The sequence below is a fragment of the [Lactobacillus] rogosae genome (assembly GCA_900112995.1).
In the GTDB taxonomy this organism is placed as follows: domain Bacteria; phylum Bacillota; class Clostridia; order Lachnospirales; family Lachnospiraceae; genus Lachnospira; species Lachnospira rogosae.
In genome coordinates this window covers 1-57671 of the sequence record FONU01000017.1, presented here as the reverse complement: position 1 = coordinate 57671, position 57671 = coordinate 1, and the positions used below count along the sequence as shown (strand labels likewise).

Annotated in this window: 47 protein-coding genes and 1 pseudogene; 42 read left to right on the top strand and 6 right to left on the bottom strand. The window is 34.8% G+C overall.

Going from position 1 to position 57671, the window contains the following annotated elements; genetic code table 11:
• Positions 1-350 precede the first annotated feature (350 nt).
• From BM157_RS08630 to BM157_RS08610, 5 genes are all read left to right on the top strand, one after another.
• Positions 351-1097, top strand: a complete 747-nt coding sequence (locus tag BM157_RS08630) for an acyl-[acyl-carrier-protein] thioesterase (protein WP_022501283.1) — start codon at positions 351-353, stop codon at positions 1095-1097.
• 527 nt (positions 1098-1624) lie between these two features.
• Entirely contained in the window at positions 1625-1834 is a 210-nt protein-coding gene (locus BM157_RS08625) for a hypothetical protein (protein WP_022501284.1), read from the top strand.
• A 120-nt stretch (positions 1835-1954) separates the two neighbouring features.
• Positions 1955-2620: an L-serine ammonia-lyase, iron-sulfur-dependent subunit beta gene (sdaAB, locus tag BM157_RS08620; RefSeq protein WP_055306482.1), complete on the top strand. Its 666-nt coding sequence runs from the start codon at positions 1955-1957 to the stop codon at positions 2618-2620.
• 3 nt (positions 2621-2623) lie between these two features.
• Positions 2624-3502, top strand: coding sequence for an L-serine ammonia-lyase, iron-sulfur-dependent, subunit alpha (gene sdaAA, locus BM157_RS08615; RefSeq protein WP_022501286.1), 879 nt, complete (start codon positions 2624-2626; stop codon positions 3500-3502).
• A gap of 570 nt (positions 3503-4072) precedes the next feature.
• Positions 4073-6031, top strand: coding sequence for a methyl-accepting chemotaxis protein (locus tag BM157_RS08610; protein WP_318255880.1), 1959 nt, complete (start codon positions 4073-4075; stop codon positions 6029-6031).
• Between the two features lie 168 nt (positions 6032-6199).
• Here the strand turns inward: BM157_RS08610 and BM157_RS08605 are convergent, their stop codons facing one another.
• Positions 6200-7375: a DUF4317 domain-containing protein gene (locus BM157_RS08605; protein WP_022501288.1), complete on the bottom strand. Its 1176-nt coding sequence runs from the start codon at positions 7373-7375 to the stop codon at positions 6200-6202.
• Positions 7376-7868: 493 nt separating this feature from the next.
• Between BM157_RS08605 and BM157_RS08600 the strand changes: the two genes are divergently transcribed.
• From BM157_RS08600 to BM157_RS08585, 4 genes are all read left to right on the top strand, one after another.
• Positions 7869-8939 carry a 6-phosphofructokinase gene (locus BM157_RS08600; RefSeq protein ID WP_055306486.1) on the top strand — a complete coding sequence of 357 codons (1071 nt, stop codon included), beginning with the start codon at positions 7869-7871 and terminating at the stop codon, positions 8937-8939.
• Positions 8924-11287, top strand: coding sequence for a polyphosphate kinase 1 (ppk1, locus tag BM157_RS08595; protein WP_318255879.1), 2364 nt, complete (start codon positions 8924-8926; stop codon positions 11285-11287). The genes BM157_RS08600 and ppk1 overlap by 16 nt, the downstream gene beginning before the upstream one ends.
• A 190-nt stretch (positions 11288-11477) precedes the next feature.
• Positions 11478-12038, top strand: a complete 561-nt coding sequence (locus BM157_RS08590; protein WP_090140728.1) for a DUF5662 family protein — start codon at positions 11478-11480, stop codon at positions 12036-12038.
• Between the two features lie 115 nt (positions 12039-12153).
• A complete protein-coding gene (locus BM157_RS08585; protein ID WP_318255878.1) occupies positions 12154-12885 on the top strand; it encodes a GTP pyrophosphokinase family protein in 732 nt (243 codons plus the stop codon).
• Positions 12886-13211: 326 nt separating this feature from the next.
• Here BM157_RS08585 and BM157_RS08580 read toward each other — a convergent pair whose 3' ends face one another.
• The gene (locus BM157_RS08580) at positions 13212-15146 is read right to left on the bottom strand and encodes an EAL domain-containing protein (RefSeq protein WP_090140726.1); all 1935 of its coding nucleotides are present in this window, start codon (positions 15144-15146) and stop codon (positions 13212-13214) included.
• 316 nt (positions 15147-15462) lie between these two features.
• Here BM157_RS08580 and BM157_RS08575 point away from each other — a divergent pair, with 316 nt between their 5' ends.
• The 13 genes from BM157_RS08575 to BM157_RS08515 all read left to right on the top strand — a co-directional run bounded on the left by BM157_RS08575 (position 15463) and on the right by BM157_RS08515 (position 29601).
• On the top strand, positions 15463-16173 hold the full coding sequence (locus BM157_RS08575; protein WP_090140724.1) for a response regulator transcription factor: 711 nt from the start codon (positions 15463-15465) through the stop codon (positions 16171-16173).
• A gap of 29 nt (positions 16174-16202) precedes the next feature.
• Entirely contained in the window at positions 16203-17471 is a 1269-nt protein-coding gene (locus tag BM157_RS08570; RefSeq protein WP_090140722.1) for a sensor histidine kinase, read from the top strand.
• A 97-nt stretch (positions 17472-17568) separates the two neighbouring features.
• A complete protein-coding gene (locus tag BM157_RS08565) occupies positions 17569-18231 on the top strand; it encodes an ABC transporter ATP-binding protein (RefSeq protein ID WP_022501701.1) in 663 nt (220 codons plus the stop codon).
• Between the two features lie 109 nt (positions 18232-18340).
• A complete protein-coding gene (locus tag BM157_RS08560; protein WP_090140720.1) occupies positions 18341-21004 on the top strand; it encodes an ABC transporter permease in 2664 nt (887 codons plus the stop codon).
• Positions 21005-21230: 226 nt separating this feature from the next.
• Positions 21231-21995: a tRNA threonylcarbamoyladenosine dehydratase gene (locus tag BM157_RS08555; RefSeq protein ID WP_055306493.1), complete on the top strand. Its 765-nt coding sequence runs from the start codon at positions 21231-21233 to the stop codon at positions 21993-21995.
• Positions 21996-22508: 513 nt separating this feature from the next.
• Positions 22509-23291 carry a zinc ribbon domain-containing protein gene (locus tag BM157_RS08550; protein WP_090140718.1) on the top strand — a complete coding sequence of 261 codons (783 nt, stop codon included), beginning with the start codon at positions 22509-22511 and terminating at the stop codon, positions 23289-23291.
• Positions 23284-23610, top strand: coding sequence for a hypothetical protein (locus BM157_RS08545; RefSeq protein ID WP_022501697.1), 327 nt, complete (start codon positions 23284-23286; stop codon positions 23608-23610). The genes BM157_RS08550 and BM157_RS08545 overlap by 8 nt, the downstream gene beginning before the upstream one ends.
• Positions 23600-24268 carry a hypothetical protein gene (locus BM157_RS08540; protein WP_022501696.1) on the top strand — a complete coding sequence of 223 codons (669 nt, stop codon included), beginning with the start codon at positions 23600-23602 and terminating at the stop codon, positions 24266-24268. The genes BM157_RS08545 and BM157_RS08540 overlap by 11 nt, the downstream gene beginning before the upstream one ends.
• A gap of 95 nt (positions 24269-24363) precedes the next feature.
• Entirely contained in the window at positions 24364-24780 is a 417-nt protein-coding gene (locus BM157_RS08535) for a hypothetical protein (RefSeq protein ID WP_022501695.1), read from the top strand.
• Between the two features lie 157 nt (positions 24781-24937).
• Positions 24938-26371 carry an ABC transporter ATP-binding protein gene (locus BM157_RS08530; protein ID WP_022501694.1) on the top strand — a complete coding sequence of 478 codons (1434 nt, stop codon included), beginning with the start codon at positions 24938-24940 and terminating at the stop codon, positions 26369-26371.
• A gap of 24 nt (positions 26372-26395) precedes the next feature.
• Positions 26396-27181: an ABC transporter permease gene (locus BM157_RS08525; protein WP_022501693.1), complete on the top strand. Its 786-nt coding sequence runs from the start codon at positions 26396-26398 to the stop codon at positions 27179-27181.
• A 27-nt stretch (positions 27182-27208) separates the two neighbouring features.
• Positions 27209-28012: an ABC transporter permease gene (locus tag BM157_RS08520; RefSeq protein WP_055175303.1), complete on the top strand. Its 804-nt coding sequence runs from the start codon at positions 27209-27211 to the stop codon at positions 28010-28012.
• Positions 28012-29601, top strand: coding sequence for an extracellular solute-binding protein (locus BM157_RS08515; RefSeq protein ID WP_090140716.1), 1590 nt, complete (start codon positions 28012-28014; stop codon positions 29599-29601). Before BM157_RS08520 ends, BM157_RS08515 begins: the two co-directional genes overlap by 1 nt.
• Positions 29602-29755: 154 nt before the next feature.
• Here BM157_RS08515 and BM157_RS08510 read toward each other — a convergent pair whose 3' ends face one another.
• A complete protein-coding gene (locus BM157_RS08510; protein ID WP_055175296.1) occupies positions 29756-31063 on the bottom strand; it encodes an alpha-amylase family glycosyl hydrolase in 1308 nt (435 codons plus the stop codon).
• A gap of 312 nt (positions 31064-31375) precedes the next feature.
• Here BM157_RS08510 and BM157_RS08505 point away from each other — a divergent pair, with 312 nt between their 5' ends.
• The 3 genes from BM157_RS08505 (at position 31376) to BM157_RS08495 (ending at position 36931) form a co-directional block, all read left to right on the top strand.
• On the top strand, positions 31376-35029 hold the full coding sequence (locus tag BM157_RS08505; RefSeq protein ID WP_090140714.1) for an HD domain-containing phosphohydrolase: 3654 nt from the start codon (positions 31376-31378) through the stop codon (positions 35027-35029).
• On the top strand, positions 35016-36257 hold the full coding sequence (locus BM157_RS08500; RefSeq protein WP_318255877.1) for a BMP family ABC transporter substrate-binding protein: 1242 nt from the start codon (positions 35016-35018) through the stop codon (positions 36255-36257). The genes BM157_RS08505 and BM157_RS08500 overlap by 14 nt, the downstream gene beginning before the upstream one ends.
• A 194-nt stretch (positions 36258-36451) precedes the next feature.
• Positions 36452-36931, top strand: coding sequence for a hypothetical protein (locus BM157_RS08495; protein ID WP_055306499.1), 480 nt, complete (start codon positions 36452-36454; stop codon positions 36929-36931).
• Positions 36932-36980: 49 nt separating this feature from the next.
• Here BM157_RS08495 and BM157_RS08490 read toward each other — a convergent pair whose 3' ends face one another.
• Positions 36981-37760 carry a sulfite exporter TauE/SafE family protein gene (locus BM157_RS08490; RefSeq protein WP_090140710.1) on the bottom strand — a complete coding sequence of 260 codons (780 nt, stop codon included), beginning with the start codon at positions 37758-37760 and terminating at the stop codon, positions 36981-36983.
• Positions 37761-37992: 232 nt separating this feature from the next.
• Entirely contained in the window at positions 37993-38424 is a 432-nt protein-coding gene (locus BM157_RS08485) for a MarR family winged helix-turn-helix transcriptional regulator (RefSeq protein WP_090140708.1), read from the bottom strand.
• Between the two features lie 313 nt (positions 38425-38737).
• On the opposite strand from BM157_RS08485, the gene BM157_RS08480 reads away from it, so the two are divergent.
• From BM157_RS08480 to BM157_RS08460, 5 genes are all read left to right on the top strand, one after another.
• The gene (locus BM157_RS08480; protein WP_090140705.1) at positions 38738-39718 is read left to right on the top strand and encodes a D-isomer specific 2-hydroxyacid dehydrogenase family protein; all 981 of its coding nucleotides are present in this window, start codon (positions 38738-38740) and stop codon (positions 39716-39718) included.
• A gap of 279 nt (positions 39719-39997) precedes the next feature.
• Positions 39998-40987, top strand: coding sequence for a Gfo/Idh/MocA family protein (locus BM157_RS08475; RefSeq protein ID WP_090140703.1), 990 nt, complete (start codon positions 39998-40000; stop codon positions 40985-40987).
• A gap of 176 nt (positions 40988-41163) precedes the next feature.
• Positions 41164-42099, top strand: a complete 936-nt coding sequence (locus tag BM157_RS08470) for a DUF4268 domain-containing protein (protein WP_055306504.1) — start codon at positions 41164-41166, stop codon at positions 42097-42099.
• 246 nt (positions 42100-42345) lie between these two features.
• Entirely contained in the window at positions 42346-42846 is a 501-nt protein-coding gene (locus BM157_RS08465) for a hypothetical protein (protein WP_318255876.1), read from the top strand.
• Between the two features lie 405 nt (positions 42847-43251).
• Positions 43252-43380: a helix-turn-helix transcriptional regulator gene (locus BM157_RS08460; RefSeq protein WP_055175224.1), complete on the top strand. Its 129-nt coding sequence runs from the start codon at positions 43252-43254 to the stop codon at positions 43378-43380.
• Between the two features lie 582 nt (positions 43381-43962).
• Here the strand turns inward: BM157_RS08460 and BM157_RS08455 are convergent.
• On the bottom strand, positions 43963-44697 hold the full coding sequence (locus tag BM157_RS08455) for a transposase (protein ID WP_090140699.1): 735 nt from the start codon (positions 44695-44697) through the stop codon (positions 43963-43965).
• A gap of 2 nt (positions 44698-44699) precedes the next feature.
• Between BM157_RS08455 and BM157_RS13240 the strand changes: the two are divergent.
• From BM157_RS13240 to ftsH, 12 genes and pseudogenes are all read left to right on the top strand, one after another.
• Positions 44700-44834 (top strand): annotated as a pseudogene (locus BM157_RS13240) (linear amide C-N hydrolase); the annotation flags it as partial.
• A gap of 38 nt (positions 44835-44872) precedes the next feature.
• Positions 44873-45553, top strand: coding sequence for a GTP pyrophosphokinase (locus tag BM157_RS08450; RefSeq protein ID WP_012740929.1), 681 nt, complete (start codon positions 44873-44875; stop codon positions 45551-45553).
• 35 nt (positions 45554-45588) lie between these two features.
• Complete coding sequence (cls, locus tag BM157_RS08445) at positions 45589-47148, top strand: cardiolipin synthase (protein WP_055306506.1); 1560 nt, start codon at positions 45589-45591, stop codon at positions 47146-47148.
• A gap of 248 nt (positions 47149-47396) precedes the next feature.
• Positions 47397-48761, top strand: coding sequence for a citrate/2-methylcitrate synthase (locus BM157_RS08440; protein ID WP_349153731.1), 1365 nt, complete (start codon positions 47397-47399; stop codon positions 48759-48761).
• Position 48762: 1 nt separating this feature from the next.
• The gene (locus tag BM157_RS08435) at positions 48763-49188 is read left to right on the top strand and encodes a MarR family winged helix-turn-helix transcriptional regulator (RefSeq protein ID WP_006858455.1); all 426 of its coding nucleotides are present in this window, start codon (positions 48763-48765) and stop codon (positions 49186-49188) included.
• A 175-nt stretch (positions 49189-49363) separates the two neighbouring features.
• Positions 49364-50797 carry a phospholipase D family protein gene (locus BM157_RS08430; protein ID WP_090140696.1) on the top strand — a complete coding sequence of 478 codons (1434 nt, stop codon included), beginning with the start codon at positions 49364-49366 and terminating at the stop codon, positions 50795-50797.
• Positions 50776-51486 carry a response regulator gene (locus BM157_RS08425; RefSeq protein ID WP_090140694.1) on the top strand — a complete coding sequence of 237 codons (711 nt, stop codon included), beginning with the start codon at positions 50776-50778 and terminating at the stop codon, positions 51484-51486. Before BM157_RS08430 ends, BM157_RS08425 begins: the two co-directional genes overlap by 22 nt.
• Positions 51486-52529 carry a HAMP domain-containing sensor histidine kinase gene (locus BM157_RS08420; RefSeq protein WP_090140692.1) on the top strand — a complete coding sequence of 348 codons (1044 nt, stop codon included), beginning with the start codon at positions 51486-51488 and terminating at the stop codon, positions 52527-52529. Before BM157_RS08425 ends, BM157_RS08420 begins: the two co-directional genes overlap by 1 nt.
• 31 nt (positions 52530-52560) lie before the next feature.
• Positions 52561-53625, top strand: coding sequence for an FUSC family protein (locus BM157_RS08415; protein WP_090140691.1), 1065 nt, complete (start codon positions 52561-52563; stop codon positions 53623-53625).
• Positions 53615-54187 carry a CDP-alcohol phosphatidyltransferase family protein gene (locus BM157_RS08410; RefSeq protein ID WP_090140689.1) on the top strand — a complete coding sequence of 191 codons (573 nt, stop codon included), beginning with the start codon at positions 53615-53617 and terminating at the stop codon, positions 54185-54187. Before BM157_RS08415 ends, BM157_RS08410 begins: the two co-directional genes overlap by 11 nt.
• 364 nt (positions 54188-54551) lie before the next feature.
• Complete coding sequence (gene bsh / locus BM157_RS08405; RefSeq protein WP_090140687.1) at positions 54552-55541, top strand: choloylglycine hydrolase; 990 nt, start codon at positions 54552-54554, stop codon at positions 55539-55541.
• A gap of 50 nt (positions 55542-55591) precedes the next feature.
• Positions 55592-57406, top strand: coding sequence for an ATP-dependent zinc metalloprotease FtsH (ftsH, locus tag BM157_RS08400; RefSeq protein WP_090140685.1), 1815 nt, complete (start codon positions 55592-55594; stop codon positions 57404-57406).
• Positions 57407-57671: the final 265 nt, after the last annotated feature.

The following is a 57671-nucleotide window of genomic DNA, read 5'->3' as shown; positions in this document are numbered from 1 at the left end:
TTCATTTTTTATGGATATTTCAACTCATAACATTTATAATATAAGAACACTAACAGATATTGGCTGATGAACAATAATAATTATTAGATAAAGCACACATCAGACGGCCGTACTGTAAAACAATAAAGTATTATTAAATGTATAATATGAGCATTAATACATATAGATTAGGCGTTGATAATTAGAATAAATACTAAAAAATTCTAATAGTTAAAGCTTGTATTTACAGGTGTAACAAGTGATAATCACTAAAATATTAATATAAATTAACTAATACTAATCAGCTGATATGCTTTTATTTAAACATACACATAGTTAACATATAATGAATATATTGAGGAATATAGATAATGATATATAAAGAAAGATATAAAGTAGAGTTAGAGGATATTGGAAGAGAGAATAAGATAGACAACAAAAGAATCGTTACGATTATGGAGGATATTGCTGGTTCTCATTCAGATAAGGTTGGATTGGGGGTATCGGCATCTGCTATTAATAAAAAGGCGTGGGTATTGCTGGATTGGAAGATAAAAATCCTTAAAAGACCAGCTTACAATGAATATATAGATGCAAGCACATGGTCTAGAAAGTCTGATAGACTATGTGCATTTAGGGATTTTGAATTATACGACCAGAATGGTGAGTTATGTGCAATAGGTACTTCAAGATGGCTATATATGGATTTGGTAAGACGCAGACCTATTATTTTAGACAACAAAATGAACGATATATACGGTACTGAAACAGAAAAAAATGTATTCGATGAGGAGATAAAGAAGATAGAGCTTCCTGATTTGGATAATCTGCCAGATAACATTATGGTTACAGAAAAGCCATATTTAATACAGAGAAGAGATATTGATATTAATGGACATTTACATAATGTCAGCTATTTGGAAGCAGCATTAGAAGCTGTTCCAGAAGATATTTATAAAAATGTAGATTTTAACTATATAAGAATTGAATATAAAAAAGAAATTATGCAGAATGATAACATAAAAATAAAATGTCTTACAGATAATAATTATAACTGCCTTGTCATATTTGAAACAGATAATAAAATGAATGCAGTAGTTGAATTGAAATTATTATAGGTAACTATATAGAAAAAGTAATACTGTTGAAATTAAAAAGTATAATTATGTTGAAATCACAGTATATAACTGTATTTGTAATATAAAACTATATTATGTGACATAAATCCAATATTGTATTAAAGAATATATTGTAATATAAACATTATCTTTAAATGATAAAATAGATGATATAATGAGCACAAGAGTGCTCATCTTAAAAGTTCCTTACGGAACTTTATATGTGCTGAAAAGCTGCACAAAAAATATGATATAATATGACTACTTCGTAGTCACTTAGAAGTTTCTTCGAAACTTCATATGCGTGGAAAAGCAACGTAGAAATTATGATATAATATAAATTATAAAATAAATGTATAATAACAATATAAGCTTAAATACAGTTAGAAATTGATTGAACAGAGTAGTTTACGATTAGACCAGTTATTGATATATAAACTTAAATATAGTTAGAAATTGATTAATGGATTTATAATTTAAAAGCTAACAGATTGATAGATTAATAAATAAAAGAGGAGCTGATAATAATGGGATTTATTAATAAAGAAAAGGTCTTAAGAGGTGTTGGTAAAGCTGTTGACGTCACTAATAATGCGGCGGATAAGGTTACAGATTATGTAAAAGAAAATGAACTGGATAAGAAGGCTAAAAGTATGGCTGATGAATTTGGTGATGCAATGAAATCAGTAGGAAAGAGCTTAGAAGATACATTTTCTAATATAGTAGGAAAGAAGTAAATATTTCAAATAAAACAATGCAAATAGAATGATAGACAAAATTATTAATACCAAGTTCACAATAATTCAGAGTAAATATTATTAAATATATTTTAAGCATCTGGATTCACGGAGGATTTAATGGATATATTTGATATAATTGGTCCGGTTATGGTTGGACCATCAAGTTCACATACAGCGGGTGCGGTAAGGATTGGATATATATCCCAGAAGTTGATGGGAGAACAGATAAAGGAAGCAAATATTTTGCTGTATGGTTCTTTTCTTGATACAGGAAAGGGACACGGAACTAATAAGGCTATAGTTGCAGGACTACTTGGAATGCAGCCTGATGATATGAGAATACCACATAGTATGGAGATTGCCGAAAAAAAAGGAATAAAGGTGACATTTGGAAAATCAACGCTGAAAGAAGCACATCCTAATAGTGCACAGATTATATTAACAGGTATTTCTGGAAAGCAGCTTGAGGTTGTAGGTGAGTCACTTGGTGGTTCAAGAATAAATATCGCACAGATTGATGGAATAACAACGAATTTTTCGGGAGATTATCCAACTTTAGTTGTGCATAATCAGGATCAGCCGGGTCACGTTAGTGAAGTGACATCAATGCTTGCACACAAATCCGTGAATATTGCAAGTATGCAGTTGTATCGTTCTAACAGGGGCGGTAATGCAGTAATGGTTCTGGAATGTGATCAGGAGATACCACGCGAAGGCATAGAATGGCTCAAAAAGGTTGAAGGAATAACTAAAGTAACATATTTATCGCAAAAGGGAGATTAAATAATGAATTATCATTCTATAAATGATTTGGTGGAATTATGTCATAAGAACAATGCACAGATATGGCAGGTTATTATGATGGATAATGCACACGAGCGTATGGTTTCAGAAGATAAGATTTTTGAAAATATGCGTCTGATGTATAAAGCTATGAAAACTGCAGATAATAATTATGATAAATCTCTTAAGTCACCAAGCCGGATGGCAGGTGGTGACGGAGAGCTGATGTATCAATATAACAAATCAGGCAGGAATATATGTGGAGATTTTGTAGGAATGGTTATGGAAAAAGCTCTTAAAATGGGAGAGTCTAATGCGTGTATGCGTAGAATAGTAGCTGCACCTACAGCGGGGTCTTGCGGAGTAATTCCAGCGGTATTTATATCATATGAAACATATTTTAAGGCACTTGAAGATGATATGGTTAAGGCGTTGCTGATTGCTTCAGGAATTGGAGCAGTTATAGCAGAAAATGCTTCTATAGCCGGGGCATCAGGAGGCTGTCAGGCAGAGATTGGAAGTGCAAGTGCAATGGCGGCGGCAGGGTTGACATTTCTTCAGGGAGGAGATAGCCTGCAGATAGTTAATTCGAGTGCATTGGCATTAAAGAGTATGTTAGGTCTTGCATGTGATCCGGTATGTGGACTTGTAGAAGTTCCTTGTATTAAAAGAAATGTTGCGGGAGCTATGAATGCAATAACGGCTGCACAGATGTCTATGGCAGGTATTAAAAGTGTAATATCACCAGATGAAGTTATTGATTCAATGCAGAGAATTGGTGCGGCAATGCCATCAAGTTTAAAAGAAACAGCCAGAGAAGGTCTTGCTATAACACCAACGGCAGAATTAATTAAAAGAGAGCTTGACAAAGTGACAGATTAATTATTATAATAATAACACAGGACAATAAATCATTAAAAAAGTATAAAAAATACAATTTTTCAGTTGCTATATTAAAAGTAACCTATTATAATATGTAAAAGTGTCAGGTAGATATTAATAATTGTTTTGCATATTGATATTTAACTGATGAGAAAGATTTTATTATTTAATGTTAATTTAGGTTAATTATTAATTGACAATATTTAATAAGATATTATAATAGATTGTGTCAGGTTATGATATTTGAAAGTTAGATGATGTTTGTTTGGTTATATTTTTGAGAACCTGATACTAAGTTTAATTTGGACGAAAGTATATTGGACAATCTCCAAAGCCAATATACTTGACTATATTTCTATCCCCTCTACTCATCCCCGGTCACCCCAGACCGGGGAACTTTTTTATTTATAGAACACTTGCTGAATGGGATTAATTTATATCTAATAATACAGGAAAATATGTGCAAAAAGAGTAGAAAAATGTAGAACATTTATATTTATTTATGTTATAATACTTCAACGATATGAAATGATATATTCTATGTTATATAAGAAACTAGGAGGTTATGGTATGGAAGATACAACAAAGGTTGATGCTGAATCTACGATGCCTGAAGCAGATAGCGAGGAAGCTGTATCAGAAGTGGATAAGAAGGTAAAAGTTCCAAAGTCTAAAAGATTTGGAAAGAAGGAATCAGCTAAGCAGCCTGTAAAAGATAAATTGAAAGCTGACAAGCCTAAGGTTGTTAAGAGTAAGTCTAAGAAGTCAGTTAAGAATAAGGATATTTCTAATGATAATAACACATCGAATGAGTATAGACAGCCGGGACTTAAGATGAGTATTAAAGCAAGACTTATAGCTAGTTCTGTTCTTCCTACAGTTGTGGGTATTACAGTAGTGCTTATTATTGCAATTGTTAATATGTCAGCTGGTATGAATGCAGAGGCATCTAATGGACTTGTGCTTCTAGCAGAGGCAACAAAGTCAAGTTATGATAATACATATTCTGGTGATTGGCGTGTCGATAATAATGGTAACATTTTTAAAGGTGATACTAATCTTTCACAGAAGCAGGACGGAATTGATAAGTTTACAGATGATAATGATGCAGATATTGCAATCTTTTATGGTGTTGATTCCAAGGTAACATCATTAAGAGATTCTAATAATAAGAGAATGTTGAGCCTTAAAGCACCAGATTCAGTATGGGAAAAGGTTAAGACAGGAGAGACATATAAAGCAGATCATATCGATATTGATGGAGTTGATTATACAGGTGTATATCTTCCATTAAAGAATTATAACGGCAATATTGTGGGTATGTTATTTGCTGGAGAACCAAGAACAGCTATAACATCATTTATTATACAGAAGGTTATAGCACTTGTGGGAGTAACAATTATTGTTCTTTTAGTAATAGCAGTGATATCATTGATGCTTTCCAGAAAAATTGCTAATGCTTTAGTGACAGTCAACAGATTATTTGTTTCCCTGTCTAATGGTGATTTAACTATGAAGGTTGATCCTAATATGTTAAAGCGTAATGATGAGATTGGAGAGATGGCGGGTTCTGTACAGGCACTTATCAGCAAACTTAATGGTATTGTGACAGGACTTACAGAATCAGCAGATCAGTTATATAAGTCTGGAGATGAGATGGCGGCTACAGCGAGCCAGTCAAGTAAGGCTACAGAAGAAATATCAAGTGCAGTTGAAGATATATCAAAAGGAGCTGTGTCGCAGGCAGAGGAAATCCAGAATGCTTCATCATATATTGCTAATATGGGCAAGCTTATTGAGGATATTGTTGAGAAGGTATCTAATCTTACACAGGCGGCTAATGTTATGGGTAACGCAGGTGATACTTCAATGAATACTATGGTTGAGTTATCTGAGTCTAATGACCATACTACAGAAGCAGTTAATAAGATTGCAGATCAGATTGAGCTTACTAATGAATCGGTTGGCAAGATTGGAGAAGCAGCTGCATTCATTACTAATATAGCAGACCAGACAAGTCTTTTAGCACTAAATGCTTCAATCGAATCAGCAAGGGCTGGTGAAGCGGGAAAAGGATTTGCAGTTGTTGCATCTGAGATACAGAAGCTTGCATCACAGTCAGATGAAGCGGCTGGTGAGATTAAGCAGATAATTGAAAATCTTAAGCAGGAATCAGAAAAGACTGTTGAAGAGATGAATTCTACAAAGCTTCTTATTAATGAGCAGGTCGTTAAGCTTAATGCGACAAGGGACAGTTTTGTTGATGTTAGTGATGGCATTAATGTATCAAGACAGGAGACAGCAGCAATTGAGGTTAATGTAGGTTCCTGTGATGACGCAAGACAACAGGTTAATGACGTAATAGCTAATCTTTCCGCTATTTCTGAACAGAATGCTGCATCAGCTGAGGAAACAACAGCTTCAATGCAGGAGCTTACAGCTACAATTAGTATGCTTTCAACAACTGCTAATGATTTGATGAAGATATCAGAGAAGCTTAACTCAGAAATGAAGTTCTTTAAGATATAGTACATAAGCAGATATGTGAATTATAATCATCTGTTTAGTGCATAAATAATAAAAAATACCGCATTAATGTGGATATTCCATAACTTGGAATATGTTACACATTAATGCGGTATTTTTTATTATAAGTATTATTGTATACAATAATGCTTATTTTATTGAATAATTAATCTAGTATATATTGTTATTAGTATTTTCATTGCGGTCAATTACTTCGCCGGTATCAGGATTAACAGAAATTCCATTTACTTCAAGATGTTCATCAATCTGGATAACGAGGCACTGCTTTCCGTCAATTACACGGGTTTCTACAAGGTCGGTTTTATCAGGATTGATTTTGATTACAACATCGGGTGTCTTTACTTCAAATTTTCTTGAAGGTGTGATATTGTTAGCGGCAAGTTTTCCATTTTCTCCAGCAGCCATCTCAAAATGTTCTTCAAAGTCAGCAAGCTTTTCTTCTTTTACGCCGCTTTTTTCAAGAATTTCCTTAACTTCAGTCTTATCAAGCATTACAGGAGCGCTTGAAACAGCTTTGTGTTCATCAATTATTTCATTGAGGTTGTCGTGAATATTTTTAACAGTTTCATAGTTACAATCATCACCAAGTGTTTCAGTTACTAATGCATTGAAGGTTTCTTTCTGTACATTGGCTGGAAGTGGAATTTCACAGCTAAGTACATATGTAAGAAAATTCTGTTGGAAATCATCTATATCTTTACAGTGATACAGAATTTTTTCATCATCAGAACTCCGATTATTAAAGGCTGGGAAAAGAAATGCTATGTCAGGATTGTCAACCATATGGCTTTGAACCTGATTGTGGAAAGTCTTATCATTTTCAAAATATCCAAGCCCAGGTTTAGAGAGAGTAACCGGACAGATACAGCATAAAATGTAGTTATACACTTCATCAGAAGCGTCTTCCATAGCAATATTATCTGCAGTCATACCCGGAACATCATATGCCTGATTGATTACAAGAATTAAGTAGTTGCCAGGATAATAATAGTTGGCGATTATTTTATCATATAATTCATTGAGTTTATTCTCGTCTTTTAATTCGCTGTCTCTTAGCTCAAGCAGAAAATCGTGAGGCTGTTTATCGCCGTAGGCATCAAGAGTAAACTGCATATCAATAAGGTTACGTCCTGGTGTGCCAGAAAGACATTTTTTAAATATATCTATATATTTATGGCGTTCTTCCTCAGGAAGATTGAGGAATGTTTCATTAATAGTTGTGACTTTATTCTTCTCACCATCAACATAACATCCGCATAATTTAAGAATTCCACAGTCTTCTATATTGAATTGTGATTTGATTTCATTAATCTCTTTTCTTGTCATATTAATCCTCCATAAATGCCGGTGTATAGATAACGGCATACTAATTCAGTGCTTCTTATTGTATCATAATGCATTGAAAAATGTAATTAGTATTAGTTGAAATTTATCTAATTGAATATATAAAAAGTATATAAGTTTTAAAATATATATGTACAGTAAAAATATAGTGTGATATACTATAAATATATTAATTTGGTATAGATGTGAATACATTGTATAGTATATTTAATTTACATAGATTTTACATATAAGTTCGTTAAACTTTACATAACTACTATAATATAATGTCAGAAATTGCAAAACTATGAAGCAATTTATTGAAATATATCAAGAATGAAGATATTAGATAGTTGTTTAATGTACAATAGAAAATAATAAGTAACAAAGATAAAGATATAAGTGTAAAAATAAATTTTTACACGCGAGGTTGTGTCTGTGCACACTAGACATAAGCTTGATATGTACAAAAATGTGTGCAGGAATGGAGATTAATATGAGAATAGGAATGTTGACAAGCGGTGGTGACTGTCAGGCACTTAATGCCGCTATGAGAGGTGTAGCTAAAAGTCTTTACAATAAAGTGGATGATGTTCAGATATATGGTTTTCTTGACGGGTATAGAGGACTTATTAATAATACATATAAGCTTATGGATATTAATGATTTTTCAGGGATATTAACTATAGGTGGAACCATACTTGGAACATCAAGAACACCATTTAAGAAGATTAATGAACCTGATGAGAATGGTAAGGACAAGGTTGAGGCAATGAAGCACACATATAAGGAGTTAGGGCTTGATTGTCTTGTAATATTGGGAGGTAATGGTACACATAAGACAGCCAATCTTTTATATAAAGAAGGACTTAATGTTGTAACACTTCCTAAGACGATTGATAATGATCTGGTTGGGACAGATGTAAGCTTTGGTTTCCAGTCAGCAGTTGATATAGCAACGAATACCATAGATTGTATACATACAACTGCGGCATCACACAGCCGGGTATTTATAGTTGAACTTATGGGACATAAGACAGGCTGGCTTACACTGCATGCGGGCATAGCAGGTGGATCTGATGTAATACTTATACCAGAGATACCATACGATTTAGATAAGGTTGTAGAAGCAATTAATAAAAGAATTAATGATAAAAAGCATTTTACAATTCTTGCAGTTGCAGAAGGTATAATATCCAAAGAGGAAATGTTATATAGTAAGAAAGAACTTAAAGAAGTAAGAAAGAAGGAGCATTATCCATCAGCAGCATACAGAATTGGTGCAGGTATTATGGATAGAACAGGTCAGGAAGTAAGGGTTACTGTACCAGGTCATGTACAAAGAGGTGGAAGCCCTTGTGCTTATGACAGGGTATTAGCTTCAAGGTTAGGAGCTAAAGCAGCAGAACTTATAATGAATAAAGAATATGGATATATGGTATGTGTCCGCAATAATCAGATAGATAAGATTGAATTAAATAAAGTTGCGGGCAGATTAAAGACTGTAGATCCACAGGCGGGAATAATTACAGAAGCAAAGGCGATGGGAATATGTTTTGGAGACTAGGATTTTGGAAGAAAGATAAAGAGGCTCATATGACTATTAATAATGATGACAATAAAGAAGTTAATAATAAGAAGAATATCAGTGATAATAAAGAGATGAATCAACCAGAGTTTAAAGAGATTAATTCAGATAACGCATATATTAATAAAGATGTATATCAGGCAGAGGTTAAGAATAATACTTCAGCCGATGAGGTTAAGAGTAATGTTTTAGTTGGTGAGATAAATGGCAGTGCTTTATTCGGAGATATTAAGAGCAACGCTTCAGGTGCTGATGTACCAAAGCCATATTTTGCTAACCGAGAGTTGTCTTGGCTTAAGTTCAATGAGAGAGTAATTGATGAGGCTGCGGATTTAAAAGTGCCTTTATGTGAGAGATTAACATTTGTATCTATATTTAATAGTAATCTTGATGAATTCTATATGGTAAGAGTTGGTTCATTATATGACCAGATGTTGCTTGCTAAGGGAAATAAGCACGATAAGAATGCAGGATTTGATAATAAGACACTTATGACAGCAAGAGAGCAGCTTGATGCTGTCTTTAGTGAGACAAGGGAATTACTGCATAAGAAAGATAAGATATATCAGCAGCTTATGTATAGATTTGAGGAGCAGGGAGTAAAGCTTATAAGTTTTAATGATGTTGAATATTCAGATGCTGTATATTTAGAGGAATATTTTAATAATTCAATTCTTCCTATATTATCACCACAGGTTATAAGCAAGAAGAATCCATTTCCATTTCTTAAGAATAAAGAAATATATGCAGTGGCACTTCTTGGTTCAAAGAACAATGACAAGATAGGTGTTGTTCCGTGCAGTAATGGCGTATTTGACAGACTTATTCCAATACCATCAGACAGTCATAAGTATATGCTTATTGAAGAACTTATACTGCATTTTCTTCCAAAGATATTTAAGAAATATAGTGTTAAGAGTAAGTCTTTGATTAGAATTATAAGAAATGCAGATATAGATATGGACGAAGCATTCTATGATGAAGAGATGGATTACAGGGATACTATGGAACAGCTAATTAAGGAAAGAAGGAAGCTGTGTCCTGTAAAGCTTGAATATTCAAGAGTGCTTGATGATAAAGTAATATCTGCTTTATGTAAGGAACTTAAGCTTGATAAGAAGCAGGTATTTTATTCTGAGTCACCTCTTGAGATGTCATTTATATCAAAGATACAGGATGACTTAAGAAGCAGGAGAGAGTTGTTCTATGAAAGACGCGTACCACAGAATTCAAGTAATATTGATATTAAGCAGCCGCTTATAGACCAGCTTGCTAAGAAGGATTTATTGCTCAGTTATCCATATGAGAGTATGCATCCATTAATAAGGCTTCTTAATGAAGCAGGAGGTGATGACAGGGTTCTGTCAATTAAGATGACATTATACCGTGTTGCCAAGAATTCGCAGATAGTAGAGGCACTTATTGATGCGGCTGAGAATGGCAAGGAGGTTGTTGTACTTGTTGAACTGAGGGCAAGATTTGATGAGGAGAATAATATTGAATGGTCACGCAGGCTTGAAGAAGCAGGCTGTAAGATTATATACGGAATAGACCATATCAAGGTTCATTCAAAGCTTTGTCTTATAACATATAAAGACGGAGAAGATTTTCGTTATATAACACATATTGGAACAGGTAATTTTAACGAAAAAACTGCCAAATTATATACAGATCTTGCTTTATTTACTTCAAGTGAAGCTATTGCCAAGGAGACAGCAGATGTATTCAATAATCTCGGACTTGGAGATGTTGTTGACAATACAGAGCATTTGCTCGTTGCACCTAAGTGCTTACAGAATAAAATCCTTTCATTAATTGATGAGCAGATTGCTATTGCAAAAGAAGGAAAGGAAGCTTATATAGGAATAAAGATTAATTCGCTCACAGATAAGGTTATAATAGAGAAGCTTGTTGAGGCATCTATGAGCGGGGTAAAGATTGATATGATTATAAGAGGGATTAGCTGTATGGTTGCAGGAATAACCGGATATACAGATAACATTACAATCACAAGTATTGTTGGTAGATTTCTTGAGCACTCAAGAATATATATATTCGGAAAGGGTGCAGATATGAAGATGTATATTTCCTCAGCAGATTTTATGACACGTAATACTCTTAAGAGGGTCGAAGTTGCTGGACCGGTATATGATGAAAGTATTAAAGAGCGTATATTACATATGTTTAATATAATGCTTAAAGATAATGTTAAAGCAAGAATTATGGGAAGTGACGGCAACTATTACCATAAAGGTATTAAAGAAGGTGAAGAGTCGATTAACTCACAGGAATACTTTTATGATGAAGCGATAAAGGCATCAAGGTAATATGTGAGATTAATCAATAAAGAATATATAAAGTTATTAAGTTTTTCGATTTTTCGTATTAAGACTTGCTGTAATGCTTGAATTTGCTTATATGAATACTGTATAATGTGCGTGGTAAGATAGTTTAATAATTAACAATTTCTAACAAACGGACTGTTAGGATAAAATCAGGCATGGAGGATTGACAGTAATGAAGCCGGGTAAGTTTTTTCATAATTTTTTTGGACATTTGCATACTATTAATACGCATAAGTTAGAGGTTATGAAGAATTGTTTTCGTGTGGGTCTGTATAAGCAGGGACTATTGCACGACTTATCCAAATATAGCTTTTCAGAGTTTATTCCAGGTGTAAAGTATTATCAGGATGGTAACAGAAGTCCGAATAATGCACAGAGGGAAGCAGAGGGCTGTTCAACAGCGTGGCTTCATCATAAAGGAAGAAATAAGCACCACTATGAATACTGGATAGATTATCCAGCTAAAGGTGGTGATGGAAGTCTTATAGGAATGGAAATGCCTGTTAATTATGTTATTGAAATGTTTTGTGACAGGGTAGCTGCAAGTAAGATATATAATAAAGATAAGTATACAGATGCAGATTCTTTGAATTATTTTAAGAGAGGAATGGATCATTATATAATTAATTCTAATACTAAGGAATTATTGTATTCATTACTTGTTATGTTGTCAGAGAAAGGTGAAGATTATACATTTGCTTATATTAGAAGGAATATACTGCATAATGGATAATTGTGCTGTTGATAAAGCATTTTACAAGCAAATAGCAGGAAGGAACTTATAATAACTAATGGGTATTGAAGATTTTTTAAAACAGGAAGAACAGAGATTTATACGAGAAAATCTTATGTCAGATGAAGTTTTTGATTTTATAAGAGAGAATACAATGCCATTTAATGAACTTATGGCTTATTACAGATGTGCAATTATGGAAGTTGAGACTAAGTTCAAGGTTCTTAATGAGCAGTTTTCTTTACAGTATGACCGTAATCCTATAGAGACTATTAAGACAAGAATAAAGTCAACAGAAGGAATTATCAAGAAAGCTAACAAGAAGAATATTCCATTTACAATGGAATCTATTGAGCAGAATATAAGGGATATTGCAGGAATAAGAGTAATATGCTCATTTACAGAGGACATATATATGCTTGCTGATTGTCTTTTACAGCAGGACGATATAATACTTATCGAGAAAAAGGACTATATCAAGAATCCTAAAGAGAGTGGTTATAGAAGTCTTCATCTTATCATTGAGATACCGATATTCTTACAGAATGAGAAACGAAGAATGAAGGTTGAAGTTCAGCTTAGGACTATTGCTATGGATTTTTGGGCAAGTGTTGAGCATAAGCTAAGATATAAGAAGAATATTCCAGACAGCGAAGCTGAAATACTTGCATTGGAATTATCAGATTGTGCTAACCAGCTTGCACAGTTAGATGATAAAATGGAACAGATTAAGAAACGAATTGTTGAGGCTGAGAAAGAATCAGCACCTAAGGGTGACAGGAAAAGACCTCTGCCAACGATTGGTGGGATGTTGATTAAGAATAGGATTAATGGATTGATTAAATAATTAGTGGTAGTATTATTATACGATTATATTTAAAATCCCCATATATATAATGACCATTATACTTATTATTGGTAAGTATAATGGTCATTTTTTATATTTAGCTTATAAGGAATTGCGGATTAATATATTAATAATTAGAAGAAAAAGTAATTATTAAAAATATTTATTTATGGAAAACATCAATTTACATATATAAAAAATACCAACCTATAATAGTTAGATTATCAATCATAACAATTATAGGTCGGTATTTGATTACAATCCATTTTATTGGAATTTAGTACCGATTATAATATTATATAAGTATGTCATTGATAAGTAAGATATTAGGATATAGCCCTTTCCAGCTTATCAAAGTAGTCTTTCAAATTAATAACAGGCTGTGGCTTAGCATATTTGTAACCCTGAATATAATCAAAGCCTTTATCTATGCTGTAAGATGCCTGCTCTTCATTTTCAACGCCTTCAATTAATAATACAAATCCCTGTTCCTTGAATACGCTTGTAAGGTGAGATACAATATCCGATACAGCGGAGTTATCAAGAGATTTGTAAAGCAGTGTTTTATCGAACTTGATTGTGTTAAATGGACAGCCAATTATTCTTTCAAGGTTAGAGTATCCAGTTCCGAAGTCATCAAGATAGAACTTGATACCTGACTCATTAAGCTTTTCCATATTGTGAATAACCATATTGAAATCATCAAACATAGCACTTTCTGTAAGTTCAAGACGGATATGTTCTGGCATAATATTATTGGAATTAATTATAGCCATAAGTTCATCAAAAAGATTACGATTAGATAATTCTGATGATGAACAATTGATAGTTATTGCATCAAAGTCATATTTCTTCTCAAATTCAGCTACAATCTTACATACCTTGTTAAGAATTATTCGCGTTAAAGTATGAATACAGTTATTCTTCTCAGCAATAGGTATGAACTTATCCGGATATATGATTGTTCCATCAAGTGAGAGGCGCATAAGTGCCTCGGCTGTTCTAAAGCTGTTGTTATTAACACTGAATATAGGCTGTGCATAGCATAATACACGTTCGTCATCAAGGTCATTCTTATTGCGGATATCAAGAAGAAGCTGTTCAATCTTGTATGCCTCGTGAAATTCCTTGTAATCCTTATCTGTAGCAAGATAACACTGATTGCCCGGTTCATTGGCAATTTTATTAAAAAGGTAGGCTGACATTGAGCTTAACTTATGTGTTGATGATACAACAGGATTGCTCTGGATAGCAGCTATTCTGTAGTTAATTGTGTAAGATGAAGCAGTCATATAATCAATTATTGCCATCTCCACATTATTGAGAAACTGCTTTATTTTGTTTTCATCCTTGATATATAAAATCATAGCAAATTCATCATTGGTAAATCGGTAAATATGAACCATATGATGAAGCTTTTCAATTCGTCTGCATACATTAGCGGCTGTTTCTTCAACTTTTTCATTATGAATAGCATAATTTACATTTTTAAGCTGAGGAAAGTTAAGGTATACAACAAGAAATTTACGTTTCATTGATACACTGTCTGTAAATCTTGCTTCAAAGGAGTGCATATTCTGACAGCCAATAAGTTCATCATATGGATTGCTGTGAAATAATATATAATATATTAAAAATGGTAATACATATGTGAGACTTGAAAATATTATATTGCTTGTCATAAATTGAACTGAAAGCATTATGAAATCTACTGGAATAAATATTAAAGCATATTTATTGACTACCTTTGGAATTGAATGTTTATTTAATAATATGGATAAAAGGCATATTAAACAGGTTATTATGCCAAAGATAGCATAAAAATTAATATAATATTCTAATGGCAATAAACCATCAATTATATCCGGTAATTTACCAGATACTGCAAATGCAAAAACAGCTATAGCATAAGTACAGCCGAATGATAATACTTTTGATTGCAGATTTTTCGTGTGATGTAATGTCCTTGTTGAAAGAAGACATATATACACATAGAGCATCATTAGTAATGCAAGGTATTCTGCTAAAAATGCTAACGACAGGAATAATCTTAATTCTCTGTTAAACATATCGGTATGAGCCTGACTATAAAAAAATGCAAGCTGCGTGGCGATAGATATCATCGATAAAAGTATTCCATAATGAATGATTTGGTACGAACTCGTCTTTCTTGGATTGGAGTATAACATAAGAAATGTCAAAAATCCGGCCACAATTAAGCTTACAAGTTCAGCAGTTACGTTACAATTCCCTATTAACATATAAGTTTCCCCCTGATAGTATAAACTACAAGTATGTATTATACACGAAAATTATTGTTTATACAATTCATAAAATAATTCAAATACAATCAAAATAATTCAATCCCAGACAAAATTGATAAATATTATTTAATAATGAAACTATATTTGTATGGATATATTAAACAGGGTATACAATTAAAATATTTTATTGTATATATTATATAATAATGTGAACTTAAGAAAAATAAGAAAAATAGCTGATTAAATAATAAAGTGTATTAAACAGTAGTATTATGATAACTGTGTAATTAAGAATTAAGATTGGAGAAAAGATATGAGTAATATTTTATTAATAGAGGATAACGAAGCAATAATTATGGGGCTGGAATACCTTTTTACCAATAATGGTTATAATGTCAGGGTTGCAAGAAGTGCATATCAGGCAAAGGAGATATTAGAGAATGCAAAGGACACTGAAAAATATAGAACTTTAATTGGAGCTGGTGATGTATGGAACATAGATATTGTCATACTTGATGTAATGCTTCCTGATGGGGATGGCTTTTCGCTTTGCAGAAAGATTAAAGCTGATGATATAGCCCCTGTCATATTTCTTACAGCTAAAGATGAGGAGAAAGATGTTGTAATGGGGTTGGAGTTAGGTGCAGATGATTATGTTATAAAGCCATTCCGCAATATGGAACTTCTATCGAGAATTAAGAATGTGCTAAGAAGAAACCGGAGCGGCAATGAGCTTACATTTGCAGATTTAAAGATGGACGTTGATATAAGAAAATTGTACAAGGCGGATAATGAAGTTAAGCTCACAAAGCTTGAATTTGAGATATTAAAAATACTGTTACAAAATCCTAAAAAAGTATTTACAAGAGAAGAAATATTATCACATATATGGGACTCAGCAGGCAACTTTGTAAATGATAATACACTTACAGTTACAATGAAAAGACTTCGTGATAAGATAGGCGATAAAGAAGGAAATATTATTGTGACGGTCAGGGGCGTAGGTTACAGATTGTCAGATTAGAAAGAATATGATAACAGATTGGAGAGAATATGGGTGCATATAAGAATAAGCAGGCGGTTAAAAGCCTGCTATTAATAGGTGTAGTGCTGGTTGTCAGTGTAGTGACATATATTTCCTGGATAAGCTGGTATACACATAAGTATAAGAATATGGAGAATACATATATAAGATGTATTATGGAAAATGTTATTAACCAATATCCAGACCTTGATATGGAAGAAATTGCGATTATATTAAATAAGTCCTACAGTGAGCTTGAAAGTAGTACGACATCAGAAGAATTTGACAGTATATTAAGAAAAAATGGAATAACAGATAATACATTTTACATTAAAGATATGAGTGACATAAGAAATGTCAATATCATAGTCAGCACTTCGATTATAGGCGTGATGTCGGTATTGTTTATTATATGTTTTTGTATGTATTTAAGGAGAAGGAAGAAAGACATTTTCGAGTTGCAGGATTATATGGATAAAATATCACGCGGTAATTATGAGCTGGAAATAAATGATAATTCAGAAGACGAGCTTAGCAGTCTTAAGAATTCGCTATATAAAATTATGGTATATATGAAAGAACAGGCGGACTCAGCCAGAATAAAAAAGGTTATGTTAGCGCAGTCTGTATCGGACATATCACACCAGTTAAAGACACCGCTTACTTCAACGCAGGTTCTATTGGATAATCTTAATGACAATCCGGATATGGACTATTCTACAAGAAAGAAATTCATATATGAAGCTTTAAATCAGGTTAATGGAATGAGCTGGATGATTGTGTCTATGCTTAAGCTGTCAAGAATTGATGCAGGTGTAGTTGAGTTCAATAATGAGAACATTTCTATTAATAAGATTATAGAAGAAGCTGTCGGTAATCTTGAGGTTATAGCAGAAATTAAAAATGTAAATATAGAAAAGAATATCGATAATCGCAATGAAGATGAATTGAATAAATCGGACATCTATATAAATGGCGATTACAACTGGAACAGGGAAGCATTACAGAATATTATTAAAAATGCAATTGAACATAGTAGACATAAAGGTACTGTAAAGATAAATATAACAGATAATGATGTGTATACAGCAGTGTATATAACTAACAGAGGTGATAAACTGAGTGACCAACGACAGAAGCAGATATTTGAACGATATTACAGTGAAGCTAAATACGAAGATAACAGTATGGGAATAGGACTTCCTCTTGCTAAGGCAGTAATTGAGAAGCAGGGAGGATATATAAGTGTGGAGTCCGATGATGAAGAAACAGTATTTATAGTTAAATACATAAAATAAATGTCACCGAAATGTCATTTTATCTGTGTATATTGAGATATGTAATAAATCAATGCATATTTATAATCTATATTTACGACAGAAAGAGAGGCAGTATATGGAGATATTAAAGGTAGAACATCTTGTTAAACAATATGGCAAAGGTGACAATGCTGTACTTGCAGTAAATGACATTTCATTCAGCGTGGAACAAGGCGAGTTCGTAGCTATAGTGGGAAGTTCAGGAAGTGGTAAATCAACACTTCTTCACTTGCTTGGCGGTGTGGACAGACCTACAAGTGGAAAGGTATATATACAGGGTGAGGATATATATTCACTGAATAGTGATAAGATAGCGATATTCAGAAGAAGACAGGTAGGGCTTATATATCAGTTCTATAACCTTATACCAATTCTTAATGTTAAGGAAAATATTACTTTACCTTGTGAGCTTGATGGCAGGACACCAGATAAAAAAGAACTTTGTGATCTTATTAATACTCTTGGTTTAAAGGACAGGGTGTCACATCTGCCTAATCAGTTATCAGGTGGACAACAGCAGAGGGTATCAATTGGCAGGGCACTTATTAATCACCCGGCAATACTTCTTGCGGATGAGCCGACAGGAAATCTTGACTCACGCTCAAGTGATGAAATCGTAGAATTATTAAAACTCTCTAATCAGAAATATAATCAGACAATTGTAATGATTACCCACAATCTTGAAATTGCAAAGATTGCAGACAGAATATTACGAATTGAAGATGGCAGGCTTGTATAAAGATTATGAACAGGCACGAGTCTTATATAAATAGTTTCATAATTTTATAGGATTTTATAAGATATAGAATTATGTAAATTCATGAAACGGGCTGGAAAGGAGAGTTTATATGCAGATACTTAACAGGTTGACAATAAGGAATCTAAAGCTTAATAAAAAAAGAACAATTGTTACAATTATTGGTATTATACTTGCAACGGCACTTCTGACTGCGGTTGCAGCTATGGCGGTAAGTTTAAAAGAAAGCATAACGTTAAGAGCAAAGAAGGTAGATGGAGATTTTCATCTTCTCTTATATGATATGACTGATAAGGAAAAGGAGTCAGTTATTAATAACAGGCAGGTGGAAAGTTATTACGAAATGCACGAAGTTGGTTATGCAGTGCTTGACGGCTGTGTTAATGACAGTAAACCTTATGTTTATATTGAAGCACTTGATAGTGATACATTTGAAAAGGCAGAAATAAATGTAACATCAGGAAGACTTCCAGAAGATGACAGCGAAATAGTTATATCAAGTCATATTAAGACCAATGGCGGTGTTAAATACAATCTTGGAGATGAGATTACATTTGATGTAGGCGACAGGACATATAATGGTAAAAAGCTTTATCAGAATGATGATTATAGAGAAGATGAGCTGCTTGATGTAAAGAAGACTAAGACGTATAAGGTTGTGGGAATATGTGACAGGCTTCCATATGGTGAAGAACCAAGAACTGCACCGGGTTATTCAGTCATTACATTTGCAAATAAGTCAGATACATCTTTGAATAAATCGGACATATATATCAGGTTTCATAAAAAGGTACTTAAAGACAGATATAATATAACTGCGGATATATTAGGTGTCGATAGAATTTTATTTAACAAGCAGTATTCAGGCAGCCCAACAGATGAAGAGGCAGAGATATTAAAGAACCAGCTTGATAAGGCACATTCATATTACATTAATAACAGTCTTATAAAGTATGAAGTGTTTTATGATTCAAGTGTTGCATTTGTATATAATATGGCGGCTGTTGTTATGGTTATAATTATTATAACTTCAGCGGTATGTATAAGTAACAGCTTTGCTATATCTATTAACCAGAAGACTAAACAGTACGGAATGTTAGCTTCAATTGGTGCTACGCCACGCCAGATTAGAAAAAATGTTTTTTTTGAAGCTGCGTTTATGGGTGTAATAGGTGTTGCAGCAGGCATAGTCGTGGGTCTGTCAGCAAGTTATATTCTTGTCATATTGAGTAACAAAATGCTTATTGATACATTAGAAATGAGCATTGTGTATGCACCATCTTTATTAGGAGTGCTTTTATCAATTGTACTTGCGATAGTTACGATTGTATTGTCGGCATTAGTACCAGCAATAAGGGCTTCGCGAATGTCACCAATAATGGCTATCAATCATAGTGAAGATATCAAGATAAAATCTAAGTCATTAAGGACACCGGAATTAGTCAGTAAAGTATGGGGTGAAGGAGGTGTCCTTGCCTATAAGAATATGAAGCGTAACAAGAGAAAATACAGGGTAATCACTATTTCTATTGCGCTTAGTGTAATGACATTTATTGCTTTATATGGATTTATGAGTTTATTAACAGATTCAGCCAACAGATACGCTAATGGCAATATAGATTTAAGGGTGTATATGTCTTCATATAAAAGTATGTCTGTAGATGAGGCTGATAAAAAAGTAAGTGATATTGTGAACAGGATAAATAATGAAACGAATATAACTGATTTTACATTTGCAAGAGGCTTTTATGCTTCATTAAAAGATGAACCAAAGTATAGTAGTGATTATAAGGAAGTAAATAAATATGAGGCAGGTTTATCAGAAAATACTGGTTACTATATAAGTATTATTTCATTAGGTAATGAAGAATATGAAAAGTATATTAAAAAGCTTGGTATAAGCAAGGAAACTGCACAGAGCGGAGGAATACTTGTAGATAATACATATCAGTACATTAATAATGGAAATAACGTAAAATATTTTAATGTATATGATGGTTATAAAGCTGGTGATGTATTAACTTATAGAATTGATACTTCAAACAGCAGTAAATCATTGGATAATAGTAAATCGTCAGATGATACAACATTTTACGATATAAAGATTGTGGCACTTAGCAATGAAAGGCCATTCGGATATGAAAATGCTTATACTTCTTATGGCTATCTTATTGTAAGTGATGATTATATGAATCAGTTTAATCCCGGGGATATTGATTGCAGTGTACTTCTTAATATTAACTGTGACGACCCTGATAAAGCACAGGATATACTTGTGAATGAATTTGATATTGGGAAGAATAACATAGTTAATGCGGCACAGGAAAGAAGAAACAATGAAAATCTAATTCTGACAATCAAGATATTCTTATATGGATTTATTGCTGTTGTTTCATTGATTGGAATTACAAATATATTTAATACTGTTACAACCGGAATGGAATTAAGAGGCAAAGAGTTTGCAATGCTTCAGTCGATAGGTATGACAAAGAGAGAATTTGATAAAATGATAAGGATGGAAAGTGTATTTTATGGAAGTAAAGCCCTTATAATTGGTGTAGTGTCAGGAACAATACTTTCTTATGTCATATATATTTCGGCAGGAGAATCGCAGTTAAAATACACTTTACCATTACTAGCTATAGTTATGTCGGTTATTGTTGTAATTATACTGCTTCTTGGAATTATGAAATATTCGATAGCACAGATAAGAAAGCAGAATATTATAGAAACAATAAGAAATGAGAATATATAAATAAATGTATTGATGTAAATATAAAAATACGAATATATAAATAAAAATATATAGACATGAATATACTATAGAAGAAAATATATAGGTATAAATATATAGAAGAAAATGTATGGAAGAGTAATAAAAGTATTGCTTTGACAGAAACTTCTGATTATAATATAATCTCTTATTGAAATACTACCATAATGGTAGGTTTAGTAATTAATAATTCGGAATGGAGATAAAGATGTTAAATCAGTTTTCAAGAACACAATTATTGCTAGGTGAAAGTGCAATGCAGGAACTAGCTAATAAGAGAGTTGCTGTATTTGGAATAGGCGGAGTAGGCGGATATGCCTGTGAAGCACTTGTAAGAAGCGGCATAGGCGCATTTGACCTTATAGATGATGATAAAGTATGTCTTACCAATCTTAACAGACAGATTATAGCAACAAGAAAAACTGTTGGAAAGTATAAGACAGAGGTTATGAAAGAGAGAATGTTGGAGATTAATCCAAATGTTGATGTAAGAATTCATAATTGTTTCTTTCTTCCAGAAAATGCTGATGAATTTCCATTTGATGAATATGACTATATAATTGATGCGGTAGATACTGTTACAGCTAAGATTTCAATTATTATGAAAGCAAATGAACTTGGAATTCCTGTTATAAGCAGTATGGGAGCTGGTAATAAGCTGGACCCGACAGCATTCAGGGTTGCAGATATATATAAGACAAGGGTGTGTCCTCTTGCAAAGGTTATGCGCCGTGAACTTAAGAAACGTGGCGTTAAGAAGCTTAAGGTTGTATATTCAGAAGAACAGCCAACAAGGCCAATCGAGGATATGTCGATAAGCTGTCGTACTAACTGCATATGCCCACCAGGAGCAGAACACAAATGTACAGAAAGACGTGATATTCCGGGAAGCGTGGCATTTGTGCCATCTGTTGTAGGGCTTATAATTGCTGGAGAGGTGATTAAGGATATCGCAGGGGTTAATGCAAAGTAGGACTTATAGGATAAAATATTTTGATAGAAACAGCAAAGTAATTAAAGTGATTACAATATTTAATAAATAAACTAAAAGAACCTGAATGATAATGATATCAAGTGGCAATTGATATGATTATCATTCAGGTTCTTTTTGGGAGAGTGATAACTACAAATTTAAGGGAGTAGGTAGTTATCTGTTTATGAAAAAGTTTATTGAAAGCAATGTCATATGTCTTTCAACAATGATTATATTAGAGGGAAAATGTGAACGTGATATGTAAAAGATGTGAGTAAAATGTGAATTATAAAAACAAAATATAAACTAATGCAATAAGACTGATTATATATTATAATAACGTATGTTTCATTAAAGAATATTTCATCAAAGAAGATTTTAGCATATTACGCTTAGTTAATATGAAAAATATATATTATATTAAAGTATAGTATAAAATAATACATTTTATTCGTATATACAATAAATAATTATCTATAAATAGCATAAAAGAGAGAAAAAGTGAGGGAAAGCGTGGAAAGGGAGAATATTTATAAAGGCAGTACATTTAATATGAAATGTCAGTATTGTGGGGCAGTGCTTAATCTGACCGATGAGGTGTGTCCGCATTGTGGCAGGAAGAATAGGGCAGGGGAAGCCTATAAAAAAGATTATGACAAATATCAGTCAAAAGTTAATACGGCGGAAAAATCAATAAGCGCACAGCAGCTGTATACAGTAAAAGTGCTTGTGCGTGGAGTGGCTATAGCGGTGCTTCTTGCAATGTTTATTGGTCTGGTGGTGTATATGCTTACACACGACTGGTATTTTATTAAGCAGAAAAATGCTGTTAGTGAATATGATACGGTGACAGCCACGTTAGACAGATATTGGGAGAATGAAGATTACTATGATTTCTTTAATTATAGTGACAGCATTAATATATCAGGCTGGTCAGATGGTCCGTATCTTGATTATCACCCACAGATAGAGGCTGCACAGATATACATATTTGTGAATAATTATATAAGTGAATATCTTGCCACGGATAATATATTTGATAAGAATAAGGCACTGACGGATATTTGTGGTCTGCTGGATGAATTTTATGATTTGGATAACCTTCATTATATATATGGAAAGCTTGCGGTTGGAGATACGTCTGATGAGAAGGTAGAACAGATTTATAAGAATATGGATGCAATATTAAAGACATATTTTTATGTGAGTGATGAACAGGTGCAGGCTATAAGGACGGCGGATAGTACGCAAATCCAACTTATTATAGAAGAAAGTGTGAAAAATAAGTATGAATAATAAAATGAATGTGATATGTCCTTCGTGTGGCGCAGAATTTAATAAAAATCTCAGCCAGTGTCCATATTGTGGCAATTCCAATTATTATGGACAGGAAAAATCATATATGAAAGGACTGGCAGGACTTAGGCAAAGGCTGGCAGAACTTGCTGATATTAATAAAAAAATAATTGTAGAAGAGGCTGTAAAAGTGCTTGTCCTTGTACTGGCGGTTGTAATCATACTGGTGGCAGCTATATTTTCTGTAAAAGCAATTGACAGACACAACGAAAGCATTGCCGTTAATAATATAAGAAAAGAGATAATAGATGGAAGATAAGTATTATACAGAAAGTCATAAAAAAGCCATAGACAGGTATGATAAAGATTTCAATAATACAGAAAAGAATGTACATAATAAGGCGGACAGTAATTCAAAGAAAGCTTACGCATTTGCAATACCCGCAGTTGTTATTGCACTGCTTCTTATAGCATTTATTGGTATTGCATTAACTGGCTCTGTAAAAAAGGCTGTAAAGAAATCAGCAATAACGAATAATTATACAGAAATAAGTAATAAAATATATTCATATCTTGATAGCAGTAGTTATAAGGAATTATCGGATTATAGTGATGAGATAGATGCTCTTGATAATAAAGCATTTGATAAAGAATATTCGGTTCTTATGGGTGTAAGATATTATGTGTGGTCAGTGGGATTTATGAATACTAACGATAGTGATAATTATAATCTTACACAGTCAGATGTGTCTAATCTGGCATATTATCTTTCGCAGTTTTACTACTATACACAGTTATCGGCATATAAAGATAAAGAAGTAACTATGACATCAGACAATGAAAAGTATCTTAACAAAATGCGGGAAGATATGGGAGTACTGCTTAAGAAATATTATCACATTACAGATGAGGATTTAGAGGCTATTGATACATTTTCAAGCGCACGAATTGAGCAGTGCCTTATACAAAGAGGATAGATGTGAAAATGGATTTTTTATACGCAGGATTTATGTTTGTATACATTTGACACAAAGCCGATATGCGCAAAATGTGCGCAGGAATGAGGATTATTATGAAGAAAAGCAGATTAATTATTATGGATATAATTATTGTAATTCTTGTTGTTCTTAATGCTGCGATGATAATAGCGGTAGCAGAGAATTATAATGATGAGAACAGGACATATAATACACGCTGGTTTATGAACCTGTATAAGAATGATGAATATGGCAGGGCAGTAGATTATGCCAGCAGGGATAAGATTGTGATAGATAATATTCAGGACAATGAACTGGATGAAAGCATAGCGGTTGCAGAGTATTATAATGCGGAATTTTATAAAAATGTATATAAGACAATGGGAAATACGCAGAAGCTAAAGCAGATGGAGGAGCAGTCTGATATGGCATTAAAGAGAATGGGAAGCCTGTCAATATTAAAGCAGAAGATAGATAGTATAGTCAACGTACCTGACAGGCAGACTAAATAATAAAGTAATAGAATAATAAGGCAATAAAGTAACAATATAATGAGATATTGAAGATTATTATTGATAAATCTATGTATAATTATTAAAATAACAGATAGAAGTAATAAGGCATATATGCTGAATTAATAAATTAACCACGAGGTGCAAAAGGAGAACGATGGCAGATAATATAATAGAATTAAGACATATTAGTAAAGTATATAGTGATAATGGATTTAAGGCTGTAGACGATTTTAATCTTGAAGTAAAAAGAGGAGAGTTCGTCACTTTTCTTGGACCATCCGGATGTGGTAAGACTACTACATTAAGAATGATAGCAGGATTTGAGATGCCAACAAGTGGAGAAATACTTCTTAATGGAGAAGATATATCACAGCTTCCAGCAAACAAAAGGCCTATTAATACAGTATTCCAGCGATATGCTTTATTTCCACATATGAATATATATGACAATATAGCATTTGGACTTAAACTTAAAAAGCTGCCAAAAGAGGAGATTAGAAAGAAAGTAAAGAGAGTTCTTGATATAGTTGACCTTGAGGGGTTTGAGAATAGAAAGATATCTACCTTATCAGGTGGACAGCAGCAAAGAATTGCAATTGCAAGAGCCTTGGTTAATGAGCCGGAAATTCTTATGCTTGATGAGCCGTTAGGTGCACTCGATTTGAAAATGCGTCAGGAAATGCAGATTGAATTGAAGCATATGCACGATGAACTTGGAATTACATTTATATATGTAACACACGATCAGGAAGAAGCACTTACAATGTCTGATAAGATTGTTGTTCTTTCAGAAGGCAGGATACAGCAGATTGGTACGCCTGAGGATATATATAATGAGCCGCAGAATGCATTTGTAGCTGACTTTATCGGTGAAAGTAACATTTTCAAAGGTATTATGACAGGACATATGAAAGTAAGATTTTGCGGTGGTGAATTCATAGGAATGGACGATGTTCCAGAGGGTACACTTGTCGATGTTGTTGTAAGACCGGAAGATGTAATTATAACTAAGCCAGAGGACGGAATTATTGAGGGCGAAGTTGTGTCGGTTATATTCAAAGGTATGCACTATGAGGTTACTGTTGAATCGGGCAAGTACGAAATGGTTATAAGAACGACCAAATGTTATTCTGTCGGTGAAAGAATTGGTATGAAGCTTGAGCCGGACGGAATTCATATTATGCTTGCTGAGGACCATACAACAAGCTTTGTTACTAATATTAATAGTGATTATACACTTGATTTTAATGGCAAGGTTATTAATTGCGATTTAACAAAAGTTATTCCTAAATCAAGTATGAAGAACAATGTTTTAGTTGATGAGAATAATGAGGCTATTGATACGGCTAAGTTAAAGGTTATGGTTTCAATCCAGCCATATGATATAAGAATGAGTGATAATGTGGAGGAAGGTCTTGTATCTGGACATATTATCAACCTTATCTATAAGGGTGACCATTACAGTTACGTTATAAGAACAGAATATGGACACGACCTTATTGTAGATGATGAGTACCTGTGGAATATGGACGATGCTGTAGGGCTTGTTATGCTAGAAGACAAGATGAAGTTCCAGTTAAAAAAGTAAGTAAAGGGAAAGGAATTAATAAAGATGAATAATGTATTATCGCGTAAGCAGCTTGGAATTCCTTATGGGATATTCCTTTTATTATTTGTTGCAGCCCCTTTGCTTGTATTGATATATTATGCATTTACCAATGGACAGGGACAGTTTACAGTAAGTAATCTCTGTAATTTCTTTACAGATCCTAACACACTTGGAACATTGTGTTACAGTTTTGCACTGGCATTTGTTGTAACTATAGTGTGTCTTTTAATAGCGTATCCAGTTGCATACATACTTGCACAGAGCGAGATTAAAAGAAAAGCAGTTATTCTTATGCTTTTTGTGCTTCCAATGTGGATTAACTTTACACTTAGAATTACAGCACTTAAGGAAGTTCTTTCATTAATAGAAGGTAATCTTGCATTTTATCCATTTATTAATACAGTTATTGGAATGACTTACGATTTTCTTCCATTTATGATACTCCCATTATATACAACATTATCGAAAATGGATAACAGCATTATAGAAGCAGCAAATGATCTGGGGGCTAATAATTTTCAGACATTTATAAGGATTATATTGCCATTATCTGTACCGGGAATTATAAGTGGAATATCAATGGTGTTCCTGCCAGCGATGACTAATTATGTAGTGCTTGATATGCTTTATAACAGTACATATATTATGGGTAGTCTTATAGGAAGCTATTTTAGTGCATACGACTGGAACAATGGTTCAATGATAGCACTTATACTTCTTATAATTATATGTATAATCAGTCTTATATCAGCAGACAGCGATAATGAAGGTTCAGGACGCAGGCTGTAGATATATGTGACGGGAAAGAGGACAGGTATGTTTAAAAAATGTGTTAAATATGCAATTATCGGTCTTGTACTTATATTTATGTATGTTCCGATTCTTATATTAGCAGTATATAGTTTTACAGATTCACCTAATATTGGGGCTATTCATTCATTTTCGTTCCATAATTATGTGACATTATTTACAACACCAGAGCTTATAGATATGATTATAGGTTCAATTGCACTTGCAATTGGAAGTGCGGTGCTTGCTACAATACTTGGAACAACAGGTGCAATTGGAGCATTTTATTCTAAGAAAAATGTTAATGGTACAATGTCAGTTCTTAACCAGATACCAGTTGTTAATGCCGATGTCGTGACAGGTTTTTCATTATGTATTCTTCTGGTTGTTGTATTCGGGGTAAGCAAGAATACTTATATTCCACTTGTAATAGGACATACAGTGCTTAGTGCACCATTTGTATATCTTGCGGTTGTTCCCAAGTTAAAGCAGATGGACCCAAGTCTTTATGAGGCTGCACTTGACCTTGGAGCAACACCGGGATATACGTTAATTCATATTATTATACCTCAGATTGCATCAGGTATTGTTTCAGGATTCGTTATGGCAGTTACTTTATCACTTGATGATTATTTTGTGGCAACTTATACGAAACCGGCAACATTTGATACAATAAGTACATATGTTGTTAATGCAACAAAGGGTTCGCAGACTAATATTAAGACTGCATTATGGGCATTATCGACAATTATATTCCTGATTGTAGTTATAGTTGAAGTTGTTATGAATTTTGCACCTATAAAGAATGAAGCCCAGAAGGAGAAACATTAATGAATAAAAATGTGATTATAGATATTACATCTTATATCAGACATTTGACTAAAAAGGTTATAAAAGTTTCGCTTGCTATGATTTTGGTTGTTGAAATGCTGTCTGGAAGTATAACAGGAGTGTGGAAAGGATTTAATTCTACTAAAGCAGAGGCGGCAGATAACGATACAATTACACTTAGAATATGTAACTGGGAAGAGTATATAGATGAAGGCGGCTGGAACGCTGATGAAACAATAGATCTTGAGAGCACAGATATCAGGGGCGATAATTCTATGGTTGATGATTTTGCTGAATGGTATTATAAGACATATGGCAAGAAGGTTAATGTCGAATATAGCTGTCTTGGAACTAATGAAGAACTTTACAATATGCTTACATTAGGTGATGAGTATGATTTAATATGTCCTTCAGAATATATGTTTATGAAGCTTATGACTGAGGGCTGGCTTGAACCATTTTCTGATGAATTTTACGACACGGGAATCAAAGAGAATTATTATGCAAAAGGGGTTTCACCATTTATAAAGCAGACTTTTGATAATAATACAATCAATGGTGAACCTTGGAGTAAATATGCGGCTGGATATATGTGGGGTGTTACAGGTATTATATATAATCCAGAATATGTTACAAAGGAAGAGGCATCGACATGGAAGATTATTAATAATGATAAGTTCAGACGTAAGATTACTGTTAAGGATAATGTAAGAGATACTATGTTTGCGGCAATTGGTGCAATCAAGTCTGATAAGTTAAGGTCGCAGGATTTTACCAAGCAGGCAGATTATACTGATAAGCTGGCAGAGGTGATGAATGACACATCAAAGGATACAGTTGATGAAGTATTAGAATATCTTCAGCAGGTTAAAGATAATGTATATTCATTTGAAACTGACAGTGGTAAGATTGATGCTATTACAGGTAAGATCAGTGCTGGCTATCAGTGGTCAGGTGATGCTGTATACATAATGCAGCAGGCAGAAGCTAATGATGTCGATCTTAATTTTGCTATTCCAGAAGAATGTACTAATATGTATTTTGATGGCTGGGCAATGTTAAAATCAGGAATTAATGGCAATTCAGAAAAGAAGAAGGTAGCAGAAGCATTTGTTAATTTCGTATCTATGCCAGAAAATGCAGTAAGAAATATGTACTATATTGGCTATACATCAGTTATATCAGGTGGTCAGAGTCCTGTTATATATGATTATTTAAAATGGAATTATGGTCTTGAGTCACTTATGGAAGAGGATGATACAATAAGTGAGGCTGATGCAATAGATTATTCTTTAGGATATTTCTTCTCAGGAGTATCTAATGATTCAAGATATATATTAAGAACATCTAAGGCGCAGACAGAAGGAATGTTGTCAGCACAGTATCCAACGGAAGAAGTAATGCATAGAAGTGCTATTATGCAGTATTTTGATAATGACGAAACAGCGAGAATTAATCAGATGTGGATAAATGTAAGATGTTTTAATATTCATAATGTACCAGTCTGGGTATGGATTGCCGCAGCCGTTGCTATCGTAGGAGTTATAGCACTAAGAATTGCGGATGTCATAAGACATAAGAAAATATAGATGTATAGGATATTTTTAGAGAGAATATTATTATAAAAACAGAGAATAGAAAGTTGTATATTGGAGGAGAAGCTCCGGTTATACTTTCTATTCTCTGTTTTGATTTTATTATTACGCAACATATTAAAAGATATTGTGTGGTGTGACAGGGTAGTTATAATTTTAAGAAAAATGCACTATATCCCGGTAATTCCAATCCATTATTTAACTGTATTTCTCTATCGGTTATAAGGTCATATGCTTTGTCACAGCCCATATTAAATGAGGCAGAATAATTGTAGTCAGCGGCATTTATTGCAACAAGTACACGCTCACCCCGCCACTCTCTTAAGAATACGCATTGTTCATTAGTGAGGACTATAGATGAGAAGTTACCATATTGTAATGCTGGTGATGTCTTTTTAGCATTGGCAAGCTTTGCAATCCAGTCAGATAATTCATTAAAGACAGGCGTGTCAAAGCAGGCTCTTAAGGCAGGGTCACCATCTTCTTTACGCCCAGTTGCACCCCATTCACTTCCATAATATACACAAGGTATTCCTGGCATACCAAAAGCAAGAGCATATATTAAAGGAAGGTGACGGATGTTATTCAGTATGCTTGCAACTCTTGTGACATCGTGATTGTCAACAAAAGATAATAAATGCTTACCTTTGTAAAGTGTCCAGTTCTCAGGTCCGAACTGCCTTAAAAGTGAATGGTTAATTTCAAACATATTCATTGAATTAAAGCTTGAATAAAGACCCTTGTAGCACTCATAATTAGTAACTGAATGAAGCATTTCGTCGTTCATAATCTGGTTATAATCGCCGTGCAGTGTTTCTCCTAACAGGAAAAAGTCTGGTTTTAAGCTGTCACAGAAGCTTCTTAATCTTTTAAGAAAATCGTGATTGAGGCAGTAAGCAACATCAAGTCTTAAGCCGTCAATATCAAATTCCGTAACCCAGCCTTTGATAGCATTAAAAATATGTTGTATAACATCTTCATTATACAGGTTAAGCTTTACAAGGTCATAACAGCCTTCCCAGCCCTCATACCAGAGCCCGTCATTATAATTAGAATTACCATTAAAATCTATTCTTGCAAACCAGTTGATATAAGGGGAACTTTCCCTGTTCTTTAACACATCCTGAAAAGCCCAGAAGCCTCTGCCAACATGATTAAATACGCCGTCAAGAACAACCTTTATTCCTTCATTATGAAGATTATAGCACACGTTGGCAAAATCTTTATTAGTACCAAGCCTTGTGTCTATCTTTGTATAATCTCTTGTATTATATCCGTGAGTGTCAGATTCAAACACAGGAGAAAAATATATAGCATCAGCACCTAATCTTTTAATATGTGGTATCCAGTCATTAACCTTTAAAATGCGGTGGTTAAGCACACCATCATTCTCAAAGGGTGCTCCTGAAAACCCAAGAGGATATATTTGATAAAAAACACTTTCGTAAGCCCACATAGCAGCCTCCATTTATATATTTATATATATATTAATCGGCATTTTCTTCTTTATCAACAACCTTAATAATATTCTTTTTCCACATTATTCTGGATGAAATTATAGCAACTTACAATACAAAAGAATAATCGTTTATACATTGTCAGTTATATATTTTTTTGATATAATAATTATAATTTTATTATGGTAGAGTGTAAAAGTTAAATCATTACTGATATGCTTAGATTATGTATTGAAAATATGCATAGCAGTCAGGATGGATTAAACATAACAGCCAACGGATAATACAGCATACTGAACGGAGAAAAGCCTATGAAGAAAAATAAGTGGTATACAATAAGCGTGTTTATAATAATATGTGTATTGCTGAATCTGGCAGGAAAGTGTATTGCTGGGTATTTCAGGCTTCCATTATGGCTTGATTCACTAGGTACAGTTGCGGCCACTTATGTATGCGGACCGGTATGCGGTGTTATCGTTGGAGTTACTCTCAATATTCTTTATTCTATAATATATTCGTGGACATATGCCTGTTATGCCATAGTAAGTGTTTCTATAGCAGTTGTTGCTGGAATTTGCATAAGTAAGGATTATATGAAAACACTGCTTGGTGCACTGACATCAAGCTTTTATATTGCACTTGTTTCGTGTTCTATTTCCGTGATTTTTAATTATATGTTTTTTAATGGTTATACCAATAATATATGGGGTGATGGAGTTATTGAGTCGCTTTTAGGAATAGGATTTAATGATTTATTAAGTCACGTTGCAGGACAATTTTATATTGATTTTCCTGATAAGATCATAACTGTGCTTGCACTCTATATATTTGTAAGGTATGACAAGGGAAAGAACAGATTTGATAAAAGGATAATGACAGCCTGTATATATATCGGGATAGCTGCTATGGCAGCAGTACAGCTTATAGAAGTTAATACACCTAAGTGCGTGTATGCAGCTTTTGATAACAGTAGGAATAACCAGAATAATATAGAAGAAACACCGGATTATAATACTTATCTGCAGACAGTTTACGGAAGAGAAAACGGAATACCAGGCGGCTGTGCCAATGATATAGCACAGACTAATGATGGAATACTATGGATAGGAACCTATGGTGGTTTATACAGGTATAATGGTACAGAGTTTAAATGGGTGGATGAATATGCCTCTGTTAAGACTGTAAACTGTCTGTATAAAGATGAAGAGGGCAGATTATGGATAGGAACCAATGATGGCGGCGTATCGATAATGATTGATGAAACAATCATAAATGTTGTATCAGAAAAGGAGGGATTATCAGCTGATTCCGTAAAGTGTATAACACAGGGTTCTGATGGTGATTACTATATTGGTACGACAGGTGCTATGTCAATAGTTTCTCTTGCAGATGGATTAACAGTTAAAAGCTATATAGATGATATAAAATATGCTGTAAGTGCAGACTCTGATAAGAATGGTAACATAGCAGTTGTCAGCGATAATGGACAGCTAAGTATTGTAAAAAATGCAGCAGTTATTTCAGAATATAGTGCATCAGATGGTGGAAGATATACAACGTGTTCATTTGATGATGCGGGTATGCTTTATGTGGGAACATCAAAAGGAAATATAGATAAATATGAATATGATTTATATAATAACGCTTATGTACTTAAGGAAAGTGTAAGCTGTAATGAGCTTAATAATATTAAAGAAATATATTTTGTAGATAACACATTAACAGAAAATGGCACACTTTTTGTATGTGCAGATAATGGTACAGGATATTATGACAGTCAGAATCAATTTATAAACATTGATACAGGCAGCTTTAATAATTCAATAGATCATATGACAGCAGATTATCAGGGAAATCTCTGGTTTACATCATCAAGACTTGGGCTGTTAAGATTAAGCAGATCAGCGTTTACACAGCTTAATTATGAACATAGTGATGAAAAGCTGGTTGTAAATACAGTTACAATGTGGAATGGAAATTATTATATAGGTACAGATAGTGGAATTGCCGTTTCATATGCAGCTGCAGGCAGTATTACAGCTGATAGTGATTATATTCAAAAGCTGGACAGCGATTTAAAGGAGCTTGTGAATAAACTTGTAAAAGAGCTTGATAACGTAAGAATAAGGTGCATAACAACGGACAGTAAAAATAATATGTGGATATGCACAACAGGCAAAGGAATATATGAGGTTACATATAGTGGTGAAATTATAAGATATGATGAGAATAACGGACTAAGTGGAAACAGATACAGGACTATAACAGAGTTAAGTGATAATACAATGCTTGCAGCAGGTGATACAGGACTTAGTTATATTGTAGATGAAGCTGTCATTGGCAATATAGGTTATTCTATGAAAAACAGTAAGGTTTTATGTACACTTGAAACAGATATACAAGATTATGGAAGAGTTATACTTGCAGGAACAGATGGCAATGGAATAGAAGTTATTAGTGATGGAAGAGTAATAGATAATTATGATAAGGATGATGGTCTTAGCTCAGCGGTTATATTAAGAATGGTAAAGGATGCTTCTGGCGAGGGTGTATTCATAGTAACAAGTAACAGTCTGTGTTATATGGATAAGACAGGCATTATAAGAATATTGGATAATTTTCCTTACTATAATAATTACAATGTAGTTAATGGGAACAATGATAATCTTTTTGTGCTGGGCTCAGCCGGAATATATGTTGTTGATAAGAGTGCCTTACTTTCTGGAAAAGAACTTGATTATAAGCTGCTTAATGGGGATTGCGGACTTGAAAATGCATTAACACCAAATGCATGGGATTATATTGATGTGAATAATAATTTGTACATGTCAACAGATGATGGTGTAATGATAGTCAATCTCAATGATTATAGTGCCAGAATAAGATCATATCGTATACAGATGAAGTCCGTAAAGGTAGATGGAGAAAGTCTCAGGGTAAAAAGAGGGGAAGAGCTTTATATTGACAGCAAAGCACAGATGATAGAGATGTTCCCAGAGATTATAAACTATTCTGTTAATACACCTTATGTAAGCATATATCTGGAAGGGTATGATGCCGAACCGAGGATAATATTGCAAAGTGATCTAACTAATATAATATATATGAACATACCTGTAGGCACATATACATTTCATTTGTCAGTTCTTGATGAAAATGGCAGGGTGCCAATATCTGAAAACACATATACAATTATTAAGGAAGCAAAGATATATGACTATTGGTGGTTTAAGGTGTATATGGTCGGAATATTTGCACTTACAGTTGCATATCTTACGTGGATAATATTCCATACACAGATTAAAAGAACCCTTGATTTTCAGAAGAAAGAGCTCGAATTCGTAAAGAAACAGCTTGAGATGGGAAATGAAACAGTTCTTACTATTGCAAGGACTGTTGATGCAAAGGATGTTAATACAAGCCAACATTCACTAAGAGTATCTGAGTATTCAGTTATGATAGCAAAGGAGCTTGGATATAGTGATGAAGAATGTGAAAACCTTAGAAAAGCGGCATTGCTTCACGATATAGGAAAGATAGGTATTCCAGACAGAATACTTAACAAACCGGAAAGACTTACAGATGAAGAGTATGCCATTATGAAATCACATGTTGAAAAAGGAGCAGAAATACTTAAAAGCTTTACTCTTGTAAATCACGTTGAGGAAGGAGCACTTTATCATCATGAGAGATATGATGGAAAAGGATATATGCATGGTCTTAAGGGTGAAGAGATACCTCTTAATGCAAGGATTATCGGAATAGCGGATGCATTTGATGCTATGACGGCTAACAGGGTGTATAGAAAGAAGCTTGATAAGGACTATGTTTTAGGGGAAATACGAAGAGGCAGCGGCACACAGTTTGACCCGGAGCTTGTGGATATTATGCTTAGACTTATTGATAGTGGCAGGATAGACATTGATAATCTGTATAAGGATGGTGAAGCAGATGAAGATAAGTAATATTAAGAAAATATCCGGCAGGGTATTGTCTTATATAGTAAGCAGGGAGAGTATCATAACTCTTATAACATGTGTTGCAGTAAGCATCATCATAGGTGCCTGTATGGTTTATTCAAGAAAAGATGAAGATAAGAGCATCAAGGTAGGGATAATATATGTAGGTGATGCAAGTACTGCATATACAGACAATTTCATAGAGGCACTTGCTGACATTAAGGAAGAGTATGGCGATAAGGTAGAAGTTATGCATATGTATAATGTTGCCGAGGGAACAGAAAGAGAATATCTTGAAAGACTTGTAAATGCAGGCTGTAATCTGATATTTTCTACAAGCTATAACTATGGTGAAACAACTAAGGAGCTGGCTGGCAGGTATCCAGATGTGCAGTTTTGCATGGCAACCTGCTCTAATGCTAATGAGGAGCCATACAATGCTAATTATCATACATTTATGGGTGCCATATATGAAGGAAGATATGCAGCAGGAGTCGCGGCAGGCATAAAACTGAAGGAGCTTATATCAGAAGGGATAATAACAGAAAATGAGGCTAAGATAGGATATGTTGCAGCGTATCCTAATGCGGAGGTTATATCAGGGTATACAGCCTTTTTGCTTGGAGCAAGATCAGTTGTGGGGAATACTACCATGACGGTAAAGTACACATATAAGTGGAATGATTATCGTACTGAAAAGAAGTATGCAAGAGAACTCATAAATGAGAAGTGTGTTATTATATCACAGCATTCAGATACAGCAGGACCAGCGACTGCCTGTGAGGAAACATCCTCAGATGTACCTGTTTTTAATGTGAGCTATAACCAGAGTATGTTTGATGTAGCACCAACTACATATCTTACGGGGTGTAAGATTAACTGGAAGCCATATATGAAGGCTGCCGTTGATGCAGTTCTTAATGGAAAGGTGGTAGAAAAGAACATCAGAGGTAATATACATGGTAATGATGTGGGAGCCGGCTTTGATGAAGGCTGGGTTTCAATGCTTGAGTTTAATGATATTGTTGTGGCAGATGGCACTAAGGAAATGGTAGCAGATGTTATCGAGCAGTTTAAGAAGGATAGGCTTACTGTGTTTAAAGGTGACTACATAGGCGTAAATACTGACAATCCAAATGATATCATAGACCTTAGTGAAGGCTTTGTGGAAAATAAAGACAGCTCAGCACCATCGTTTAACTATATATTAAAGGACATTATTACGATAGAGTAAAAATACATTATTACGCATTATTACAATAGTACATTATTACGACATTATTACAATAGAGTAAAAACACTTGACTGTACAGCTTTTTATATGATAGAATATGCAGGCTTTAAATGGTTTTATTGGAAACGAAACATCCTCCTGGATGATAACGAACAACACATTGAGTTAAGTTATCATTAAGGAGGATTTTTTTTATGCCAAAAAACAAATTTCAGGACGTAGTATTCACAATTATTATGGCAGCTATTATGGTGTACGGGATGGTTGTTTATAATATAGCTCTTAACACAGGAACAGTTGATGGAACAACTTTTATTGCAGCATTACACGAGTTACCAATAATGGTGCCAGTTGCTTTCATTCTTGAGTTCTTTATAGTTGGAAGGCTGGCAAGGCTGCTGGCATTTACTGTTATGAAGCCAACAGACAGACCACAGTTTATCACATATGCAATATCTATATGCATATGCTGTATTATGTGTCCTGTTATGAGTCTTGTTGCAACAATACTTTTTAAGGAACCATCTTTTGGTATGTGGGTTAAGACATGGGCTATGAATTTCCCTATGGCAATACTTTATCAGATGTTTTACTGTGGACCATTTGTACGTCTTATCTTCAGAGCAATATTTGAAAGAAAAGACAGCAGGCAGAAAGAAGCCATAGAAGCATAATTCCTGCTGCGTTAGTACAGCATTTATTGAGATATTTAGTCTGGTGATATTATCCAAGGTATGAGAAAAGCATAACTACTATGCCTAGTATAACAAGTATGACTCCTGTTGCACGGTTAAGTGTTTCAGGAGTAGCTTTGTTTGCAAAGATAGCTGCTATTCTTGCCCATATAAGTGTAAATACGATACATAATAGCCACACAGTTATATCAGGTATTCCACCAATCGCAAAGTGTGATACAGCGCCGGTGAGTGCTGTAAAAGCCATAATAAATACACTAGTTCCGACAGCAGTTTTAAGTTCATATCCAAGTACGGAGGTAAGGATAAGCAGCATCATCATACCGCCGCCGGCACCGATGAAGCCACATATAAAGCCAATTAATATGCCGCACACAACTGACTGAATGGCACGTTTCTTAGCAGATACACCCTCCATGGCTTCCTTTGTAGTCATAACAGGTCTTATGATGAATTTGATTCCAAGAAGGAAAGTCATAAATACAGAGAAGTTTCCCATTGTAGCTGATGGAACAAGGCTTGATACATAACTTCCTACAACAGTGAATATAAGAACACTGACCATCATAATAAGTCCATTTTTAATATCTAGATTCTTGTTTTTTCCATATGTATATGCTGATATGGCACTGGCAAGCACATCAGAAGAGAGTGCGATGCCGACAGCCATATATGGGTCCATTCCTAAAAATGTGATAAGCATAGGGCTGATTACGGCAGCGGCACTCATGCCGGCAAATCCAGTTCCAAGACCGGCACCCATACCTGCAAAAAAAGTTACAATAATAGTTAAAAATAATGATGACATAATTTATATACCTCCTTGTTTTGCGAAGCAAAATGCGACTGCCCATGCAGGAGCAGAGGTATTTACCTCCTTGTTTTGCGAAGCAAAATGCGACTGCCCATGCAGGGGCAGAGGTATTTACCTCCTTGTTTTGCAAAGCAAAATGCGACTGCTCATGCAGGAGCAGAGGTATTTACCTCTTTTCTGTGCACAATTCTAATAAAAATAGTTTGGTGTCAGGTGCACACCGACCCTAGTTGTCTTCAAGTATCTTATCAAGATTATCTTCTATCTGTTTCATACCCGTAAAAAAAGCCTCTTTAGTGGCAGTGTCCATATTATCAAAAAGATGTTCAAGAAAATCTTTCTGTAAAGCCTGACCTTCTTTAATTATTTTCTCTGCCGCAGATGTGCATATAAGCTGTGTTTTTCTTCGGTCACCTTTGATTTCTTTTCGTATGATATAACCATCGCACACAAGTCTGTCAATATTGACAGAAACAAGATTGGCTTTGATTTTTCTTATCTCCACAATATCTCTTGCAGTGGTATATTCTGGATTATTTGCAAGAAACATAAGAATATCGAAAGCTGTCTGTGGAAGATTAAACTTATGTAAAAGCGGCTTGCATACAAAGTTATATGCAAGATTGATTTTTTGTGCGAATTCAATTCCTGAGTTCATAAGAGAATCAGCCTCCTTGTAGTGAAATATAAATTACAAAAATGAATAATTCAAATTTGAAGTATTATAACACGTTTATATTGATAAGTAAAGAGCGTAAATGCAGTTTTAGATTTGTACAGTTTTGCTTTATTTATTAGCTTTTTTATGTTTTTTATCTTCAATATAGTGCATTTCGTAATGACGGGTGCTATACTTACTTACAACAAAAATATGCGCACACCTGACACAGATTCGATATGCGTAAAAACACGCAGAAATGGAGATTAGTGTGAAAAATAGGATTTTTCACACGCAAGAATGGGAGATTATTATGAAAATATTTTTTTATGCCCTTAGGGAATATGATGAGAAGAAATATGTTGAGAAATTCGCAGAGCAGTATTCATTTGAGTATGGTTTTACATCAGATTATCCTTCAATGGATAATGTAGAACTGGCTGAAGGCTATGATGCAATATCAATAATAACCAATCCCATGTACCCGGAAATACTTAATGCATTTCATAAGAAGGGAGTTAAGTACATATCAACAAGAAGCATAGGTTATGAGCATATTGATATTAAGTATGCACATTCAATAGGTATGAGAGCAGCCCACGTAGTGTATTCACCAAATAGTGTTGCGAATTATGCGATTATGCTTATGCTTATGGCCTGTCGCAATATGCCTTGGATAATGAAAAAAGCGGATTGTCAGGACTACTCATTAAAGGGAAAAGTCGGAAAAGAATTATCAACATCAACAGTTGGAATAATAGGAACGGGTAATATAGGTAAGACGGTGGTTAAGCATTTATCTGGCTTTGGATGCCGTATATTAGCATATTCATGTTATGAGGATGAAGAAGTGAAAAAGTATGCAGAGTATGTAAGCTTTGATGAACTTCTTACGAATTCAGATATTATAACATTACACGTTCCTGGAAATGCTGAAAATACACATCTTATTGATGAGGCAGCATTTAAGAAAATGAAGGATGGAGTAATAATAGTCAATACAGCCAGAGGCCTTATAGTGGATACACAGGCACTTATAGCTGCATTAAAGAGTGGAAAGGTAGGATTTGCCGCACTTGATACTTTTGAGGGAGAGGCAGGCTTATACTATCTTAATAAGGAAACTGAAAAGCTTGATAATGACAATATGGCAGTTTTAAAGAGCTTTCCTAATGTAATACTCTCACCTCATATGGCATTCTATACAGAGCAGGCGGTGTCCGATATGGTTGAGAATTCAATAAAGGGAATACTAGGTTTGGAAAATGGTGACAATAGTCTGGAGGTTATGTAGTTTTAACAGCCGGATGTGATAAGGGTAAAAATGAATTCCTGAAATTTTGTTTTTGGCATAGTAAGCCCTCCTTATAAAAATAATAAAAAGTTTCATATAAACACAAAAATGTCGCCTATCCGTCTGACAATGGATAAGCGACATTTTATGTCATATTTATTTTATCAAGTATTGGGAATTTGACTTGCTATTTTGTGTTGGTGTATGTAGTAAAATAGTATATAATTATTAACAAGATATGAATGTGAAATGCAATTATGTTATTAGGAGGAAAATGATATGAAGTGGGGAATTCTGGCTACAGGTAATATTGCAAAAAAATTTGCATCAACTATAAATCAGATGAGTAAGGAAAATGAACAGCTTGCAGCAGTAGGCTCACGGCACATGGATAGTGCAAAAGCTTTTGCCAGGGAGTATGATATTCCACGATATTATGATTCTTATGAAGCATTGGTAAATGATCCTGATGTTGAGGCTGTTTATGTAGCAACACCGAATAGTCTGCATTATGAGAATTGCAGACTTTGTCTTGAGCATGGTAAGCATGTACTTTGTGAAAAGCCATTTACAATAAATGAGAAACAGGCACAGGAGCTGTACAGGCTGGCAAAGGATAAGCATCTTTTTATTATGGAGGGATTATGGATATGGTTTCTGCCATTGTATAATCGTCTGCGTAATATCCTGCTTCAGGGAACAATAGGAGAAATTAAACATATTTCCTGTCAGTATGGATTTGTTGCAACGGGTGCCAGAAAAGAGCGTAAATTTAACTCTGCACTTGGTGGAGGTGCTCTGTTGGATATAGGAATTTACAATCTGGGATTTTTGCGTATTGTTACAGGGTGTGATCCGCAGAATGTAGAAACCACAAAAGTACATATTAATGAGAATGGAACAGATGATTACAGTTGTCTCAAACTGACATATAATGATGGATGTATTGCAGAATCAGTCCAGACAATAGGAGAGGAATTAAAACGTAATGCCAGAATTGAGGGAACAAAGGGAAGTATATTTTTGCCGGATTTTCAACACGCAAAGACCTTGATACTTGAGGTGGATGGTAAAGAACCTGAAACAATCGAGTACCCGGTTGATATAAATGGATTTGAATATGAGATTCGTGAAGCAGGCAGATGCATAGCATCAGGAAATAGTGCCAGTGCTATTTATACACCGGAAGATAGTATTGCACTTACAAGGCTGATGTATGATATCCGTATGAGCTGGAATATGATATTTGATGGTGAGATACAGGCATAAAAACCGACTAAATAGCTTATTTTAAATAAATTGGCATTGCATAATAATAAAGAATATACTTTATAAAGTTGTGTAATGCGAATTAGCGAAACAAATTAAATTTAATAAGCATTTTAAAGAATGGGGGAAGCATTGCTATTCATTAATATATAATGAATAAGCGGGGCATAAAAACCATGGCAATTGCTAAAATGGGAAAACTTGTTGAAGTTGATATAAGAAAGCTCTGGGAGCATGAGCAGTATGATTTTTCTAAATGGCTTTCAGATAAAGAAAATCTGGAACTACTTAATGATGCCATTGGGCTTTCATTAACAGAGGTTGAGACAGAAGTATATGTCGGTGCTTACAGATGTGACTTGGTGGGAAAAGATGAGGTTACTGGTGAAAAGGTTATTATTGAAAACCAGCTGGAAGCTTCAAACCATGACCATTTGGGGAAAATTATTACATATGCGTCAGGACTTGATGCCAATGTAATTGTATGGATTGTAAAGGAAGCGAGAGAAGAACACAGAAGTGCTGTAGAATGGCTTAATAATAATACATCTACAAATATTAACTTCTTTCTTATTGAGGTTCATGCATACAAAATTGGCGATTCTAATCCGGCTCCTATGTTTGAGGTAGTCGAAAAGCCTAACGGCTTTATTAAAAATGCCAAAAATCAGTCGGGTTCTTCGGATCTTAATAAATCGCAGTCTGAAAGACTTGAATTCTGGACGCAGTTTAATGATGTTATAGTGGAGCGGGGAAAGCCATTTAAGATTAGAAAGGCTTCTACGGATCACTGGTATGATATTGCCATTGGAACTAGTGTTGGACATGTTGCTCTTAATCTGGTAAATAAAGAAGGCTGTGTTGTTGTTGAATTGTACATAAATGATGATAAGGAATTATATGATTCTCTGGAATCGCAAAAGGAAGAAATAGAAGCAAAGCTTAATCTTCCATTGGAGTGGCGCAGACTGGATGATAAGAAGGCTTCAAGAATAATGCATAAGATTTATGGACTTAATTTTGATGATCATTCAAATTATGGTGAATTAATGAATGAGATGATAGACAAGGCGGTTAAGTTTATAAGTGTATTTAAAAAATATATGAAATAAAAAATAAAATGAGTGTCAGCCGTTTGGATTTGAAAAGGATCAAATGGCTGATTTTTTATGTCAGGAGGTTTCTATTTGAATTACTGTTATTATTTTTTATGTTAATATGAAAATAGGAAGAGCAGAACTTGAAATGACATTAATTGACAAATTACGACAAAAAAGAAAAAAATATTTGTTTATGTGGTATAATATTTCAGAAGCAATAATGTATAAACTAAACGGATAGGAAACGGGGGCTATTTTTTGAGAATACTGTTTTGTAACATTGCATGGATGGATTATTATAAGGGAATTGTTCCGGGAAAAGATGAGCCAAAAAACGGAGGTTCATATGTAAAGGATACGAAAGATGCACATGAAAAGTATAATTTTAAGCCGGAACTCTTAAAACTAAAGGGATTCCCGGAAGGTGAGTATTGTCTTGGATTTGTGGAGACGAAAAGTACAAGTGCAGGAAAAAGGAACCAGCTAAATATTGAAAAGATAGAGAGCTGCAGTGATCTTAAAAATGATACAGAAGTTGATGATGTGCGGGTTGTGTACTGCGCATTATATCCGGACTCTTTTGATGAGGAAATAATTAATGCAAAGAAGAATATAATTATTAAAATTCAGGAAGCATTTTTAACTAGCGGGATATCCGATGAATTATTCAAGGTGAAAGATGTACCCTTACATGAGATAGGATTTAGTGTCAGAGTCGAGAATGCACTCAGGCGTTCCGGAATAAATTCGTTAAAATAATTGGTTCTCTGTTCCAGATGTGATTTATTGAGGGTAAGAAATTTAGGTAAAAAAGGAAGGGCAGAGCTTGAAGCACTTCTTTTGGATAAGTATGGGGTTACTTTAAGAGAAGGATTAAAAATTTAGTGCTTAAAAAGACATGATAACAGTTCTTATACTATAAAGGCAGTATATGTATGGGAAAATCGGTATTGACCGAGCTCTTTGAGCGAGGGATACTTCTTGTCCGAAGGGCAAGAAGGTGTAACTGAGAATACTTAGATCAATCGAAGTTTTTAGGGCTAAAGCCAATATAAATAATACTAGACAGGTTTGTCCAATAGCGTAAATACGGCATTTTCTCGCTTTGTGTCGTGTTATGTTTAGTAGAATAATATTACTCTGTCAATGAAAGGAGGAAACAGTATGGATCAGAAAAAGATTGGACGTTTCTTAAAAGAACTTAGGAAAGAAAAGGTTATTACACAGGAACAGCTTGCCGAAAAGATAAAAGTTTCAGGCCGAACGGTTTCTAGATGGGAAACAGGTGTTTGAGTTATAATAGGACCAAGTTAGATGAAACCCAGTAAAATCAAGGGGTTATGCCTAATTTAGTCCTTATTTTTATACCAATTTAGCGGTAGATAAGGCAGCGCTGTTATATCAAAACCGAAAATCCAAGTCAGTATCACAGATGTCCGCAATCAGTCTGAGAGTGAATCTGTGTGCTTAGATTAGGTACAATTTTATATTAAAACATTTAGTGAGGACTAAATTAGCACTTGAGATGGAATATTCCATCAGCTGGTTTGATCCTCTATTTATTTGAGAGGAGTGGTCGAATGGGCAAAGTGTTAATTTGGTTCGTAATCATTATTAGTACAGTGGTTCTCTACTGTCTTATGAAAGTTAAGGCAGAGAGTGATGAACTGTATTTAGATAAGGTTTTTTATGATGAAAACAGTATATCATATGCGTTCATGCATTGAAAATACTGTTCAGTTAAGAAATGCTGTATTTTTTTGGTGCACTAATGCGTAGAAAGCAGGTGTATGATGAGTTCAAATCATTTTTTTGTGTATGACAAAAAGACAGATTGCATATCTGCCTCATAATGCAGTATAATGGTAACGAGATTTATGCAACCCGATACATGAAATCCCTATTTCTCTTTGGACGGAGGTGAATAGGATATTTTCGATTGTACCTGACAGGTGTCAGATACTTTTGTATGAGAAGCATGGTCTCTGTTTCGTTACCACCGTGTTTGAGATACGCCCTGCATATGTTTACTGCGATGGCGAAATTAATTTTATAGATGTGTTTGGTATTTTTAGATTTTTTTACCATAGCGTGAGAAGTCACTAATTCACAGAAATTATACAGAATCATATGGGCATTGATTTCCTGAAGGATTCCATCATATTTGCTGCTGTGCCAGTTGATCAGACCGATGGTGTATTTGAGTTCACGGAAGCTTGTTTCCTCGCTCCAGCGCATCCGGTAAAGTTTATTGATTTCTTCCAGAGGAAGTTCTTCTGAAAGATTGGTGGCAATACAGATATAGGTTCCATTATCAAGGCGAACACGTACAATACGGAATTCAATATCGTAATACATGCAGTTTTCATCAAGAAAATCAAAATCGGTAGAAGGCTGAAGTATGGTATAGGTGTTAGGATTCCCCAGTGTTTCTTTCGTATGGCGTCTGGTAAGTGTTGTCCTTATATGAGTATCAAATTCGCTGTCAGGCAAATCATAAGAGGAAAGGATACCATTACTGTTGATATCCTTCATGCGGATAACGAAATACATTCCCTTCCGGATCAGGTGTGCAAAGGTATTAAAACTTTCGTAACCACTGTCTGCCATAAGGATGGTATTATTACAATACTTATGAAAAACATCAGATCAGTGCAGTAGATATGCATATAGAAAATCTGGATAGTGATAAAATGATTTGTTATCCAGTAATTCAAGGAGAACGAATCAACTATCAAAATAAATAATGTTTTGAAATCAGGGATGAGGTAGAAAGGAAAGTTCCATGACAAAAGATGAAGTAAAAAAACTCAGGATGAACAGTCCGGAATCACTACAGTTTTTAAATAATGCTACAAAATTTTATAATTTAATGATGATGTATCGTTGTGCTATTCGGGAGATACAAACTAAACTTGAGGTTTTGGATGATGAATTTTCAGTTGAGAACAATCGAAATCCTATTTCTTTTATAAAAACAAGAATTAAGCAGCCCAATAGTATTTACGATAAACTGCAGAAGATGGGATATGAGTTTACAACAGAAAATATACAGACATATCTCAATGATGTAGCAGGCGTTAGAATAGTTTGTGCGTTTATTGACGATATTTATATGATATCAGATTTGATTACCCAACAGGATGATATTAAAGTTATTGAAATAAAAGATTATATAAAAAATCCAAAATCGAATGGTTATCGAAGCTATCATATGATTGTTGAAATACCAGTATTTTTTGCTAAGGGTAAAACACCTATGCGTGTAGAATTACAGATTCGAACCAATGGTATGGATTTCTGGGCAACATTGGAACATCAACTTCGCTATAAAAAAGGAATTGAAGAAATGCCTGGCTATGATGAGATAAGTGAAGAATTACTTCATTCTGCAAGAGCTATCATTGAAGCAGATAATGAAATGCAGAGAATAAAAGACAAAATTGGTATGTTCTACGAAATTTAGGGAGAAAACTGAGCAAGTAGGAAGGTGGAATATATATGAAACAAGATACTTTAGAGGGCAAAGCAAAAACAAAAAATGGGGTAAAACGGCTGTGTTTTTCCATAATCTGCATTCTTCTGGAAGTGATTTTTATTATTACTATCGTAACACGCTTGAATGAATATGCAGAAATCATAAATTTATTTACAAGGATTTTGAGTGGGATCTTGGTTTTGGGATTGTACGCATCAAATAAGACATCCTCTATGAAAATGCCTTGGGTCATCTTAATTCTAATTTTCCCAATTATGGGTGTAGGCCTGTATTTGCTGATTGGTTTGAATGGTGGCACACATAAAATGCGTGAGCGATATGCAGAAATTGATAGCAAATTGTTACCAATGCTTCCGGACAGTCAGGAGTGTTTGAGCAGAATAAAAGAAACAATTCCGAAAGCAGGAAATATAGCAAGTTACATACAAAGAAATTCGCAGTATCCAATCTATCAGAATACGGATATTGTGTATTTTGATGAAGCAGTGAAAGGATTAGAGGCACAGCTTAAGGATTTGGAGAAAGCACAGAAGTTTATCTTTATGGAATATCATGCGATAGAAGACGCTGAAGCATGGCATAAGATTCAAGATGTTCTGGAAGAGCGAGTAAAAGCAGGTGTGGAAGTTAGAGTACTCTACGATGATATGGGTTCTATAGGCTTTATTAACACAGATTTTGTGAAAAAGATGGAGGCAATAGGAATTCATTGCCGTGTATTCAATCCGTTTATGCCAGGTTTAAATCTGTTTTTGAACAATCGTGATCATAGAAAAATAACAGTTATTGATGGAAAAGTCGGATTTACAGGTGGATATAATCTAGCAAACGAATATTTTAATTACACACACCCGTATGGACAGTGGAAAGATACAGGTATTCGTTTAGAAGGAGATGCTGTTCAGTCGCTTACGGTGACATTTTTGGAAATGTGGAATGCAGTAAGTGCTAAGGATGCTAATGATCCTGATTTTAGTAAATACCTTTTCCACTATGATTATGCGGCACAGCAAACTGGGTTTGTTCAACCTTATGCAGACAGCCCTGTGGATAATGAACAAGTAGGAGAAGAAGTTTATATCAGTATGATAAATAAAGCTGAAAAATATTGTTGGTTTATGACTCCGTATCTAATCATAACAGATGAAATGACGCATGCGTTATGTCTGGCTGCTAAGCGAGGGGTAGACGTAAGAATTATCACACCTGGTATCCCTGATAAAAAATTCATTTATAATATAACTCGTTCTTTTTATCATGGATTAGTTAAACATGGTGTTCGTGTTTATGAGTGGACTCCTGGTTTCTGTCATGCAAAAATGAGTGTGGCAGATGACTGTATGGCAACTTGTGGAACAATTAATCTGGATTATCGAAGTTTATATCACCATTTTGAAAACGGCTGTTTTATGGCAGATTGTCAGGCAGTTGTGGATATAAAAAATGATCTGATAAGAACGATGGGAGAATGTCGTGATGTGACAGACCAATATCAAACCGGACGAAGTGCATATTTGCGACTGGGACAATTATTTATGAGATTATTTGCTGGATTGCTATAAGAATCTGATGAAACGACCTTTCAAAAAACAGTTGATTTAGAAGTTAACTGTTTTTGAAAGGCCGTTTTTGCTATATCTAACAGTCTGTTGTACAAAGAAGATTTTGCATGGATGAAAAAACAAACCTTGTTGAGGTTAAATTGAGTTTTCCATTGTATTGTATTGCTAATGAATAAGAATAAGAACAGACAATGCTGAATGCTCTGGAAACAAGAATATCTGAGTATAGTATGTAAGTTCGTAACAGAATGAAAGGAGCGATTCAAATGAGCAATTTGGAAAATTATATGAAACGGCAAGCAATTTTTTGTGAACAAAATGATAGCATTAGTAAGAATCTGTATTCAGAGTATGGTGTAAAAAGAGGCTTACGAGATGAAAAAGGCCAAGGTGTGTTGACGGGGCTTACAAATATTTCTGATATAAAAGCTTTTGAATATCATGATGGAGTAAAGAGTCCATGTGATGGCGAGTTATCTTATCGTGGTTATAATATAAAAGATTTAGTAACAGGAAGTAAAGGAAAAAGGTTTGTCTTTGAAGAAGGAGCATATCTTCTTTTATTCGGAGAATTGCCAACTGATACACAGTTAATGGAATTTCAGGGAAGACTATCTGATTGTATGGAACTACCGACTAACTTTACCAGAGATGTCATTATGAAAGCACCTACATCAGATATTATGGGTTCTATGACTCGAAGTATTCTTACATTGGGCTCTTACGATAAGGAGAAAGAAAGTCTTGAAATTCCGAATGTGCTAAGGCAGAGTATGCAGTTGATCGCAGTATTTCCTATGTTAGCAGTATATGCATACCATGCTTATTGTCATTATGAAAAAAACGAAAGTATGTATATTCATAGACCTGAAAAAGATTTATCTATTGCTGAAAATTTCCTGCGCCTATTAAGACCAGATACAAAATTCACAGAACTGGAAGCAAGAGTACTGGATATAGCATTATTGTTACATATGGAACATGGTGGTGGTAACAATTCTACATTCACTACACGGGTAGTAACATCTTCAGGTTCAGATACTTATTCTGTTATTTCAGCAGCAATGTCATCCTTAAAAGGAAAAAAACATGGCGGTGCAAATCTGATGGTAATGAATATGATGGATGATATTAAAAGTCATGTGAAAGATTATGAAGACGAAGAGGAAATTGCATCATATCTGAGTAAGATTTTGAAGAAAGAGGCGTTTGATCAGAAAGGACTTATTTATGGAATGGGACATGCTGTATATTCTATTTCCGATCCGAGAGAAATGGTGTTCAAAGGCTTTGTAGAACAACTCGCAAGGGATAAAGGACGTGAGAAAGATATGACCCTTTATAACAATATTGAGAAGATTGCACCTAAGTTGATTGCAAAGCAGCGTCAGATATTCAAAGGAGTAAGTCCTAATATAGATTTCTATAGTGGTTTTGTGTATGACATGTTGAATATTCCAAGAGAATTGTACACGCCATTATTTGCGATAGCAAGAATTGCTGGTTGGAGTGCACATCGCCTGGAAGAATTGATAACTACAGATAAGATCATTCGCCCGGCATATAAGAGTCTAGTCAGCAAAAAAGAATATATAGAAAGAGAGGAACGATAATATGGGAGCAGGAACCAGTGCAGAGGAGTTTTTTTTAAAGAGCATCAATGTTGAAAGCATATTTGAATTTGTCGAAAGAACAGATTATTTGTTCCTTTATAGTATAAAGGAATGTGTTGAAAAATCAGACTGTCATGAAGGAGTATATCTTTCAGAAGTGGCAGAATACATGAAATTATCGATTCCAGAAACATCTAAGATGGTAAAAAGTCTTGAAAATAAAGGATATATTATCTGGAAATTAGATGAGAAAAAAGAAAGAACGTACCTTGTTTTGACGAACAAGGCAATTGAATTAAGTAATTGTCAGAAAGAAAAAATGATAGAAGCTTATGAAAAAATCATATCGAATATACAAGAAGATGACCTGGCAGTTACACGGTGTACATTGAGAAAAATCCGACAGCTTATGGAAGAAATAAAATAGTGATTAATAAAACGGAGTAAGAAAAGCTCCTTCATATATTAGAACAAAAATATGACTGTTTCTTTAAAAAGAAGCCTGTCATATTTTTTTATGAAAAATAAATTTTGTTGAGGTTAAATTGAGATTGACTTTGTATTGTATAAGTATGAAATAAAAAGGAATCAGGTGATGTACAATGAAAAAGTATAAAATATGTAAAATCCTTCTTGTTATACTGGCAATTTTTTTATGTGTGGCTTTTTATGAATTGATCGGAATCTGCATTGCATATAAAAAGCAGCCGGAAGTGTCCAATACAACCAAAAAAGAAACAAAAAATGGGTCATGGAACGAATGCAGTGAAAATACAGAACGGGCAGTAATCATAGAAAAGAATCCAGAAGCGCTTTTACAAAGAGTGCGTTTGATCAAGAATGCAAAAAAGGAAATTATTCTTTCTACTTTTGCATTTCAATCCGATGAAAGTGGAAAATTGATTTTAGGAGCACTGCATGATGCGGCAGACAGAGGTGTACATATTCGTCTGTTAGTAGATGGAATGGAGAGCTGGATTGATATGGAAGGAAATCCGTATTTCTATGGATTATCTTCCCATGAGAATGTTGAAATTAAACTGTATAATAAGGCCAATCCGTTGAAACCATGGAAGATGATGGGTAGAATGCATGATAAATATTTGATTGCAGATGGAAAGAGATATATTCTTGGGGGAAGAAATACATACAATTATTTCTTGGGTGATTTTCCGGGACATAAGAACTATGACAGAGACGTGTTAGTGGTTTGCGATGAACCTGAGAAAGAAAATTCAGTTAACCAGTTGTTAGAGTATTTTGAAACGATATGGGAACAAGAAGACAGTGGTTATTTTCATGACAATAAAAAACTGGCAAATAGAAAATCTGTAAAGAACGCAGTTTTAGAGCTGCAGAACGGCTATCAGAAATATTTTGAAGAGAATAAGGAAAGAATCTGCGATACCGATTACACGGACGAAACTTTTGAGACAGAAAAGATTGCATTAGTGTCAAATCCTATTCACACAGGTTCCAAAGAACCAGTAGTGTGGTATCAGTTGGGAGAATTGATGAAAAATGCAAAAAATCGTGTGAAGATCCACACGCCATATATTATCTGTAATGATATGATGTATAATACATGGGAGGAGATTGCAGAGAACGTTTCAGATTTTTCTATCATGACAAATTCAGTTGCGAATAATGGGAATCCATTTGGGGCTGCCGATTATGCGAAAAACAGAAATAGAATCTTAAGTACAGGAATTAATATCTGGGAATATGAAGGCGGTTATTCATACCACGGAAAAAGTATTCTGATTGACGATGATCTGTCTGTAATCGGTTCCTTTAATATGGACATGAGAAGTGCATATCTGGATACGGAACTGATGCTTGTAATTCGCAGTAAAGATATTAATAAACAGTTGGAAGAGGGCATGATGGAATATGAAAGAGTGTCCCGCCAGGTATTGGAAGATGGAACCTATCGTGATCCATATCATGTAGAGCCAATCGAATTAACAAAGAAACGTCAGAGAAAAATATTTTTGGTACAGCATCTGCTTGGATGGGCAAGGTATCTGTTTTAATAAGGAGGAAGGAAAACGTGTTTCAAATATTGATTGTAGAAGATGATAAAGAATTAAGCCAGCTATTCCAAAAAGTGCTTGAGAAGAATGGATATCAAGTCAGAAGTGCATCGGATGGAGCACAGGCATTGGAAGTATTGGATAAGGAATATATTGATCTGATCATTTCTGATATTATGATGCCGGTTATGGATGGCTATGAACTGGTGTCAGAACTTCGTTCAGCAGGATATCAGATACCAGTGCTTATGATCACTGCGAAAGGTTCCTTTGATGATATGCGCCAGGGATTTCTTTCGGGAAGTGACGATTATATGGTAAAACCGGTAAATGTGAATGAAATGGTTTTAAGAGTCGGAGCACTGCTTCGCCGTGCACAGATACTGAATGAACACAAAATTGTGATCGGTTCAACAGAGTTTGATTATGATGCAATGACGGTTACAACTGATAAGGAAAGTCTTGTTTTGCCTAAAAAAGAATTCCTGCTTTTATATAAGCTTGCAGCTTCGCTAGACAGAACATTTACAAAACAACAGTTGATGGATGAAGTATGGGGATACGAGACGGAGGCAGACCCACATACGATAGAGGTACATATAGGAAGAATCAGAGAGCGTTTTAAAGATAACCCTGATTTTGAAATCGTAACAATGCGTGGAATTGGATACAAGGTGGTGAAAAAATAATGGAACAAAAGAAAGAAAAAGGATTGCGGATCCGATCCTGTCTGACTGGTGCAATCTGGCTGGCACTTGTATTTTCAACAGTTATATCTGCTTTATTATTTGCTATTTTAAATCATTTTTTTAATCTGCCGGGCAGTATACCTGTGCTTGGCTGGCTTTTGATTTTCAATACATTGATTGCAGGGCTGATCACTTCCTTTATTAATGCAAAGTTACTGGAACCAATTACCAGACTTAGTAAAGCAATGAAGGAAGTTTCTCGGGGAGATTTTGAACAGCATTTGGAAACGAACAGCCGTATAGCAGAAGTTGGAGAATCTTATCAGAGTTTTAATGTGATGACAAAAGAGCTTCGTGCAACAGAGGTGCTGCAGATGGATTTTGTATCTAATGTTTCTCATGAGTTTAAGACCCCGATTAATGCCATTGAAGGGTATACAATGCTTCTTCAGGGAGAAGAACTGTCTCAGGAGCAAGAGGAATATGTAGAAAAAATCCTGTTTAATACCCAAAGGCTTTCCGGATTGGTTGGAAATATTTTGCTGTTATCCAAGTTAGAGAATCAGAACATACCAATGAAAAAAACAGAATATCGTTTGGATGAACAGATCCGTCAGGCATTTCTTTCCCTGGAGACAAAATGGACAGAAAAAGAAATTGGTTTTCAGGTAGAATTGGAGGAAGTTAAATATACTGGGAATGAAGGACTTTTTATGCATATCTGGATAAATCTTTTGGATAATGCGATTAAGTTCAGCCCTTCAAAGGGGACAATTACGATGTTTCTGAAACAAGAACAGGATTCTGTTAAGTTCATTCTGGAAGATGAAGGACCAGGAATAGAGGATGATGTAAAATCCAGAATATTTGACAAGTTCTATCAGGTAGATGGATCTCATAAAGCAGAAGGAAATGGCCTAGGTCTTGCACTTGTAAAACGGATTGTAGATAGTGCCGGAGGAACAATCAAAGCAGAAAAACGTGAATATGGTGGATGCAGATTTGTTGTAGAGCTTCCAATACAGAAAGATGAGGCCATATAAGTTTAAGAAAAACAGATAGAGGAGGAATTACATGACATTTTATCAGGAATTGCAGTTAAATCAGGCAGGTTCTAAAAATCTGTTGAAAAAGAGTGAAACAGCGAAAGAAAAATCATATCATATACTGGTATATTTGGTAAAGATAGCTGTTACAATGGCATTTTGTTTTTTATTTGTTACTATTTTCAGTATCTTATTTGGAAATGAGAATAGTATTGTGGGTGTAGTAGTTTTATTATGCCTTATGGTATTTCGGAATGCGGATCTGGGGATCCACACCGGACAATCTACGATGCTTTTGGCTTTGTTCTTTGTAATTATGACTGTATGTCCGCATTTAGCAAATCAGTTTTCACCGGTATTGGGAATGCTGTTAAATATTGCGGCACTGGCTGTGTTGATTCTGTTCGGATGCCATAATCCATTCATGTTTAATCAATCTACATTGGTTCTTGGGTATCTACTGCTATATGGTTATGATGTTACGGGAAAAAGCTATCAGATGCGATTAGTCGGAATGGCTTTAGGTGCAGCACTTACCTGCTTCGTATTTTATCGAAATCATAAAAACAGAACTTATAAAAGAAATCTGAAAGATCTGATACAAGAATTTGATATCACTTCTTCCAGAACAAAATGGCAGATATGTCAGATTTTATGCGTGCCGATTGTCCTTTGCATTGCAGAACTTTGTAATATGCCACGTGCAATGTGGGCTGGTATTGCAGCCATGTCCGCGATTTTGCCATTTATGGAAGATATGCACTACAGAGTCCGTAAAAGGATTGTCGGAAATATTGCAGGTGTTATATGTTTTACAGTGTTATATTTTCTGCTTCCTTCGTCAATCTATGCATATATAGGAATTCTTGGAGGAATCGGTGTAGGATTTTCAGCACAATATGGCTGGCAGGCAGTATTTAACACATTTGGTGCTTTAGCCATTGCTGCAGAGACTTATGGACTACAAGGAGCGGTTAGTCTTAGAGTGATTCAAAATGTTTTTGGTGTTGTGTTTGCTTTAGCATTTTGTGTTATATTTTATTGGTTTATGTCTAAAAAAAAGGAAAGTGATGTGATCGTACATGCAGAGTGAAGTGAATCAGGAAGAAAATTTGAATAGAATTATTACGGTTCCTAATCTTCTTTCTTTTTTTCGGCTTTGTCTGATTCCGGTAATTATATGGAGTTATTGTGTAAAGAAAAATCCTCTGTTAGCTGGTGAAATCTTATTGCTGTCTGGTCTTACGGATCTTGCTGATGGATATATCGCAAGAAGATTCCATAGGATTAGTAATTTAGGAAAAATACTTGATCCGGTGGCTGATAAGCTGACACAGGCAGCGATGTTAATCTGTCTGTTTACTCGTTTTCCGCATATGCTTCTTTTAATCGTAATAATGGCAGGTAAGGAACTGTATATGGTAGTCAGTGGATGTCTTGTGATACGAAAGACAGGAAAAGTACATGGTGCAGACTGGCATGGAAAGATAGTAACCTTTTTATTATATGGAACTGCAGCGGTTCATATTATATGGTTCCAAATTACACCGATGGTATCAGATCTGTTGATGGGTTTGTGCGCTATAATGATGGTCATATCGGTCGCTCTGTATATTATCCAGAATACCAGGACTCTTAAGGGAGAGACGGTATAAGCAATTTTATATTGCAATGACTAGAAAAATATTTAGGAGAAGATAGATATAAACAGTAAGTCAAACACACAAACTATGGAGTCTTTAGTCGGTTTAATAAAATTTTAGATAGAAAATAAATCATTCAATGTCATTTAGATAAGGTTTTTTATGACAAAAAGACAGATTACTTATCTGCCTTATAATGCAGTATAATGGTAGTCAGACAGTTTTGGATATAAGAGATGATCTTGGAGCAACAATAAATGAATGCAGGGAAGTGACCGAAAAGTACCGCACAGGACGGAGTGCATATTTACGGATCGGACAGTTGTTTATGAGATTGTTTGCAGGACTATTATAGCAGAAAGAAGAGGTGTTCGATATGTGTACAGCAGCAACTTACAAAACAAAAGATTTTTATATGGGCAGAACGCTTGATTATGAATTTTCCTATGGGGAACAGATCACGATAACGCCAAGAAATTACGAATTTGATTTCCGGTTTGCCGGGAAGATAAAAAGCCATTATGCTTTGATCGGAATGGCATTTGTTGCAGAAGGTTATCCGCTTTATTATGATGCTGTTAATGAAAAAGGCCTTGGAATGGCAGGTCTTAATTTTGTCGGAAATGCGGCATATGAAGAGGCTTTGCCGGAAGATGAAACAGAAGTCAGCCAGGTGGCACAGTTCGAGTTCATCCCATGGATCCTTACACAGTGTGCTACTGTAGCAGAGGCGAGAGAGAAGCTGGCAGCAATGAGACTGACAGGTACAGCATTCAGTGAACAGCTGCCGACAGCACAGCTTCACTGGATCATTGCAGACAAAGACTCTTGTATCGTTGTTGAGTCTATGAAAGATGGGCTGCATGTATATGATAATCAGGTAGGAGTGCTTACCAATAATCCACCATTCCCGGGTCAGATGTTTGCACTGAATAATTATGCCGGAGTATCCAGAAAACAGCCGGAGAGTACTTTTGCAGGAGTATTACAGCTTGATGCATATAGCAGAGGAATGGGTGGAATGGGAATACCTGGAGATCTTTCCAGCCAGTCAAGATTTGTGAAAGTTGCCTTTACAAAATTAAATTCGATCTCCGGTGAAGAAGAGGATGAGAGTGTAAGCCAGTTCTTCCATATCTTAGGATCCGTAGATCAGCAGCGTGGATGCTGTGAGGTGACAGAAGGCAAATATGAGATCACGATATACACGTCCTGTTGTAATACAGCAAAAGGTATTTATTATTATACGACTTATGATAATCATCAGATCACAGCGGTTGACATGCATGCGGAAAATCTGGATTCAGATCAGCTGATCTGTTATCCGCTTCTGTCCAAGGGCGAAGTCAGATGGCAGAATAAATAATACGAAAATGCACGGAGAAAGCATAACGCAGAACAACAGGAGGAAAGACCATGAAAGAAGTTAAAACACCGAAAAAACCACTGGCATATTATTATGGGATTGTGTTAATAGTGCTGATCGTATTTAATCTGGTTGTCACACCAATCCTTATGGAGCATCAGGTAAAGGAAACGGATTATGGAACTTTTATGAGCATGATCGAGAAGAAGAATATCGGTGAAGTAGAAGTTAATGACAATCAGATCATCTTTACAGATAAAGATCAAAAAAATATTTATAAAACAGGTCTGATGAACGATCCGAACCTGACGGACAGGCTATATGAATGTGGAGCAGTATTCGCAAAAGATATCGATAAGCAGATGTCACCGATCATCAGCTTCCTGCTGACCGGGGTTTTGCCATTGATCCTTTTTATCGCACTGGGAAATTATATGGCGAAGAAACTGATGGAGCATGCCGGAGGAAAAAATTCGATGGCTTTTGGAATGGGAAAAAGCAATGCGAAGATTTATGTGCAATCCAGTGAGGGAATCCGTTTTTCAGACGTTGCAGGAGAAGATGAGGCGAAAGAAAACCTTTCAGAGATCGTTGATTATCTTCACAATCCGAAGAAGTATACCGATGTAGGTGCGTCTATGCCAAAAGGTGTCCTTCTTGTAGGACCTCCGGGAACCGGCAAAACAATGCTTGCAAAAGCAGTTGCAGGTGAATCAAATGTACCATTTTTCTCAATGTCCGGATCAGAATTCGTAGAGATGTTTGTCGGTATGGGAGCTTCCAAGGTTCGAGATCTTTTCAGACAGGCAAAGGAAAAGGCACCATGTATCGTGTTTATTGATGAAATTGATGCCATTGGTAAAAAGCGTGACGGACAAATTGGCGGAAATGATGAGAGGGAGCAGACCTTAAATCAGCTTCTTACAGAGATGGATGGATTTGAAGGAAATAATGGTGTCATCATTCTTGCTGCAACGAACCGTCCGGAGTCGTTAGATCCGGCACTTACACGTCCGGGACGTTTTGACAGACGTGTGCCGGTTGAACTGCCGGATCTTGCAGGCCGTGAAGCAATTTTAAAGGTTCATGCAAAGAAGATAAAAGCATCTGATGATGTTGACCTGCATACGATTGCACGTATGGCATCGGGTGCATCCGGTGCGGAGCTTGCCAATATTATAAATGAAGCAGCATTACGTGCTGTCCGTAGTGGAAGGACCGTTGTAAATGAATCTGATCTCGAAGAAAGTATAGAAGTGGTTATTGCAGGATATCAGAAGAAGAATGCGGTACTTTCAGATCAAGAGAAGAAGGTTGTTGCATATCATGAGATCGGACACGCTCTGGTAGCTGCATTACAGAGTCATTCAGCACCGGTCCAGAAGATTACGATCATCCCGCGTACCTCAGGTGCACTCGGCTACACTATGCAGGTTGAGCAGGGTGATAAATATCTGATGACGAAAAAAGAACTTGAGAATAAGATTGCTACATTTACAGGCGGACGTGCAGCAGAGGAGATCGTATTTGGTGAGATCACGACCGGAGCCTCCAATGATATCGAACAGGCAACAAAAATTGCAAGAGCGATGATCACCCGCTACGGCATGACAGATGAATTCGACATGGTGGCAATGGAAAACGTGACCAACCAGTATCTTGGCGGCGATACGTCTCTTTCCTGTTCTGCAGATACACAGAAGGAAATTGATGAAAAAGTCGTGCAGCTCGTAAAAGCAGAGCATGAAAAAGCAAGAAAAATCCTTGCTGAAAACAGGGAAAAACTGGACGAACTGGCTATGTACCTGTATGAGAAGGAAACAATTACAGGTGACGAATTTATGGATATTTTAGACAGAAAATAAAGTAGTTAATTAGATAATCAATGTCATTTAGATAAGAAAAATAGTTAGTAGTTCTGAAAAATGGAATTATTTTATATAAAGGAGCGGACAAATTCAAGTTTGCTGAAATATCTTTCTAACTTTCCCTATTTTACAGGCTTTTCAGCCCATTCATTAGTGAAATGATATGTATTTTCCCTTATTTTTGCCCTTATGAGATAATCGTAAGGGAAATAAGGGAAAGTTTTATTTAGTCGTTGCCTGCCACTTTATCAAGTAACTTTGC

Bases quoted from the DNA above. Each gene is read 5' to 3' on its own strand.
- BM157_RS08505 (WP_090140714.1), top strand. From the start codon at position 31,376: ATGAAGAAAAATAAGTGGTATACAATAAGCGTGTTTATAATAATATGT.
- BM157_RS08540 (WP_022501696.1), top strand. From the start codon at position 23,600: ATGGAAGATAAGTATTATACAGAAAGTCATAAAAAAGCCATAGACAGG.
- BM157_RS08520 (WP_055175303.1), top strand. From the start codon at position 27,209: ATGTTTAAAAAATGTGTTAAATATGCAATTATCGGTCTTGTACTTATA.
- BM157_RS08415 (WP_090140691.1), top strand. From the start codon at position 52,561: ATGACATTTTATCAGGAATTGCAGTTAAATCAGGCAGGTTCTAAAAAT.
- BM157_RS08440 (WP_349153731.1), top strand. From the start codon at position 47,397: ATGAAAGGAGCGATTCAAATGAGCAATTTGGAAAATTATATGAAACGG.
- BM157_RS08630 (WP_022501283.1), top strand. From the start codon at position 351: ATGATATATAAAGAAAGATATAAAGTAGAGTTAGAGGATATTGGAAGA.
- BM157_RS08565 (WP_022501701.1), top strand. From the start codon at position 17,569: ATGGAGATATTAAAGGTAGAACATCTTGTTAAACAATATGGCAAAGGT.
- sdaAA (WP_022501286.1), top strand. From the start codon at position 2,624: ATGAATTATCATTCTATAAATGATTTGGTGGAATTATGTCATAAGAAC.
- BM157_RS08580 (WP_090140726.1), bottom strand. From the start codon at position 15,146: ATGTTAATAGGGAATTGTAACGTAACTGCTGAACTTGTAAGCTTAATT.
- BM157_RS08425 (WP_090140694.1), top strand. From the start codon at position 50,776: ATGGGCAAGGTATCTGTTTTAATAAGGAGGAAGGAAAACGTGTTTCAA.
- BM157_RS08570 (WP_090140722.1), top strand. From the start codon at position 16,203: ATGGGTGCATATAAGAATAAGCAGGCGGTTAAAAGCCTGCTATTAATA.
- BM157_RS08530 (WP_022501694.1), top strand. From the start codon at position 24,938: ATGGCAGATAATATAATAGAATTAAGACATATTAGTAAAGTATATAGT.
- BM157_RS08605 (WP_022501288.1), bottom strand. From the start codon at position 7,375: ATGACAAGAAAAGAGATTAATGAAATCAAATCACAATTCAATATAGAA.
- BM157_RS08560 (WP_090140720.1), top strand. From the start codon at position 18,341: ATGCAGATACTTAACAGGTTGACAATAAGGAATCTAAAGCTTAATAAA.
- BM157_RS08470 (WP_055306504.1), top strand. From the start codon at position 41,164: ATGGCAATTGCTAAAATGGGAAAACTTGTTGAAGTTGATATAAGAAAG.
- BM157_RS08485 (WP_090140708.1), bottom strand. From the start codon at position 38,424: ATGAACTCAGGAATTGAATTCGCACAAAAAATCAATCTTGCATATAAC.
- ppk1 (WP_318255879.1), top strand. From the start codon at position 8,924: ATGTTTTGGAGACTAGGATTTTGGAAGAAAGATAAAGAGGCTCATATG.
- BM157_RS08535 (WP_022501695.1), top strand. From the start codon at position 24,364: ATGAAGAAAAGCAGATTAATTATTATGGATATAATTATTGTAATTCTT.
- BM157_RS08625 (WP_022501284.1), top strand. From the start codon at position 1,625: ATGGGATTTATTAATAAAGAAAAGGTCTTAAGAGGTGTTGGTAAAGCT.
- BM157_RS08525 (WP_022501693.1), top strand. From the start codon at position 26,396: ATGAATAATGTATTATCGCGTAAGCAGCTTGGAATTCCTTATGGGATA.
- BM157_RS08545 (WP_022501697.1), top strand. From the start codon at position 23,284: ATGAATAATAAAATGAATGTGATATGTCCTTCGTGTGGCGCAGAATTT.
- BM157_RS08515 (WP_090140716.1), top strand. From the start codon at position 28,012: ATGAATAAAAATGTGATTATAGATATTACATCTTATATCAGACATTTG.
- BM157_RS08610 (WP_318255880.1), top strand. From the start codon at position 4,073: ATGGAAGATACAACAAAGGTTGATGCTGAATCTACGATGCCTGAAGCA.
- BM157_RS08420 (WP_090140692.1), top strand. From the start codon at position 51,486: ATGGAACAAAAGAAAGAAAAAGGATTGCGGATCCGATCCTGTCTGACT.
- BM157_RS08410 (WP_090140689.1), top strand. From the start codon at position 53,615: ATGCAGAGTGAAGTGAATCAGGAAGAAAATTTGAATAGAATTATTACG.
- BM157_RS08555 (WP_055306493.1), top strand. From the start codon at position 21,231: ATGTTAAATCAGTTTTCAAGAACACAATTATTGCTAGGTGAAAGTGCA.
- bsh (WP_090140687.1), top strand. From the start codon at position 54,552: ATGTGTACAGCAGCAACTTACAAAACAAAAGATTTTTATATGGGCAGA.
- BM157_RS08460 (WP_055175224.1), top strand. From the start codon at position 43,252: ATGGATCAGAAAAAGATTGGACGTTTCTTAAAAGAACTTAGGAAAGAA.
- cls (WP_055306506.1), top strand. From the start codon at position 45,589: ATGAAACAAGATACTTTAGAGGGCAAAGCAAAAACAAAAAATGGGGTA.
- BM157_RS08475 (WP_090140703.1), top strand. From the start codon at position 39,998: ATGAAGTGGGGAATTCTGGCTACAGGTAATATTGCAAAAAAATTTGCA.
- BM157_RS08510 (WP_055175296.1), bottom strand. From the start codon at position 31,063: ATGTGGGCTTACGAAAGTGTTTTTTATCAAATATATCCTCTTGGGTTT.
- BM157_RS08490 (WP_090140710.1), bottom strand. From the start codon at position 37,760: ATGTCATCATTATTTTTAACTATTATTGTAACTTTTTTTGCAGGTATG.
- BM157_RS08590 (WP_090140728.1), top strand. From the start codon at position 11,478: ATGAAGCCGGGTAAGTTTTTTCATAATTTTTTTGGACATTTGCATACT.
- BM157_RS08435 (WP_006858455.1), top strand. From the start codon at position 48,763: ATGGGAGCAGGAACCAGTGCAGAGGAGTTTTTTTTAAAGAGCATCAAT.
- BM157_RS08500 (WP_318255877.1), top strand. From the start codon at position 35,016: ATGAAGATAAGTAATATTAAGAAAATATCCGGCAGGGTATTGTCTTAT.
- BM157_RS08575 (WP_090140724.1), top strand. From the start codon at position 15,463: ATGAGTAATATTTTATTAATAGAGGATAACGAAGCAATAATTATGGGG.
- ftsH (WP_090140685.1), top strand. From the start codon at position 55,592: ATGAAAGAAGTTAAAACACCGAAAAAACCACTGGCATATTATTATGGG.
- BM157_RS08495 (WP_055306499.1), top strand. From the start codon at position 36,452: ATGCCAAAAAACAAATTTCAGGACGTAGTATTCACAATTATTATGGCA.
- BM157_RS08450 (WP_012740929.1), top strand. From the start codon at position 44,873: ATGACAAAAGATGAAGTAAAAAAACTCAGGATGAACAGTCCGGAATCA.
- sdaAB (WP_055306482.1), top strand. From the start codon at position 1,955: ATGGATATATTTGATATAATTGGTCCGGTTATGGTTGGACCATCAAGT.
- BM157_RS08585 (WP_318255878.1), top strand. From the start codon at position 12,154: ATGTCAGATGAAGTTTTTGATTTTATAAGAGAGAATACAATGCCATTT.
- BM157_RS08600 (WP_055306486.1), top strand. From the start codon at position 7,869: ATGAGAATAGGAATGTTGACAAGCGGTGGTGACTGTCAGGCACTTAAT.
- BM157_RS08430 (WP_090140696.1), top strand. From the start codon at position 49,364: ATGAAAAAGTATAAAATATGTAAAATCCTTCTTGTTATACTGGCAATT.
- BM157_RS08480 (WP_090140705.1), top strand. From the start codon at position 38,738: ATGAAAATATTTTTTTATGCCCTTAGGGAATATGATGAGAAGAAATAT.
- BM157_RS08455 (WP_090140699.1), bottom strand. From the start codon at position 44,697: ATGGCAGACAGTGGTTACGAAAGTTTTAATACCTTTGCACACCTGATC.